At 58.1% G+C, this 57,671-nt stretch carries 43 protein-coding genes and 1 riboswitch (2 of these 44 running past the window's edge); of the genes, 22 read left to right on the top strand and 21 right to left on the bottom strand.

The window, feature by feature from the left end:
* Positions 1–1,674: the 5' portion of a sensor histidine kinase gene (locus tag G505_RS20905; protein ID WP_035385174.1), read on the bottom strand. It extends 81 nt beyond the left edge of the window; the window shows 1,674 of its 1,755 coding nt (coding positions 1–1,674); its start codon is at positions 1,672–1,674; its stop codon lies beyond the left edge, outside the window.
* 294 nt (positions 1,675–1,968) lie between these two features.
* Between G505_RS20905 and G505_RS0107755 the strand changes: the two genes are divergently transcribed.
* From G505_RS0107755 to G505_RS0107740, 4 genes are all read left to right on the top strand, one after another.
* On the top strand, positions 1,969–3,000 hold the full coding sequence (locus G505_RS0107755; RefSeq protein ID WP_035385173.1) for a porin: 1,032 nt from the start codon (positions 1,969–1,971) through the stop codon (positions 2,998–3,000).
* Between the two features lie 204 nt (positions 3,001–3,204).
* Positions 3,205–3,552: an antibiotic biosynthesis monooxygenase family protein gene (locus G505_RS0107750; protein WP_028109049.1), complete on the top strand. Its 348-nt coding sequence runs from the start codon at positions 3,205–3,207 to the stop codon at positions 3,550–3,552.
* Positions 3,553–3,978: 426 nt separating this feature from the next.
* Complete coding sequence (locus tag G505_RS0107745) at positions 3,979–4,464, top strand: hypothetical protein (protein WP_051215981.1); 486 nt, start codon at positions 3,979–3,981, stop codon at positions 4,462–4,464.
* A 42-nt stretch (positions 4,465–4,506) separates the two neighbouring features.
* Positions 4,507–5,004, top strand: coding sequence for a hypothetical protein (locus G505_RS0107740; RefSeq protein WP_028109047.1), 498 nt, complete (start codon positions 4,507–4,509; stop codon positions 5,002–5,004).
* Positions 5,005–5,826: 822 nt separating this feature from the next.
* Here the strand turns inward: G505_RS0107740 and G505_RS0107730 are convergent.
* From G505_RS0107730 to G505_RS23335, 4 genes are all read right to left on the bottom strand, one after another.
* A complete protein-coding gene (locus G505_RS0107730; protein WP_084643908.1) occupies positions 5,827–6,975 on the bottom strand; it encodes an FAD:protein FMN transferase in 1,149 nt (382 codons plus the stop codon).
* Positions 6,976–7,032: 57 nt separating this feature from the next.
* Positions 7,033–8,364, bottom strand: a complete 1,332-nt coding sequence (locus G505_RS0107725) for an FMN-binding protein (RefSeq protein WP_028109044.1) — start codon at positions 8,362–8,364, stop codon at positions 7,033–7,035.
* A 165-nt stretch (positions 8,365–8,529) separates the two neighbouring features.
* Entirely contained in the window at positions 8,530–9,375 is an 846-nt protein-coding gene (locus G505_RS0107720; protein WP_028109043.1) for a M90 family metallopeptidase, read from the bottom strand.
* 96 nt (positions 9,376–9,471) lie between these two features.
* Positions 9,472–13,176 (bottom strand): hypothetical protein, encoded by a 3,705-nt coding sequence (locus G505_RS23335; RefSeq protein ID WP_028109042.1) that lies wholly within the window; start codon positions 13,174–13,176, stop codon positions 9,472–9,474.
* A gap of 451 nt (positions 13,177–13,627) precedes the next feature.
* Positions 13,628–13,712: riboswitch (cyclic di-GMP riboswitch) on the bottom strand.
* Between the two features lie 399 nt (positions 13,713–14,111).
* Between G505_RS23335 and G505_RS0107705 the strand changes: the two genes are divergently transcribed.
* Complete coding sequence (locus G505_RS0107705) at positions 14,112–15,671, top strand: HAD family hydrolase (protein ID WP_157509112.1); 1,560 nt, start codon at positions 14,112–14,114, stop codon at positions 15,669–15,671.
* 33 nt (positions 15,672–15,704) lie between these two features.
* Here the strand turns inward: G505_RS0107705 and G505_RS0107700 are convergent, their stop codons facing one another.
* From G505_RS0107700 to G505_RS0107680, 5 genes are read right to left on the bottom strand one after another with little or no spacing between them, the layout of a single operon-like run.
* Entirely contained in the window at positions 15,705–16,904 is a 1,200-nt protein-coding gene (locus tag G505_RS0107700) for a glycosyltransferase (RefSeq protein WP_157509111.1), read from the bottom strand.
* Entirely contained in the window at positions 16,901–18,730 is a 1,830-nt protein-coding gene (locus G505_RS20900) for a WecB/TagA/CpsF family glycosyltransferase (protein ID WP_051215980.1), read from the bottom strand. The genes G505_RS0107700 and G505_RS20900 overlap by 4 nt, the downstream gene beginning before the upstream one ends.
* Before the next feature lie 8 nt (positions 18,731–18,738).
* On the bottom strand, positions 18,739–19,641 hold the full coding sequence (locus tag G505_RS20895; RefSeq protein ID WP_051215979.1) for a glycosyltransferase family 2 protein: 903 nt from the start codon (positions 19,639–19,641) through the stop codon (positions 18,739–18,741).
* Entirely contained in the window at positions 19,638–20,954 is a 1,317-nt protein-coding gene (locus tag G505_RS0107685; RefSeq protein WP_084643906.1) for an O-antigen ligase family protein, read from the bottom strand. The genes G505_RS20895 and G505_RS0107685 overlap by 4 nt, the downstream gene beginning before the upstream one ends.
* Positions 20,944–22,197, bottom strand: coding sequence for a lipopolysaccharide biosynthesis protein (locus G505_RS0107680; protein WP_028109038.1), 1,254 nt, complete (start codon positions 22,195–22,197; stop codon positions 20,944–20,946). Before G505_RS0107680 ends, G505_RS0107685 begins: the two co-directional genes overlap by 11 nt.
* 195 nt (positions 22,198–22,392) lie before the next feature.
* Here G505_RS0107680 and G505_RS0107675 point away from each other — a divergent pair, with 195 nt between their 5' ends.
* The 8 genes from G505_RS0107675 (at position 22,393) to G505_RS0107640 (ending at position 32,129) form a co-directional block, all read left to right on the top strand.
* Positions 22,393–23,793, top strand: a complete 1,401-nt coding sequence (locus G505_RS0107675) for a mannose-1-phosphate guanylyltransferase/mannose-6-phosphate isomerase (RefSeq protein ID WP_035385171.1) — start codon at positions 22,393–22,395, stop codon at positions 23,791–23,793.
* Positions 23,794–23,796: 3 nt separating this feature from the next.
* The gene (locus tag G505_RS0107670; RefSeq protein WP_028109036.1) at positions 23,797–25,185 is read left to right on the top strand and encodes a phosphohexomutase domain-containing protein; all 1,389 of its coding nucleotides are present in this window, start codon (positions 23,797–23,799) and stop codon (positions 25,183–25,185) included.
* 187 nt (positions 25,186–25,372) lie between these two features.
* The gene (locus G505_RS0107665; protein ID WP_028109035.1) at positions 25,373–26,797 is read left to right on the top strand and encodes an undecaprenyl-phosphate glucose phosphotransferase; all 1,425 of its coding nucleotides are present in this window, start codon (positions 25,373–25,375) and stop codon (positions 26,795–26,797) included.
* A gap of 16 nt (positions 26,798–26,813) precedes the next feature.
* Positions 26,814–28,007 (top strand): outer membrane beta-barrel protein, encoded by a 1,194-nt coding sequence (locus G505_RS22380; protein WP_169628198.1) that lies wholly within the window; start codon positions 26,814–26,816, stop codon positions 28,005–28,007.
* Complete coding sequence (locus G505_RS0107655) at positions 27,964–28,512, top strand: polysaccharide biosynthesis/export family protein (protein ID WP_245568346.1); 549 nt, start codon at positions 27,964–27,966, stop codon at positions 28,510–28,512. The genes G505_RS22380 and G505_RS0107655 overlap by 44 nt, the downstream gene beginning before the upstream one ends.
* A gap of 11 nt (positions 28,513–28,523) precedes the next feature.
* Positions 28,524–30,758, top strand: coding sequence for a GumC family protein (locus tag G505_RS0107650; RefSeq protein WP_051215977.1), 2,235 nt, complete (start codon positions 28,524–28,526; stop codon positions 30,756–30,758).
* A complete protein-coding gene (locus tag G505_RS20885; RefSeq protein ID WP_051215976.1) occupies positions 30,755–31,483 on the top strand; it encodes a tyrosine-protein phosphatase in 729 nt (242 codons plus the stop codon). Before G505_RS0107650 ends, G505_RS20885 begins: the two co-directional genes overlap by 4 nt.
* A gap of 172 nt (positions 31,484–31,655) precedes the next feature.
* On the top strand, positions 31,656–32,129 hold the full coding sequence (locus G505_RS0107640) for a group I truncated hemoglobin (protein ID WP_028109032.1): 474 nt from the start codon (positions 31,656–31,658) through the stop codon (positions 32,127–32,129).
* Between the two features lie 27 nt (positions 32,130–32,156).
* Here G505_RS0107640 and G505_RS0107635 read toward each other — a convergent pair whose 3' ends face one another.
* Genes G505_RS0107635 through G505_RS0107625 form a run of 3 tightly spaced genes read right to left on the bottom strand, consistent with a single transcriptional unit; the run spans position 32,157 to position 36,278 of the window.
* Positions 32,157–33,215: a lipocalin-like domain-containing protein gene (locus G505_RS0107635; protein WP_028109031.1), complete on the bottom strand. Its 1,059-nt coding sequence runs from the start codon at positions 33,213–33,215 to the stop codon at positions 32,157–32,159.
* Positions 33,215–35,629, bottom strand: coding sequence for an FtsX-like permease family protein (locus G505_RS0107630; protein ID WP_028109030.1), 2,415 nt, complete (start codon positions 35,627–35,629; stop codon positions 33,215–33,217). Before G505_RS0107630 ends, G505_RS0107635 begins: the two co-directional genes overlap by 1 nt.
* The gene (locus G505_RS0107625) at positions 35,622–36,278 is read right to left on the bottom strand and encodes an ABC transporter ATP-binding protein (RefSeq protein WP_028109029.1); all 657 of its coding nucleotides are present in this window, start codon (positions 36,276–36,278) and stop codon (positions 35,622–35,624) included. The genes G505_RS0107630 and G505_RS0107625 overlap by 8 nt, the downstream gene beginning before the upstream one ends.
* A 292-nt stretch (positions 36,279–36,570) precedes the next feature.
* Here G505_RS0107625 and G505_RS0107620 point away from each other — a divergent pair, with 292 nt between their 5' ends.
* Entirely contained in the window at positions 36,571–36,963 is a 393-nt protein-coding gene (locus tag G505_RS0107620) for a VOC family protein (RefSeq protein WP_028109028.1), read from the top strand.
* 17 nt (positions 36,964–36,980) lie between these two features.
* Complete coding sequence (locus G505_RS0107615; protein WP_028109027.1) at positions 36,981–38,270, top strand: alpha/beta fold hydrolase; 1,290 nt, start codon at positions 36,981–36,983, stop codon at positions 38,268–38,270.
* On the opposite strand, the gene G505_RS0107610 is transcribed toward G505_RS0107615, so the two are convergent.
* Together G505_RS0107610 and adhE are read right to left on the bottom strand one after the other, a co-directional pair.
* The gene (locus G505_RS0107610; RefSeq protein WP_157509108.1) at positions 38,245–40,119 is read right to left on the bottom strand and encodes a putative bifunctional diguanylate cyclase/phosphodiesterase; all 1,875 of its coding nucleotides are present in this window, start codon (positions 40,117–40,119) and stop codon (positions 38,245–38,247) included. The two genes, G505_RS0107615 and G505_RS0107610, sit on opposite strands and share 26 nt — an antisense overlap.
* Before the next feature lie 175 nt (positions 40,120–40,294).
* Positions 40,295–42,901, bottom strand: coding sequence for a bifunctional acetaldehyde-CoA/alcohol dehydrogenase (gene adhE / locus G505_RS0107605; protein ID WP_028109025.1), 2,607 nt, complete (start codon positions 42,899–42,901; stop codon positions 40,295–40,297).
* Positions 42,902–43,198: 297 nt separating this feature from the next.
* On the opposite strand from adhE, the gene G505_RS0107600 reads away from it, so the two are divergent.
* Positions 43,199–43,831: a YchE family NAAT transporter gene (locus G505_RS0107600; RefSeq protein WP_028109024.1), complete on the top strand. Its 633-nt coding sequence runs from the start codon at positions 43,199–43,201 to the stop codon at positions 43,829–43,831.
* Between the two features lie 66 nt (positions 43,832–43,897).
* Positions 43,898–44,569 (top strand): SDR family NAD(P)-dependent oxidoreductase, encoded by a 672-nt coding sequence (locus G505_RS0107595; RefSeq protein ID WP_028109023.1) that lies wholly within the window; start codon positions 43,898–43,900, stop codon positions 44,567–44,569.
* Here G505_RS0107595 and G505_RS0107590 read toward each other — a convergent pair.
* Positions 44,556–44,780, bottom strand: coding sequence for a hypothetical protein (locus tag G505_RS0107590; RefSeq protein ID WP_028109022.1), 225 nt, complete (start codon positions 44,778–44,780; stop codon positions 44,556–44,558). The genes G505_RS0107595 and G505_RS0107590 overlap by 14 nt on opposite strands.
* A gap of 265 nt (positions 44,781–45,045) precedes the next feature.
* Here G505_RS0107590 and G505_RS0107585 point away from each other — a divergent pair, with 265 nt between their 5' ends.
* Positions 45,046–45,429, top strand: a complete 384-nt coding sequence (locus tag G505_RS0107585; RefSeq protein WP_028109021.1) for a hypothetical protein — start codon at positions 45,046–45,048, stop codon at positions 45,427–45,429.
* Positions 45,430–45,490: 61 nt separating this feature from the next.
* Here G505_RS0107585 and G505_RS0107580 read toward each other — a convergent pair whose 3' ends face one another.
* The 3 genes from G505_RS0107580 to G505_RS20880 all read right to left on the bottom strand — a co-directional run bounded on the left by G505_RS0107580 (position 45,491) and on the right by G505_RS20880 (position 49,017).
* Positions 45,491–46,753 (bottom strand): hypothetical protein, encoded by a 1,263-nt coding sequence (locus G505_RS0107580; RefSeq protein ID WP_028109020.1) that lies wholly within the window; start codon positions 46,751–46,753, stop codon positions 45,491–45,493.
* A 259-nt stretch (positions 46,754–47,012) separates the two neighbouring features.
* Positions 47,013–48,509, bottom strand: a complete 1,497-nt coding sequence (locus tag G505_RS0107575; protein WP_028109019.1) for a PH domain-containing protein — start codon at positions 48,507–48,509, stop codon at positions 47,013–47,015.
* On the bottom strand, positions 48,499–49,017 hold the full coding sequence (locus G505_RS20880; RefSeq protein WP_169628197.1) for a PH domain-containing protein: 519 nt from the start codon (positions 49,015–49,017) through the stop codon (positions 48,499–48,501). Before G505_RS20880 ends, G505_RS0107575 begins: the two co-directional genes overlap by 11 nt.
* A 470-nt stretch (positions 49,018–49,487) precedes the next feature.
* On the opposite strand from G505_RS20880, the gene G505_RS0107565 reads away from it, so the two are divergent.
* Together G505_RS0107565 and G505_RS20875 are read left to right on the top strand one after the other, a co-directional pair.
* Complete coding sequence (locus G505_RS0107565; protein ID WP_028109018.1) at positions 49,488–50,969, top strand: wax ester/triacylglycerol synthase family O-acyltransferase; 1,482 nt, start codon at positions 49,488–49,490, stop codon at positions 50,967–50,969.
* Positions 50,969–51,949 (top strand): alpha/beta hydrolase, encoded by a 981-nt coding sequence (locus tag G505_RS20875; protein WP_051215974.1) that lies wholly within the window; start codon positions 50,969–50,971, stop codon positions 51,947–51,949. The genes G505_RS0107565 and G505_RS20875 overlap by 1 nt, the downstream gene beginning before the upstream one ends.
* Here the strand turns inward: G505_RS20875 and G505_RS20870 are convergent.
* Positions 51,885–52,811 carry a LysR family transcriptional regulator gene (locus tag G505_RS20870; protein ID WP_051215973.1) on the bottom strand — a complete coding sequence of 309 codons (927 nt, stop codon included), beginning with the start codon at positions 52,809–52,811 and terminating at the stop codon, positions 51,885–51,887. The two genes, G505_RS20875 and G505_RS20870, sit on opposite strands and share 65 nt — an antisense overlap.
* Before the next feature lie 125 nt (positions 52,812–52,936).
* Between G505_RS20870 and G505_RS0107550 the strand changes: the two genes are divergently transcribed.
* Together G505_RS0107550 and G505_RS20865 are read left to right on the top strand one after the other, a co-directional pair.
* Positions 52,937–54,106 carry an iron-containing alcohol dehydrogenase gene (locus tag G505_RS0107550; protein ID WP_028109017.1) on the top strand — a complete coding sequence of 390 codons (1,170 nt, stop codon included), beginning with the start codon at positions 52,937–52,939 and terminating at the stop codon, positions 54,104–54,106.
* A 319-nt stretch (positions 54,107–54,425) separates the two neighbouring features.
* Positions 54,426–56,870, top strand: coding sequence for an EAL domain-containing protein (locus G505_RS20865; RefSeq protein ID WP_051215972.1), 2,445 nt, complete (start codon positions 54,426–54,428; stop codon positions 56,868–56,870).
* A gap of 66 nt (positions 56,871–56,936) precedes the next feature.
* Here G505_RS20865 and G505_RS0107540 read toward each other — a convergent pair whose 3' ends face one another.
* Positions 56,937–57,671, bottom strand: partial view of a peptide MFS transporter gene (locus G505_RS0107540; RefSeq protein ID WP_028109016.1) — the final stretch only. 741 nt of this gene lie beyond the right edge of the window; only the last 735 of its 1,476 coding nucleotides appear in the window; the start codon falls outside the window, past its right edge — the gene reads right to left on this strand; its stop codon occupies positions 56,937–56,939.

Raw genomic sequence — 57,671 nt, 5'->3', positions numbered from 1 at the left:
CTCCTCGACGATGCGTTTGCAGATGGTCATGCCCAGCCCCAGGCCCTCCGGCTTGTCGCTTTCAAAGGGCAGGAACAGCCGGGCCAGCTTGGCGTCGCTGAGTCCGGGCCCGCGGTCACGCACCGACAGACACAGTTCGTCGCCTGAGTGGGTGAGGGCGATCTCCAGTTGCCGCTGCTCCTGTGGCAGGCTCAGCATCGCCTCCATGCCGTTACGCATCAGGTTGACCAGCACCTGCTGCAGCAGGGTGGGGTCGCCGGTAATCACCCCGGCTGAAACGGGCTCCCTGAGTTCAATCTGGCAGCGGTTATGGCGGCAGTCCGGCGCCATCAGCGCCAGGGTTTCGTTTACCAGAACGGACAGGTCAACCGGTTCCTGGCGGCTGGAGCGGGCGCAGAACTCCCGCAGTTTGCGGATGATCTCCCGGGCGCGATCGGTCTGATCGGCGATGCGATCCAGCCCCTGGTCGAGTGCGCTCTTGTCCAGGGGATCTGCCTCCAGACGGTACTGGCAGCCTTGGGTGAGGTAACGAATGCTGGCCAGGGGCTGGTTAAGTTCGTGGGCGATGCCGGACGCCATCTCACCGGTCAATAGCACCCTTTGGGCCTTATAGAATCCCCGCTGTTGCTGCTCCAGCTCCTCCTGGGTCTGGCGGTGGTCGGCCATCTCCTGACTGAGCTGCGCCGTTCTGCGGGTCACCATGGCCCGCACCCGCAGGTGGTGGACATAGCCGAGCATCAGCAGCGCCGCCAAACCCAGCAGATAGGGGGTGACCTGGGGCCAGAACTCGCGCCAGTCGGCGTCAAATGGCCACAGGCGAATCTCTTTAAGCAGGGCAAACACGTGGCTGTCGTCCACCGGCACCGTCCATCCCTCGTAACGGCCGGTGATGGCGGCTGGGTTGGTGGGGTAGAGATCCAGTAACAGCCGGGTGACCTGGGCGGCCAGGCGATTGCTGGTGTGCCCCATCTTGGACAGAGAGGAGTAGGGGTAGAGCTGAGTGCTGCTGGCGCAGGGACCATCGGTCTCCCGGGCCAGCGCAACCTTGAGCTCGCCCTTGGGCAACTGGCCGCTGTTTTCCATATGCTCCAGCAGGCAGGTGGGCACGATGGCCGCATCGGCACTGCCGCTGAGCACCTGATGCAACAACTTGGACTGGGGAAAGCCGACGAACTTGAGGTAGGGCAAGTCGCTCAGCGGTGCCAGCCCCTGTTGGTCCAGCTCCCGCCAGAAGGCGATAAAGCCGCCAAACGCCTGTTGGCTCACCGACACTAACTGCTTGTTGCGCAGTGCCTGAAGACTGCTTATCTGCTGGCCTTTGCGGGTGACGATGGCCGAGCCCACCGCAAACGCGGGGTCGCGCCCGCCAAGGGGTTTTAAGCTCAGCAGCTGGCTGGAGCCATGGCGCTGCTTGAGCTGCAGGGATTTGACCGCGTTACCGATGAAGAAGTCGAAGGACTGATGCTGTACCAGCCGGTCCACCTGGTGGGGACGCAGGGCCAGCAACACCAGTTTGTGTTCCTCCAGGTGGGCATTGAGGTAGTCCACCGTGGGCTGCCATCTTTGACGCACCTTATCCGGAGCATCAAACGCCAGTACCGCCAGGCGCACCTGCTCTCGGGCCAGGGCCTGGGGCGCAGCCAGTAACAGGGCAAAACAAACAAGGGTTATCAATCGGCTAATCACGGTTTCTCGCAGCTGTGTTTCGACAGGCACAGTGTAGTTGCAGCCAGCGGGGGGGAGTGTGAGTTGGCTCACCTAAACGGGCGACATACGGAAAACCACTATATCGACTCCGGGGGGGCTTTGTTGAACTGTTAACAGGCCCAGGGCGCCGCTTCCAGATTCGAACACTGGGAGGGTGGCCGCACCAGGTAGGGACGCCAGGAAGCCGTTTTTTACAGTCAAATTGCAAACAGATAATTAAATGACCCAAGCCCGGGCCTGGCGGCCCGCTGAGGAAGAGTGATGAAACTAACCCCCGTTGTATTAGGTATGTTGGCCGGTCTGGCCAGCGTTGGCGTTCAGGCGAGCGAGATGCAGTTTTACGGTCGTATCGACTACTCGGTGACCAACAGTGATTCCGGTTCCGCCACCCACGATGGCAAGTCCGGCACCATCCTGGAGAACAACTTCACTCGTGTGGGGATTCGCGGTGACGTGCCCATCAATGATGCTCTGGCCTTCTTCTATCGGATTGAGCTGGGCGTCAATGGTGATGACCAGGATGGCAAGACCGTCTCCTCCCGTCCTACCTACGCCGGGTTGAAGCACAGCACCTTAGGGTCTCTGGCGTTTGGCCGCATCGACCCGGTGTTCAAGATGTCCAAGGGCTTCGCCGACGCTTTCGACAACTACAGCCTGAAGCACGACCGTCTGTTTGCCGGTGACAAGCGCCACGGCGACTCCCTGGAGTACCGTACCGCCAAGTTCAGCGGTCTGCAGTTTGGCCTGAGCTACCTGCTGGAAGATGACTACTACAGCGACGACGATCCCCGTAAAGACAACGGCAACTACCAGCTGGCGCTGACCTACGGCGACAAGAAGTTTAAGCACGGTAACCTTTACCTTGCCGCCGCCTACAGCGACGGCATCGAGGACATCGAAGCGACCCGTGTGGTGGCCCACTACAAGATGAACGACTGGACCTTCGGTACCATCATGCAGCAGTCCGAGCTGGCGAACCCCAACGCCGCCGGTTACGGTGACCGCGATGGTTTCGGCTACATCGTCAGCACCACCTATCAGATGGGTGGCTGGAAACTGAAAGCCCAGTATGGTGAGGATGACTCCGGCACCGGCAAGATCGCCGGCCGCATCTACGGCAAGCTGGGCGCCCAGGCCGACGTGGTGCCCACCGTCAGCCAGTGGGCCGTGGGAGCGGAGTACCGCTTCACCAAGCAGCTGAGACTGCACACCGAACTGGGTCAGTTCAGCGTGGATGAGTACAGCGAGTTCGACGACACCATCACCAGCGTCGGCCTGCGTTACGACTTCTAAGTCCCTACAGTTTCACCCCTGAAGGCCCTCGCCGACTCCTGCGGCGGGGGCTTTTTTATGGTTACATGATATTAGAAATGTAACGTTGATAATTTCTAAACGGAGAGGGCGTTTATCAATATTTTGGTGAGCCTATGCTTGTAAAGAGCTGGCCCCACATTGTAGTGGCGAGCTAACTCAAATGACGGTTTATGAGGCTCAACCATGAAATATCTAAAGAAAATTGTTTACTCTTTGGCCCTGATCTTACCGGCCTTTTCCCATGCTGAAGTTATTGAAGTTGTGACCTTCAAGCTGAAGCCGGGGATAAGTTATCAGGACTTCGCGCCAATCGATAAAGCCGTAGAGATCGAGCACGTATCCAAGCAACCCGGGTTCATTTCGAGGGAGTCGGCTGTTGGTACAGACAGAGAATGGCTGGTATTGGTTCGATGGGAGTCTGAACAAGACGCCGATGCATCAATGAACTCTTTTATGCAGGCAAAAGCCGCCAGTGACTTTGTCAATCATATTGATGAAACAACGATGATGATGAAGCGCTATTCAAAGTAGGTCGAATTGAGCTTTGTACAAGCTCCATGGCAGAGCCGAGGATGATGAACCACCCTCCGCCGTTTCACCCCTGAAGATCCTCGCCGACTCCTGTGGCGGGGCTTTTTTGTCTGGCAGCGCCACATTGCGATCATTGTAATGCTGAATGGTGTTTATGGAGTCGGGTGCTATATAAGCGATTCCGAACAAAAAAAGTTTTTTTAATATAATGTTATATATTCATCGATGACTCTAACAGTCTTGGGTGTCATAGTTATTTATGCACTCACCATGATTTAACGTGCGTCACACTTCTAATGTCTGAATTTTATTATTGGAGAGGATGCTCACGCTTTTATGAGATTTGGCTGTATTAGCTGTTGCTCATATAATAATTTCGTTTTGTTCATTGGGTTTAACTTTACTACTCCCCGAAAAGGAAAAATCATGAAAAAACGTATCAACCTGAAAACCATGCTAATTGCTATCAGCTTGGCTTTCACCTGCCTGACAACAGCAGCTTTCGCAGTTCCAAATGACAGCGTTGCCCTCGGTGATTTGACCGAAGGTAAAATCCTGTTTGATATCAATCTCAGCGCTCCAGAAAGCCTCCCATTATACCTGAGTGTCATCAAAGAAACCTACGACGGCCTCGAAGCACAAGGTGTTACTCCAGATTTTGTAATTGCCTTCCGCGGCAAGGCGGTTTCTTTTGTTACTTATACTGCTTCTGATGCTGCGCTGGAAACACAGATCGTAACCTTGGCAGGACTGAATGGCGTAAGATTTGAAGCCTGTGCCGTCGCCACGAGACTGTTTGGCGTCGATAATGCTGACATCCTTGCTGACATCAACGTGGTTGGTAACACATTTATTTCCGCCGCTGGATTTGGTAGCAGCACTAAGGGGTACGCGACAGTTACCATTATGTAACCGCCGCCGTTCATGCACCTTAAAGCTGTAAAGGAAATTACTATGAAAAACATATCAAAATGTACCCTGCTTGCCTGCCTGTTCGGCACGGTACTGCTGACCGCCGGCTGCGGCAGCGACTCCGACTCAACCCTGTCCCCAGCAGAACCAAATGACCAGGTCGCTCTGGCCGGAGAAACCACTGGCAAGCTGTTTTTTGATGTCAACATAGCTGACGCCGACAAATTAGCGCTTTACTTCGATGTTATCTTGGAAACCAGCAATGGATTGAAAGACCAAGGCGTTGAACCCATGTTTGTTATCGCCTTTCGTGGCCTATCGGTCACCTTAATCGACGATAACGCCAATGACACCACCAAAGCATTGATCAAGACTATGGCTGCACTACCTAATGTTCGCCTAGAAGCCTGTTCAGTTGCCACGTCACTGTTCGAGGTTGATAATGCAACAATTCTTCCCGAAATTGCAGTGGTGGGTAATACCTTTATCTCCTCTATGGGTTATCAAGCAGTTGGTTACGCACCTGTTTTGATTCAATAGTTGAATTAATTCTACAGCATCAGTATAAGAACAAGGGGGGGAATAAACTTTATTCCTCCCCCTTTAGTCTGCACGCTAAAACAGCCTCTAAGTGTCCTTTATAACTTGACTAACCTTACGTCATGCTGTGTTTACATGTTGTACACATGATTTAACTTCAACGTCCTGTTCATACCTGTTTTTGTGCCCGTATTTTGACGCAGTTATGTTGTAGAACCCCGCAGGCTCTTAGATTTCAACCAAAGCTTTATATGTTAGGCAAATTGGTTAGCTCGGATTCTCTAATCTATCTTCATGACTTGAGTCTTGATCAAGGTGGTTATTCCACAAGAGATTGCCTCATTTATCTGCTTATCGATGACCTTCATCACATCCGCTGCAGTGGTCCAGTGAAATTGACCATGCCCGGTAGTCCAACTGGATCCTTCAGGTGTAACCCCTTTGTTTCCAAACCGTGGCCGCATCGGCTGCGGCCACGGGACTTTTAATAACCTATCTCATCATGATGTTCCGAGGGTTTGCGTTGTCTGGCTCGACGATGATGTCGCTCTTTGCGCGAGTGTGGGGGCTGCTCCTCGTCGTCCCACCTGTGTCGGCGGTGCTTTTTGCCCGAGGGCTCAAGCCATTCGCTTGGTAGTTGTTTCATGAGTCTCTCAAAGGTGAGTCGTTGCACTCACATTCTCGTCTCTCAGGGGGCAAAACCAAACGAAATTGTTTTTATCGCCAGGACAAATTCTATTTATCTGGCCTCGTCACCGAAGCCCTTTAATGCGTTAAATACGCTCCCCAGATTGAGCATCGAAGACACGGGCAGTGGTCGGTTTAGCGCGGGGCGTAACGCTCAAAGCCTGAGCTGTATTCGCGTTTGCCAGTTTCATCCAGTACCCAGACGCCCTCCAGGTAGCTGAGTTTTTCAGCCAGGGCTCTCGCCCGGTCCAGAGGCATCAGAAACAGGGTGGTGGAGAGCACATCGGCGTAGATGTGGTTGCCTGACAGCACCACCGAGGTGGCGACGCCGCCCTGTTTTGGGTAGAGGGTGGTGGGATCGATGATGTGGTGGTACTCCTTGTCGCCCACTTCGAAGTATTTGAGGTAGTTGCCGCTGGTGACCACGGTGAGGTTTTCTCCACTCACCACCTCGGTGTAGCGCCTGTCTACCTGGTCACAGCCCGGCAGCTCAAAGTTGTGTTTGCGACACACCGGGTCCTCGATAGCGGTGACAAAGGGGCGACCTTCGGGATGACGCCCGTAATGGCGGATGTTGCCGCCGGCGTTGATCACCACCGAACGCATCCCCTGTGCCTTGAGGTGGTCCAACACCTTCTCCACCATCCAGCCCTTGGCGATGCCGCCGAGATCCAGGCTCATCCCTTCGGTCATGGTGATGCTGTGGTTGGCAGGGTCCAGACGGATGTTGTCGATGTGGGTATGTTCGGCGGCGGCGCGCAGTTCGGCATCGGTGGGCAGGCTGCACTCCCTTTCATTGGTGGCGCCGGTGGTGCAGCGAAAGCGGTGTTGGCGCCACAACTGCACCACCGGGCCGATGGCGATGTTGAAGTAGCCCTCGGACAGCCGGTGCCATTTGATACCGGTCTGAATCAGGTCGTACAGCTCGGGGTCGACCTGATGAGTGTTTGTGGGAGCCAGATTGATGGACTTGATGTTCACCAGGCCCGGATAGGTGTCGTAGTCCGAAGCCAGCTGATGGTAGTGCTCGATCAGTTTCAGTGACTGACACAGGGCCGTCCCGGCGTCTTCACCGCCATCATCCATGACCTCGATGCTGATGGAAGTGCCGAAGTAATCCAGGGTGTAGAGCACACTGCGATTGGACTCGGACTGAATCAGTCCATGTTGCTGGCAAAACCCCTTGTCTTGGGCGGTGTTCGGCGCGTCGGCCCAGGCAAAAGGGGCCAGCAGCAGGTGAGCGAAGATGAACAGCTGGGTGAGGCGGTCGATAGGCGAATACATGGAGGCCCTCTCTGGGGAAAGGAGGGCCGAAGCCCGGGGAGGGCTTCGGCAAGGGGATTAATTGTGGGCACGCACCACCTGGTCGGCACGCATCTCCTTGTAGAGCAGCTCGGCCTGCTTCAGGTAGGTATCCCAGGAGGCGGAACGCTTGGTGAAGCCGGTCTGGGCGTAGCTGCCGGTATCGCCGGTGGCGGGCAGGTCGTTGATGTCGAAGATGGAGCCACCGTTTTTCACATGCTCATTCAGGGCGTCGAACATCACGTTGAAACCGATGCGGGCGGGCTCGACGTAGTGCACCGAGTCGTACTTGGACTGGCGGTAGTGCTTCTTCAGCGAGGCGTCACGGATCTCCTGCTTGGAGTCGGCGAAGATCTCGTCGTAGTACACGTCGACAATCTCTTTGCTGTCGGTATCCACCACGAAGCGCAGCAGCGAGGTGACGCCGGTCCAGCGGCCCTTGGCATCGGTGAAGCGCTCAGCGTTCTGGTACATCTTCAGCTGGGTACCCGGGCCCTGGATGCGATCATGGATCTTGGCGGTCAGGGGCACCATCGACTGCTGGATGGAGTTGGAGGCGCCCGCCACGATGTCCAGACCCTGGTACTTGAGGCGGTTGGGTTGTGTCAGTTTGTTGGCCAGCTTGGGATCGTAATCCGGGTTGGGTTCAAAGGTCAGTTTGTCCTTCTCCACCATCAGCTTTTCCATGGTCAGGGCAGATTGCACCCAGGCGGTGCCCTTTTTCTTGCCCATGGAGAAGTTGTACTCGGACATCCGTTTAGGCACATCCTGATAGAGGCGGGTGTAGTAGTTGGGGCGGCCGCTCTCGTTGAATTCCGCCAGGATCACGTCACTGTTGTCGTTGCTGTCCAGCACGATGATCATGCTGCCCATGTGGCCCTGACGGAAGCGGGCTTCCTCGTAGTAGTAGTCGCCCTTGAGCAGGCCCAGCTTGGGTTGAATGGACCACTTCAGCTTGAACTCGTCGCCCTTACCCTCGGAGGATCCCACGGGCTGATACTCGGGGGTGGAGCCATCGGTCCGAGGCAGGCTGTTGATCGCCTGCAGGATGCCGTTGGAGGAGAAGGTGGAGCCGGAGACGGCATCGATGCCTTCATGGCCGTTATTGCTGACAATCTTGGGGAACAGTCGTTCGGCGTTGAGGTAGAGCGACTCGGTTTCCTTGTGGGACTGGGTGGTGATCTGCTGGATCTTGCCCTGTTCAACCTGCACCTGCAGGGTGATGTTGCTCTTCTTGCCCTTACCGGAAACCTCGTGGGTGCCGTCTACGTATTTGCCCTGAGGCGCCTGGCTGGCGCAACCGGTTATGGCCAGGGCAACCAGGGTTGCGGCGGGTAGTGCGTAGCGGCGTGTCTTGTTCTGTGCTGCCATCGATGGCTCCTAACTCGTTTGTATCTCGTTGATGCGGGTCGGAGTTGACCTTTGACTAGCAGACTAATTAAACGCCGTGAGGGGCAATATAGTGGTTTTCCGTAGCGCGGGAAGAAGGGTGATCGGTTTCACACTGGGTTGAGTGGCCTGGAGTTTGGTCGTAAATCAGTTCTGGCAGAGATGGGGCAGGGGCTGCCATTGGGGCGCCCGCTCTATGGGGTGTTGCCCCAGGAACCGGCTGAGCAGCTGGTAGATCGGCGGATAGGCCAGGTTCAGGGCGATGGGATCGGTGAAAAAGGCCTCCAGGCAGACGGCGAAAAATTCCGCTTCGTTTTCGGCGCCGTAAGGGTCTATCCACAAACGGTCCCAGGCCAGGTTTGCCTGGGCCGATCCCTCGGGCAGGGACTGGGCCAGCTCGGCCTGACGGTATTGGCTGATAAAGGCATTGGGGAACGCCTCCAGCCATGGGTTTTGCAGGGCCGCAGGCAGAGCCGGCAAGCCGTCGGCGATGCCGCCGTTGGCCATATCCAGCTTATGGGCCAGCTCGTGGATCACCAGATTAAACCCGCTCCATTGCCTGCTGTGACCCAGCTCAGACAGGGACAGGATCACCGGCCCCTGTTCCCACGCCTCGCCCGACAACTCCTCCATGCTCTGGTGTTCGACGCCGTTGTCGTCCAGGTAGTGGCGGTCGCTGACAAACTCTTCGGGGTAGATCAGCAGCTCGTGGAACACCCCGTAGGCGTCCAGCCCAAGGTTGAGCACGGGCAGGGCGGCCATCAGGGCGATGTCGATGCAGTGATCATCGGTGAGGTTGGCCCCCATCACCGGGGTGAAGCGCTTGTCGTGGAGGAAGCACCAGCCCAGCTCCATCAGCCGGGTCTGCTCGCCTGGACTGAGACCATCGAGAATGGCCAGGGCGTCCAGATTCTGCTGCCAGCGGGCCCGGCGCTCATGGTCGAAACGGGCCAGCAGCCTCCGTCGTCGCCAGTTGGAGAAAAAATCAAACATGGCGATAGCTTAGCGGCAGAATCCAGGTAAGGGAATGGGGGCGAAAGCGACAGCAAAAAAAAGGCGGCCCGAAGGCCGCCTTGCTGTTGGGGGATGTTACTGGTTCTGCCAGTGCAGCACCTGAGCCCAGGCCAGGTACGGGCGGTACCAGGTGACCTGACCATACTGACGCAGCACATGCTTGTTGATCTCGGTAACACGGGCATCCCAGGGCGCCAGTTCTGACCAGTCGTACCCTGTGGCAATCTGATCCCAACGGCCGCTGATGCCGCCGCCGGCGACGTCGTAATGCAGCATGCCAGGCGCCATGAACACCTTGTCGGTCAGGGTCTTGGTCAGACACTTGATGTCGCTGTCGTCGGAGGCATAGCCCTCGTTGTAGGCGGTCACCATGAAGCCAACGTCCAGGTGGGCGTGGTTTACGTCTTCCAGCTTGTTGTCACCGCTGCTGTTGAAGGCGTAATCCCAGGTGCAGGTGCCGTCACTGTTGTAGCGCATGTGATCGGTGAAGAAGCCGAGGATATCCCGTACCCGCTGCTCCATCACTGGCTCGCCGCCGGACAGCCACTTGTTTACGTAGATCATGGCGATGCCCATGGTCATGTCGTGGTTGTAGGGCATGGGGTTGGAGAACAGCCCCGAGTCGCCATAGTCGCTGTTCTTGTAGTTCACGTAGAAGTAGGACCCCTGAATCGCACCGTTTTTGGTGGTGCTGTAGGAGGAGTCGTGGCTGCGGATGATCCGCGCCGCTTCCGCCAGGTACTGGTCCGCTTTGGCGGTGTACTGGGTCTTGTTCTCGGACTTGATGTAGTCCGCAATCCGGGTGATGCCGTTGAGGATCTGGCCATCACTCAGGACCTCAATACGCCAGCCGTTGTAGGGGCGACGCCAGCCGGGCGCGGCCTTGCCTGGGTTGTTGAGGTAGTACTTGGGCGCCAGGTTATAGGGCTGGCTTCCCAGGTTCAACTCGCCACGGGCAACTCGCTTCTCGTCGGTGTAGTTGAACATGTGGTCAATCAGCTCAACGGCGTAGTCCAGGTACTTGTCGTCGTTGAAGGTCTTGGCCATGGTCAGATAGGAGCGCAGCCAATAATGGCCCTCCCAGGCAAACTTCTTCTGGTCGTTGCCATTGGTGGTGTTCAGCAGGGGACGGCCGTTGCCGTACACCTTGTTGAACTGAGCATCCCACTCCGCCTGAGTGGCCAGCAGAGGGCGTGGAGCCACTACGTTCTGGCTGATGGTCAGGAAGTCACCGGAGCCCACGTTGGCCAGGTAGCTGGCGTCGGTGCTGTTGCTCTTGGTTTCAATTACGCCCTGGCTGGCATTGAAGGTATAGCCGCGAACGTTGTCGTCGTTGCTGTAGTCGATCAGTGCCAGAGACTGCAGGGCGCCCTTGCTGTAGCTGCTGCCGTTGCGGAAAGCGGCATCATAGCTGGCGTTGGTGGACACAGCACCGTTGTTGGTGGAGACCGTGGTCTGGCCGTCAGACGCGGTCAGCTGACCGGATTTGACGTGAATCTCTACGTAACGGGTCTGACCAAAGGCGAAGCGGTTGTCGATGCGAACCACAGAGCCACCGAACTTGGCTTCCACGCTGTGATGGCTGAACGCCAGGTAGTTGCCGTTGCCGCTCACCAGATAGCTCTTGGCGTCGGCGTTGCTGTCCAGCTGGCTCAGCCATCCTACTACGCGGTACTCACCGCCGGGCTGCCAGGTATGCAGATCCAGGTAGGCACCGTTGCCGCTGAACTGTACCGCCTTGGCGTCGGCGGGCAGCAGCAGGCCGGCATCCGGGTTGGTGACCGGTGGATCCACAGGATCGGTAGGTTCCACGGGATCTGTGGGTTCAACCGGATCGGTCGGCTCGACGGGGTCCGTCGGTTCCACAGGATCGGTAGGCTCCACCGGATCCGTGGGCTCAACCGGGTCGGTTCCGCCGTTCTCAGGGTAGAAAGCACTCCACTGAGCCTGGTCGAAGTGAGTCGGTTCGGGGTTGGTTACCTTCAGCGGGCCCTGGAAGTAATCAGAGCTGCTGGTGTTGTGCACAGTACCGTTGTTGCCGCCCAGCTCCACCATGCCCTGCTCGGCATCGAAGGCATAGGTGCGTGAGTTGGCAGGATCGGCGTAATCGATCAGGCTGATGGCTTGCAGGGCGCCCTTGGAGTAGGTGCCGTTGCGGCGGAAGAGCCAGTCGAAGGAGACGGCGGTCGGATCAAAGGCGGTGCTGCTGGCAGAGGCGGTGGTGACACCGTCGCTGGCGGTCAGCTTGCCGTGGTCGATGGTCACATCGATGTAGCGCTGACCGGCGAAGTCGAAGTTGCCCCAGATTCCGGGGAAGTCACTGCCGTACTTTACCTGGATATCTCTGTGGGTGAAGCCAATAAACTCGGAGGTATTGGAGTTGCTCAGCAGATAGGTGCGCGCACCGCTGTCGCTGTCCAGCTCGGCCAGCCAGGCGACAACCCGGAACTTCCCTTTGGGCTGCCAGGAAGCAATTTCACCAAAGTTGTTGACGCCATCGAAGCGCACCGCCTGACCTGAGGTGGAGGGAGGCGTGGGCTCAACGGGATCGGTGGGCTCAACTGGGTCAGTCGGCTCAACAGGATCCGTGGGTTCAACCGGATCAGTTGGTTCTACGGGATCCGTGGGTTCAACCGGGTCAGTGGTGTCAGAACCGCCAAACACGGCTTGCCACTCGGCGTCGCTGAACACGCTGCTGTCGGGGTTGATCACCTGATGGGTGCCAACGGTGTAGTCACTGGTCTGTACGCCAGAGAGGGTGTTTACACCGCTGGTGCCGCCGACCTCTGCCAGGCCCTGGCCATTCTCAAAGCCATAGGCGCGTGAGTTTTCCGGGTTCACCAAGTCCATCAGGATGATCGCCTGTACGCCAGCTAAGGAGAAATCTTTGCTGCCGCGGCGCATCAACCAGTTGTAGCTGACGCTGGTAGGGTCGATGGCACTGCTGTTGATGCTGTGGGTTACCTGACCATCTGTTGCGGTCAGTTTGCCAAAATCGACGGTCAGATCCAGATACTTGGTGGCGTCGAAGCTGAACTTGTTCCAGATACCGGGGTATTGGCCGTTCCACTGGCCCTGAACGCTGCCGTGGTTCAGGCCAATGAACTCTTTGGATTTGGAGTCACTGAGCAGGACGGTGCGCTGGTCGGCAACGGGGTCGAGTTCGTTCAGGTAGGCGATCACGCGGAACTTACCCGTGGGCTGCCAGGTGGCAATCTCGCCGTAGGCGTTGTCACCGTTAAAGCGTGCTGCGGCGGACTCACCGGAGGGCGCCGGCTCGACTGGGTCAGTAGGCTCTACTGGGTCAGTAGGCTCGACTGGGTCGGTAGGCTCGACTGGGTCAGTAGGCTCAACGGGATCGGTAGGCTCTACCGGATCAGTGGGCTCTTCGGGGCCGTTGCCAAACGCGGCATTCCATTGACCATCGTCAAAATGGTCAGGGGCGGGGTTGCTGATGGTGTGAGGGCCGGTGCGCCAGTCGCTGTTATCAATGTTCACCAGCGGGTCAAAGGACGCGCTGCCTCCTACCTCGACCAGGCCTTTGCCTTGATGGAAGGCGAAGGCTCGGGAGTTGGCGGCATTGCCCAGATCGATCAGGGCCAGGCCCTGAATCGCCCCTTGGGAGAAATCGCTGTAACCACGGCGATAGAGCCAGTCAAATGCGGTCGCAGTAGGCTGGATGCTCTTGTGGCGGACCGTTCTGGTGTTGTTGCCGTCGGACGCGGTCATCTTGCCAAAGTCCACCTGGATCTCCAGGTAGCGAGAGGTGGCAAAATCCAACTTGTTCCACACCCCCGGGTAGTTGCTGCCCCACTTACCCTGAACGCTGCTGTGGGTAAACGACAGGAAATCGGTCGTTGAGGAAGAACTTAGAAGGATCGTCCTGTTACTGGACGTTGGATGCAGCTCGGCCAGCCAGGCGACAACCTTGTAGGGGCCGCTGGGTTGCCAGGCATCGATCTCGGAATAGGCGTCGCTGCCGTTGAAATGAACGGCGTTGGAAGCGTTTACGGTCGTAGGAAAAAAAATAGAGAGAAAGAAAACAAAAACAAGGGCATGCGATAGCGCACCACCTTGCCCCAGTGGTTTCCCCCAAATAAACTGCCGAGCCATAATGACAAGCCTCAATTTAGCTGGGCAGACAAAATGGCAATGTCAGTGAGGGACTGCGACAACAAGACACAACCTCCATTTTAACAAGGAGTTGTGTGTCCACAGTACACCATCGACATGAGGTAATCCCGCTATCATGGACCGAAGTCTTTAGACCGGAAATATTGCGTCCTCAGCTTTCGCTAAGTTTGCCTTTGTCTGCTGTCGTGGTTACATCTGTCGTCGGCAACATGGTTATAACATTCCTTATGCGTTGCAGACGACCCTTGTGCCCGTAGGCGAGGATAGAATGCCTAAACGGTGATCGTAAAACAACCTAATGTATGGATGTTTGGGACAAAAATGGAGCAATGTGGTGTTTATCTGACCTTAAAACAGCAACTTCCATGAGTGGTAAAATTTTTGTTATTTACTATGCGCAAAAGGTTCTTTGTCAGTAGGGGAAATTTATTTTAGGCGGTGATTGTTTGAGGGCTGAATCTCGTTTGTGAAGATGGTGTGACCAGACGCTGCCCCTGGAGGGGGTTTTTTCCGGGGAGGTGGAGGGACCCGAATAGCCTGCCTAAACTTAGAGCAGTTAATGGAAACAGAGAGTTGACTTCGTGGACGAGACAACAGTGCCAGTCAGCGAATGTGAGCAACGGAATGACACTAACCCTTTTCTGGTGCAGCCCGGTGAGCTAATTGACAGTCTGAGGGGCTGCCCGGATGGGACGCCTCTGTTTGTGGACGTAGACGATACTCTGTGGCTCAGTAACTCCACTGAGCAGTTTATTGCGTCGGTGCAGCCCTCTTTGCTGGTGGCCCTGCTGCTGCAGTTGATGGACTTGCTTCAGCCCTGGCGTTGGTTCAATGGGGCCGAGCACCGCCACTATCGCGACCTGTATCGAGTCAAAGCGCTGCTTATCCTGTTTCCCTGGTCCAGAAAATTGTGGGCCAGACGCGTCAGGCAATTGGGACCGGAGTTGATTAACCACAGGCTCATGGAGCCGCTGCTGCAACACTGTGGCCCTATCTATCTGGTGAGCTACGGATTTGAATTCATCCTGATGCCTTTGCTGGAAGCGGCGAGGGTTCCCTGGCCCTTGCTGGCCAGCTCAACTCTGGACAATGCCGTCTTTTTCCGTCAGCTGGGAAAAGCGCAGTTCATCAGACAGTCTCTCGGCGAGGAGGAGGTGGGCCGCGCCTGGAGTGTCACCGACAGCATGTTAGATAGAGATCTGCTCGAGTCCAGCTCGAAGGGGCTGTTGTGCCGATGGCCTGAGAGCCGCTCCGTTCGGGCTGGCATCGATCCCATGCTGCCCTTCGTCTACACCAAGAAGGTGAAGCGTCCCACGGAGAGTTACTTTACCCGAGCCGTTATCGGGCATGACTACCTGACCCTGGTTCTGGTGTTCGGGCTCGCCAGCCCGGAACCTCTGCTCACCTGTGCCAGCCTGTTTCTGTTCCTGCTGTCCTACTTCAGTGCCTATGAGATTGGCTATGCCGAGAATGACAGGCTGGGGTTGCTCTACGAGGCCAAGCCCAAGGTCAGCGAGGCGTTTCTTCGGCTGGGTTGTGCCTTTCGTCCCTGGTTTGCCTGGTGCTGCGCCATGGCGCTGGCGTTCCCAGCTTCCTGGCTGGCGCGAGACTTGAGCTGGGTTCCCCGGACGACAGGTTTGCAGGGGGGAGAAGCGGCGCTTTCTGTCTGGATCAGTTTTATGTTGTTGCTCCTGGCGGTGAGAGTCACCTTCTACTGGTTTAACCGCATCAAGGAAAGAGGGCGCGCGGTGCCGATGCTTCTGCTGCAATTGGCGAGAATCGCAGGGTACTTTGCTGTGTTCAGCTCCTCCCTTGTCGGAGCACTTTTCTGCTTTAGCCACGGCCTGTCCAAGTGGATACCCTATGTAACCTACCGATTTGGTGGGGAGCGCAAAGGGATGCCACTGCATCTGTTCAATGCCTTGATGCTGTTTATGGTTCTGTTGATCTGCTGGGCAGCCGGTGCGACAACCTGGGAGCAATTAACCCAGTGGCATACCCTGGTCATCCTGCTCTACGTTGCAGTTCGTGCCGTCAAGGATGTGTGGGGGTTCAGGGCGGCCATGGCACCGCTGAAGCCCGCAGAGAGGGGAGACCCTGGCGTGTTGCCCCCTGGCGTCGAGGAGGACAAGAGGGTCTGATGGCGGCGCAGGCCCCATCGGCAGCAGCTCTTGTCAGGTGGTCGCTTTGTTTGACGGCACCAGTTGAAAGTCCCGGTTGTAGCCGTCGATATGTTGCTTCCTGCTGAACTTCTCGGCCAGCAACTCCTGGTGAGCCAGCAGCCAGTCGCGGTAATCCCGCTGGTTCAAAAGTAACTGCTCCATGGCATCGGCCACCGAGTCGTCGCTGTAGGGATTGGCCACCACCCGTGCTGGAACATCGTCAAGAAAGCCGTCAATGCCGGTCTCTTCGGAATGCAGAATGGGGACGCCACTGAGCAGCGCTTCGACGTACACCATGCCGAAGGTTTCATCGATGCTGGGCAGTACCATGCCGCCATACTGTGGCAGGGCAGAGAGCAGGCTGGTGTTGTCCATCTCTCCCTTGAGGATGACCCTGTCGCCCATGCCGGCAGCGTCGATCAGTTGTCTGGCGTCCTCGACAGCCTGATCCGTGCCCCCGCCAATGATCTCCAACGTCAAGTCAGGGTATTTCGGTGCCAATTGGGCCACCACCCTAACCAGACGGGCGAGCCCCTTCTTCCTGAGTACGTTGAGATCCATAATAGAGACAAGCCGATCGGCCTGAAAGTCCGGTGTGGTATTCCAGTGACGCTCGGCGACAAAGTTGGGCAGGAGTTTCTGCTTCTCCGGTGGAAGATCAAATCGTGCGTTGAGCAGGGGCTTGAACCAGGCGGAGACATAGTAGATCCGCGAGGCGTCTTTCAGTTGCCGTTTGAAGAACAGATCATAGTGGGGCTTATATTTGAGGATTTTCGCTTCCGCCTCCCCTCGTACCGAAAGCGCCAGGGGAGCCTTCAGCCAGCGGGCCAGCCACCAGCCGGCAATGCCCTCGAAGGCAAATTTGTGGGCGTGGATCAGGTCAAAGCTGAGTCCCTCCCGGCGTAACATTCGGTGTATGCGCCAGGCTACCAGGGTCATGCTGATGAACAGCAGCAGGCCGTAGGGCAGGCCCCAGTATCTCATTGAGGTGACGTGCTGGTCTCCCTGATCATCCCCCTCCAGTGCATTAATGGCGAAAGGATTGGCGGTGCGCCTCAGAGCAAAGACCCGGTAGTCCACTTCCGGGTTGGCGCGAATGAAGTGCCTCACTGCCGGTGTGTTGGTGTCCCGGTTCAGTGAGGGGTATTCCACCGCCAGGTGAAGCACCCTCTTGCGTCGCCCTCCCATCCGGGGAGTGGGTGTGCCAGTCACGATTGATCCCCCCAGGCGTTGAACAGGAAACTCAGGTTACCCAGCAGATAGCGTCGCCACATGCGCCCGGGCTCCTGCAGCAGCCGGTAAACCCATTCCGCTCTCATCGTCCTCACCCAGTCCGGCGCCCTGTGTACTTTGCCAGCGGTGAAATCAAACAGGGCACCGACGCCGATGGCCACCGAGGCCCCTGTGTGTGGGAGGTAACGCTCAATCCAATGCTCCTGCCTGGGGTTGCCCATGGCCACAATCACCAGATTGGCCCCGCTCTGCCTGATGGTGTCGCAAATCCCGGTTTGCGCCTCTTCCGGGGCAAAGCCATGGTGATACCCCACCCACTGGTGATTGGGGTAGCGGTTACGCCAGATGGTGAAGCATCGAGAGACACTCTCCTCATCGGCGCCCAGCAGGAACACCTTCAACTGCTGGCGGCTCTGTGCCAGGTATCTTGGAGTGAAATCGGTGCCGTTGAGGTTCTCATTGAATCCGCGACCATATTTCCAGCGACTGGCGATGTCCACGCCGACGCCGTCGTTGACCACCAGAAAGCGGTTCAGCACCGATTGATACTCGGGATCTCGCCTGGCCAGGTTGATGGTATGGGCATTGGCGTAGGCCATTTTCAGAGGCGTTCTGTGCTCGACGGCGTCATCCAGCAGATGAATCACCTCCTCGCCGCAGCGCGCATCCAGGCGGACACCCTGAATCACCCTGGGTGATTCCAGTTCCAGCCGGTAGGCGCGAATGAATTGCCGAGTGACTCCGGGCCAGGCGTAGCGTTCGGCACTCTGTATCGCCTGGGAGCGTTGGCTGGCGTAGCTCTCCTGGCAGCCCTGCATAGCGTGGTGGATGGCCAATGCGGCTTCGCCGGGGTCGTCGAAGTCCACCACTCGCCCGACCTGGGCTCTGTCGATGATGCGGCGAAAGCTTGGAATGGGGGAGGCCAGGGGAATGAGCCCCGCTGACATCCCCTCCACCAGGGTCAGGCCAAAACCTTCGTACTCCGAGGCGCTGACGATAAAGCTGGAGTCACCGACCCGTTGGCGGATCTGCTCATCGGAGAGATCCGTTTCTATGGAGACGCAATTCTCCAGAGACAGTTGCGATCTCAGTTGGGTCAGCCGCGTCAGATTGTTGTCCCAGTCTCGCCCAAGGATTCGAAGCTTGGCTCCAGGCTGGAGCTGGCGCAGCTTCTCCATAGTGAAAAGCAGCTTGTCTATGCGCTTATTGTCGGAAAATCGTCCCAGGCACAACAGGTGAGGGGTCTGCACTTGGCTCCCCAGGTCGGAGAATTTACCAATCTCTACGCCATTTTCCACCAGCTCCAGCCTGTCCGGGGTCAGGGGTTGAAACAGCTGGGCATCATTGATGCTGCAGGCAAAAATCCGGCTATAGGCGGTCAAGGTGCGACGGGTAATGGTGTGAAAGTAGAACTGCTTCAACGAACGGGCAAAGTGGGTGTGAAAGAAGCCGCCATGGGTGGAGAGAAACATCGGTTTCTTGTGACGGCGTCGGGTCAGTGCCAGGTAGTCGGCAAAGAAATCCACTCCGTGCACATGAATCAGGTCAAAGCTGGCCAGGTGTTTTAACACGGAAGGGGCGATGGGGTATTTGTAGCTGCCTCTGTAGGGAATTCGGATAACGGGGATCCCTTCGACCAGCTCCTGATCCGGCAGTATCTCATCGCTTCGGTGAAACACCCGGTTGACTGTGAGTACCCGGGCGTCCAGGCCCTGACGGCGCTGCTCTGTGACCAGGCACTTGACGAAGTTCTCCAGCCCCCCGATGGCGGGGGCGAACTGACGGACAACGTGGAGTATGCGCATCCTGGCTCCTACTTGTAGATCTGAACCGGAGGGGTATTAAAAAAGAATCGCACCTTGCCCCAATTGGAGCGCATCTTCATCAGGTAGCGAAAGCTGCGTTTGTTGCTCAAAGGGCCGCAGACCAGTGCCAGGGCTCCCGCCACACCGGCTTGAACAGCGGCTCGACTGCAGTGCCAGACTCTGGCGGGAAGGGGCAGGGCAGAGAAGAAGATCACCGCGTAAGTTTCACCGATGCGCGTCGCCTTCCGCATCAGGTAGTCCTTGTTGAGTCGGTTTTCTTCGACGGTTTCGGACACCAGAGCCTCCCGGCAGCTGACGATGCGGGCACCGCGTCGGTGCATGCGGTTGAAAAACTCGGTATCGCCTCCGCCGGTGATGCCGAAACGAGGGTCAAAAGGCGTGTCAGGGTGCGGCAGCACCTTGCGGCTGACCAGGGCATTGCAGGTGGATCCGACGCTCATCTCTGTCCCCGTGGGCGGGGTGTACTTTCGGAAGAAATCGCCGTCGAGAATCCACTTGGGCGTCTGCGGAGGATAATCGATGTGGACGGCACCCAGCACCACGTCGGCTTCGTGGTGGCGGGCACATTGCAGCAGGGAGGCCAGCCAGTTGGGTTCGGCAATCTCATCGTCATCGATGAAGGCCAGCCAGTCGCCCCTGGCGTTTTTCACCGTGGTGTTTCGGGCACAGCAGATGTTTTTTTCCGGCTGAATTTCATAATGGACCCGAAAGGCGGTGCTCCGTCGAAAGGCATCCACCACGGCCTTGCCGGAGCCTGCGGCATCGTTGTCGGCGACAGAGATCTCCATGGCCACACCCGGAGGCAGTTTCTGCTCCTGAAGACTGCTTAGCGTTTCCAGTAGCTGCGGGCGTTTGTAGGTGCACAAGCAGACACTGATGGTCTCTGTCATCGAATTCTCTCCTTGTCCATATAGAGCCGGGCCACAAGAGCCAGCATCAAAAGTTGTATCACCCAGAGGGAGTGGCTTCCCCTTAGCAGACTGCTTTCGGTGATGTTATGCAGCAGGGTTAATAGTAGTAGGATCCAGCAGAGGATGAAGAGCCCGGGATGTTGATCTCTGATGGCTCCGGATTGGCGGGCAAACTGAACGATAACCAGCAGATAGACCGACAGGCCAACGATGCCCAGTTTGGCGACCAGATCCAGGTAGCCGTTGTGCCCCTGATTGAGCAGGGTGAGGAAGCCTCGCCCATGGACGATGTTGGGCGAACTCAGCCCTATGCCCCAGAATGAACCATAGCCGTGGCCCAGCAGCCAGCGCTTGTCGATCTGCTCCAGCAGAAAGGCCCAGATATAGTCCCGCCCGGTGAATCCGGTATCAGACATAAACAGAGCCAGGAACTGCTTGATGTGCCAGTCGTTCCACGCCAGCAGCACAAACACGGTCAACACACTCAGGGTGCTCAGCACCAGCATCAGCAATCCCAGGTTGAGTTTGAAAGTGCGAGCCAGAGATTGGGCGCCGAACACCATGCCCGGCACCAGGAAAAACAGGCCGATGGAGGTCTTGGACACGGACAGCAGCAGCAGCCCAAACCAGAGGAGCAGATAGAGGTTGTTGTGGAATCGGCTGATGCTCGCCTTGTTGAAAAAGCGCACCGCAATGCCGATGAACAGGGCCTTGAGTGCCACCGCGCCCATCACATTTTTATGACCGTGAATGCCGTAGAAATAGCCCTCAATATCAAAGCTGCCCAGGCCGACGGCGATCAGGTTCAGGCCCAGTGCCAGGGTGCCGGTGCGGTAGATGACAAGGGGCAGCAGGTAGGGGCTGCGCAGGTAGCAGACCCCGACAAAGATGCTGGTCATCACAAAGATCAGCAGCACGGTGCGGCGAAAGGCGATCCCGGGAGCCAGTGCCCAGAGTACGCTGAACATCGCCAGGGCCGCGATGATCACCAGGGGCCATTGAGACAACAGCATCTGCTGGAAGCGCTTTGGCTGGCGGGCGATGACGTACACGGAGATCCCCATCAGGCCTATCCAGAACAGTTGATTGAACCGGTTTCCCGTTGAGGTGCTGGCGGAATGAGCCCCCACCTCCAGGTCCTCCAGTTCCACTGCGGCGGTCAGTTGTGGCGTGAGCACGTCAAAGGAGAGGGCTGTGACCAGGGCGATAATCAGAACCGCCAGGAGGTTGTTTTGGGTGAATTCGCGACTGTCTCTGCCCACAAACCAGCTTATCAACCCTCTAGTTATCATTGGTGACTCCTTGGGCGATGGCCTCCCGTGTCGGATGTTGCAGCAGCTTCAGCACATAGCCAAAGGCCACCGCCTCTCCAATGATCACCGAGACCACCACCCAGGCGCCTCCTCCGGTAAGCCCAATCAATGCCAGGGAGGCGAGGGCGAAAAAGGCGCCCCATAGCGTTGCCTTGGCCAGGGGTTTGAAGCGGTTCTGGGCCTGAATGGCGGCACTGCCTGTGGCGCGCAGGTGGAACAACAGGGTGACGACGGCCCATTGAAGGGTGACCCAGCCGACATTCCGGTAGTCGTCGGAAAAAAGGTGGGCGTCCAGCAATGGCCAGAACAGAAACAGGGCGAGACTGAACAGCAGGTTAAACAGCAGGAAACCGATGAGCCCCTGGCGAACCAGTTTCTGAAAGCTCTCCTGCTTCCCCTCGGCATTCAGGCGGGCCAGGGTCGGCTTGGCGACCCGGGTCCAGGCCGAGGTGATGATATTCAGCGGGCCAAAGAACACCCGGCCGGCCTGGATAAAGCCTACCATGGTGGAGCCAAACAGCAGGCCCACCACGAAGATGTAGCCCCGGTTTTGGATCTCCGTGGTGGTCACGCCCACCAGAGACCAGCGTGACTGCTGCCAGACCGGAGCATAGTGCGAAGCCAGTTGCCGCCAGTGCATGGGCTGCAGCAGGGGCACCTCCTTGACGAGCATGTACCCCAGGCTCAGCAGCTGGCTGATGCAGAGTAGCCACAGCAGCTGGTCGAGGGACACATCGGCCCAGCCCAACTGCCACCAGAGCAGGCCTGCCCCCAGGGCAAAGAGCATCACAAACGCCAGATCGGCCCAGAGGACCGGCATCAGCTCCAGCTCCGCAGACCAGCGGCAACGAAAGTACTCCCGCAAAAGCCGGATAACAAAGAACAGAGTCACCAAAGCGGACGAGGCATAAGGCTGAGCCAGTCCAGGTACCATCTGCAGTAGGGTGCACCCCAATGCCAGTGCGATAAGGAAGAATACGTTGCCCCAGGAGAGGGTTCGGCGCAGAGGGTCTGGGTCATCCCTGGCGGGTATCAGTACTGAATAGGGGGTGTTGATCAGGGCATTTTGCAAGCTGATGAACACAAAACTCAGGGTAAACAGGATGGAGTAGACCCCGAACAAAGCCGGCGTCCAAAACTTAATCAAAGCCAGGTTGAGTCCAAAGTTGAAAGCGCTCAACAGGCCCTGGTCGATGGCCGACACCATTACCTTGGATTTCACCCAGCCTCCAGTTGCATTGCCACCCTGTCTTATAAACCTGTACAAGCGTCTGATTTTCAGCTTAGACCCAGAATCAATTTCCTGCGCTCTTTCTGCCACTTGCCGGGCGGCCTCGGGATCCACTGCTATCCTTTAGCCCATGGAACGATGGCGCCGGAATGCGGTGGCGCACAATTCAGCAATGGAGCAGGCACTATGGCGACACTTCTACCCGTGGTACTGGCCGGTGGAGCCGGAACTCGTCTCTGGCCCCTTTCCCGAACTCTGTTTCCCAAACAATTTCTTCCTCTGGCCGGCGAGCACTCCATGTTGCAGGAGACCCTGTTGCGGCTCTCCGACGTGAAGGTCTCGCCGCCGACGGTGATCTGCAACGAAGAGCACAGGTTTATCGTCGCCGAGCAGTTGCGCGGCATTGACCTGCTGGGGCGGATACTGCTTGAACCTGTGGGCCGCAACACCGCACCGGCTCTGACTCTTGCCGCATTGGTTCACCAGCAGGAGGACCCGCTGCTGCTGGTGCTGGCTGCGGACCACGTCATCAAGGATCAGGGGGCGTTTACTCAGGCGTTGGAGGCTGCCATTCCCCTGGCAGATGCGGGCAAATTGGTGACCTTCGGGGTGGTGCCGGACTCGCCTCATACTGGGTACGGCTACATCCGCCGGGGCGACGCCCAAGGCCAGGGGTTTGCCGTCAGTGAGTTTGTGGAAAAGCCGGATACGGCGCGCGCCCAGGCTTACCTCAAGAGCGGAGATTATTTCTGGAACAGTGGCATGTTCCTGTTCCGGGCCAGTCGCTTCCTGCAAGAGCTGGGTCGGCACCGGCCGGCAATTCTCGATGCCTGTCGCCAGGCGACACAGGAGCTGAGCCAGGACCTGGACTTTATCCGGGTGGCGTCTGAGCCCTTTGAGGCCTGCCCGGAAGACTCTATCGATTACGCGGTGATGGAACATACCGAGGATGCGGTGATGGTGCCCCTGGATGCGGGGTGGAACGATGTGGGGGCCTGGTCGGCCATCTGGGATGTGCGTCCCCACGATGAGCAGGGCAACTCCCTGAGGGGAGATGTACTGATCCACGATTGCGAAAACTGCCTGATTCAGGGCCAGGATCGCCTGGTGGCGGCCGTCGGGGTAGACGATCTGGTGGTGGTGGATACCCAGGATGTGGTGCTGGTGGCCCATCGGCAGCGAGCCCAGGAGGTCAAACACCTGGTGGAGGAGCTCAAGGCTCGGGAGCGTCAGGAGGTGGTGTGTCATCGCAAGGTGTTCCGCCCTTGGGGCAACTACGACTCTATCGACCATGGTCAGCGCTACCAGGTGAAGCACATTACGGTAAAGCCTGGTGCCAAGCTCAGTGTGCAGATGCATCACCACAGGGCCGAGCACTGGGTGGTGGTCAGGGGCACCGCCAAGGTGACCAATGGAGAGCGCACCTTCCTGGTGACGGAAAACGAGTCAACCTACATCCCCGTTGGGGTGGTGCACGCCCTGGAGAACCCGGGCAAGGTCCCCCTGGAACTGATTGAGGTCCAGTCGGGGGCTTATCTGGGCGAGGACGACATAGTGCGATTTGAGGACAACTACGGACGGACCTGAGCTATGGACAAGTTAACCTGCTTTAAAGCCTATGACATCCGCGGGCGGCTGGGGGAGGAGCTGAACGAGACTGTTGCCTGGCGCATCGGTCGGGCCTTTGCCCGTTACCTGAACGCCCAGACCGTGGTGTTGGGCGCCGATATGCGCCTGAGCAGCGACGCGCTCAAGCAGGCACTGGCCAAAGGGTTGATGGAGGAGGGGTGTGATGTGGTGGACATCGGCATGGTGGGCACCGAGGAGGTCTATTTTGCCACCCGCTATCTCGAGGCCGACGGCGGCATTGAGGTCACCGCCTCCCACAACCCGATGGACTACAACGGCATGAAGCTGGTGCGGGAGCAGAGCAAGCCAATCTCCGGGGACACCGGCCTCAACGAGGTGCGGCGCCTGGCCGAAACCGGCGACTTTCCTGAGGCGGATCCATCCCGGATGGGCAGGCTGAGACGCTGCGACCCCCTGGATGACTACGTGGACCACCTGCTGGGGTACATCGACATCACGACACTGGAGCCCATGACCCTGGTGATGAACGCCGGTAATGGCGCGGCCGGCCATGTGGTGGACGCCATCGAAGAGGTGTTTGAGCGGGGAGGGATCCCGGTGAACTTCATCAAGGTGCACCATGACCCCGACGGCCACTTCCCCAACGGCATTCCCAACCCCCTGTTACCGGAAAACCGTGCCGCTACCAGCGAAGCGGTGCTTGCCCATGGTGCCCAGATGGGCATCGCCTGGGACGGCGACTTTGACCGATGCTTCCTGTTTGATGAGCAGGGGCGCTTTATCGAGGGGTACTACATCGTCGGGCTGCTGGCTCAGGCGTTTCTGTCTCGCCATCCCGGTGCGCGCATCATTCACGACCCCAGGCTTATCTGGAATACCCGGCAGATCGTGCAGCAGAGCGGAGGGACTCCGGTGCAAACCAAAACCGGCCACGCCTTCATCAAGGAGCGGATGCGGGCCGAAGATGCGGTATACGGCGGAGAGATGAGTGCCCACCACTACTTTCGTGATTTCGGCTATTGCGACAGCGGCATGATCCCCTGGTTGCTGGTGTGTGAGCTGATGAGTCGCAGTGGTCAGGGTTTGTCCGAGATGGTGGATGAGCAGATCCGAGCCTACCCCTCGTCCGGGGAGATCAATTTTACGCTGGCCTCTCCGGCTCGCGCCATCAACCGGGTGGTGCAGTTCTACCGGGAGGAGGCCCAACAGCTGGATGAAACCGATGGCATCAGCATGAGCTTTGACCTGCCGGAAGGGGAGTGGCGATTCAACCTGCGCAGCTCCAATACGGAGCCCGTGGTGAGGCTGAATGTGGAGTCTCGTGGCAACGTCGAGCTGATGAGGCGCAGGACAAAAGAGATTTCAGCCCTGCTGAACGACAGGTCATGATCGCCAGCATGCTGGGGCCTGGCAACTGTCCTAGCGGGTATTGGGTGGAAGATATACCTGTAATCTCTTGGTTTCTACTGAAAATATTCGTCTACGCTTTATAGGGTAACCAGAGTCGTACCTCAAGGATGAGCTGAAGCGATGGGCGTTCTGCCTGCGGGATAACTTTGAAGCGGAATTCGGGGATATGCATTCAGCGTCACCGCAACACAAGAGTCTTAGCTTTTCTCGCTTCCACGGTTTTGCCGTGCTCTTTCGGCTGGTCGACATTGGCATTGTGCCCTTCAGCCTGTTGTTGGCCCAGCAGCTGATAGGTCGTCAACTCAGCGACCCATTGATGGCGTCCATTCTGGCCATTCTCGGGTTCTCGTTCTTCGCAGAGTCACTGGCTCTTTATCGTTCCTGGCGATCAACCCGACTCATGGAGCTGTTGATGACCAACTGGGCGGCATGGTTGCTGGCGGGTCTGTTTGTCTTCGGCTGGTGTTACTTGATGCCCGCCAGGCTGTCCATGGATCTTCCGATACTGATGGCGTGGGCGGTGATAGGCATGCTGGTGTTTGGCACCTTCCGTCTCCTGTGTCGACAGATGATTTTCTCGTTGAGGCGCCGCGGCTTCAATACCCAGACCGCGGCGATAATCGGCCTGACACGCTCCGGCATCGCCATGGCGAAAAGCCTTGAGGACAATCCTCAGCTGGGGATCCGGATGATCGGGTTTTTCGATGATCGGGATGCCGAACGCATCGATGATCAGGAGGAGAGTGAACGGCCGCCGATACTGCTGGGCAATGTGGATCAGGCGATAAAACTGGCGCGCAGTAACGCGGTGGACGTGCTCTATATCGCCATGCCCATGAGGGCTGAGGAGAGGATCACCGAGATTCTGATGATGTGCGGTGACAGCACGGCGGCGGTGCACATTATTCCGGACTTTTTTGTGTATAACCTGCTCCATGCTCGCTGGCATGAGGTGGGGGATGTGCAATCTCTGAGCGTGTATGACTCCCCGCTGGACGATCTGGCCAGTTGGGTGAAGCGGGTGGAGGACATTCTGCTGTCCACGGTCATTCTGACCGTTGTGGCCCTGCCCATGTTGCTGATTGCCGCCGCCATCAAGTTGACCTCTCCCGGGCCCGTGCTGTTCAAGCAGCACAGGTATGGCCTGGATGGCCGCAAAATCAAGGTGTGGAAGTTTCGCTCCATGACCTCTCTGGACAACGGTCCTGAAGTGAAACAGGTCACCAAGAACGACCCCAGGGTGACGCGGTTGGGGGGCTTTCTGCGGCGCACCTCCCTGGATGAACTGCCCCAGTTCTTCAATGTGCTGAGCGGGCAGATGTCGGTGGTGGGTCCCAGGCCTCACGCCGTGGCCCATAACGAGCAGTATCGGGCGCTGATCAGTGGCTACATGCTGCGCCATCACATGAAGCCGGGGATCACCGGTTGGGCCCAGGTGAACGGTTGGCGAGGGGAAACGGACACACTGGAAAAGATGCAGAAGAGGCTGGAGTTCGATCTGGCCTACATACGCGATTGGTCGGTCTGGCTGGACATCAAGATTGTCGTACGGACCGTGTTTCAGGGTTTTACCGGCTCTAATGCTTACTAAGGAAAGGAAAACGACTATGACGACGCTTAGGCCTATGCTGGTTACAGTTGCAGCACTGCTGCCGTTCAGTGCTCTGGGGAATGACTATCAACCCGCCGACGTTGAGATGGGAGCAGGCTGGAATTTCATGCCTCAGGTCGGAGTCGGGCTGGGCTATGACGACAACACCGCCCACTCCAACACCGGTGCCATCGACAGCTGGTTCTGGGAGCTGAGCCCCGAATTCCTGATTCATGCCGGTAACGACGTCAGGAGCTATCAGATCAGCTATCTGCTCACCGACGCCAACTACGAAGACAGCAGTGAGGATGACTACACCGATCATCGATTCAAGATCGATGTCCACCATGAGTTCACCCGCCGCCACAGGCTGGACTTCAACTACGCCTACTATCGCAACCATGAGGCCAGGGGCCTGGGCATTACCGAAGGTTTCGGGCAGAACTTCAGCGAGGTGGCGGAGTTTGATGTCCATGATGTGGGCGTGATCTATGGCTTTGGTGTGCCCTCGGCCAAGTTCAACCTGGATCTTGAGCTGGGCTACTACGACAAGGATTACACCAATCTGGAGACCATCTCCCAGTTCCGTGACTACGACAGTGTCATGGGGCGGGCCACAGTCTACTGGCGCCTGAGTCCCAGAACCTCACTGCTGGCGGAGTGGGTGGGTGAAGACAAGACCTACGACCGCAATGCTGTGGGTGAGGCTTCCAGAGACAGCTTCGACCAGAAATACCTGGCGGGTTTGCGCTGGGATGCCACCAGCAAGACATCGGGCACCATCAAGCTGGGTTTCGAAGACCGCAGCTTTGACTCCAGCAGCCGGAAAGATTTCGATGGTTTTGCCTGGAGTGCCGCCCTGGACTGGAAACCCAGAACCTACTCCACCTTTACCCTGGAAGGGGGCAGCCGTGCCAAAGACCCGGATACCCTGGGTGATTACGTAGAGGAGAACAGCCTGGGTCTGCGCTGGAAGCATGAATGGCGCAGCCGCCTGTCGACTCTGGCGTCCATCCGCTATCTGGACGAGAGCTTCACCGGCATCGACCGTGACGATGAGCTGTGGGAAGCCACCCTGGGGGCCACCTTGGTATGGAAGCGCTGGATCTCCACCGAGTTCGAATACCGCTATGCGGATCAGAGCTCCAACATCGATAGGCTCAACTATGACAAGAACCTGTTCCTGGCAACTGTGCGCCTGTCTCTGTAGCGCGCTGTTTGCGCTGATGCTCAGCCTGCCGGCGGCGGCCGCCGCCGGCGACTATCAGCTGAGCTCTGGCGACACCATCTCCATCCATGTCTATGGAGAGGATGACCTGACCCTGCAGACCCGTCTGGGGGAGTCCGGGGTGATCAACTACCCCTACCTCGGTGTCATCAAGGTCAAGGGGATGACGGTGGCCCAATTGGAGAGCCGCATTGTCGGGGGACTCAAGGGAGACTATCTGATCAACCCCAGTGTCCACGTCAGCATCCTGGAGTACCGGCCGTTCTACATCTACGGCGAAGTCAAAGCCCCGGGCGGCTACCCCTACCAGCCGGGCCTGACCGTGGAGCGTGCGGTGGCCCTGGCTGGCGGGTTGACCGAGCGGGCCTCCACCAAGGATATGACCATCAATCGAGTGGTGGGAGGCAGCGAGAGGAGCATCAAAGTCTCCATGTCCACCTCGGTCTATCCCGATGATTCCGTTCTCATCAAAGACAGCTTCTTTTGAAGGGAGAGCCGATGTCCAACATGGCCATTCAGATGGAGAAGGACAACTTCGCCGCAGAGCGGGATGTTGACCTGACTCAGTACTTCAGGGTGTTGTGGCGCTTCAAGGGGCGCATCATCCTGTTTTCAATGCTGGTCACCGCCATCGCCGTTGCCGTGCTATTGAATGTCGAGCCCATGTATAAGGCCAAGTCCAGGCTGCTGATTGAGTCCGAGCAGGCCAAGGCGGTGTCCATCGAGGATGTCTATGGCCTGGACTCTTCCCGGCAGGAGTATCTGCAGACTCAGTTTGAGATCATTAAGAGTCGCCAACTGGCTGAGCGGGTGATCGATCGGCTGGAGCTTGTTCGCCACCCCGAGTTCATCATTCCAGAGCGGCCCGCCTGGCAAGAGAAGGTTCTTAGCTATGTGCCGACGGCCCCCAATCAGGATCCCATGGAGGTGGTGCGCGAGTGGTTTGCCTGGTTGCCCATAGATTTAACCCCCGAACCGGTGGATGAAGCTAAGAAGCTGGCCACGAGAAAAGTGCTGCTGCTGAATGAGTTCTCCCAGCGGCTGTCGGTCTCTCCGGTTCCCCAGACTCAGCTGGTGGACATCGGCTTTTTCGCTCACAGCCCCCAACTGGCGGCAATGGTCTCCAACACCATGGGAGAGGTCTACATCGAAAATCACCTGGAGGCCAAGCTGGCGGTAACCCGCAAGGCTTCCGAGTGGCTCAGTGCCCGCTTGGATGAGTTGCTGGTGGGATTGCGAAGGTCCGAAGAGAAGCTTCAGACGTTCCGGGAAAAAGAGGGGCTGCTTGCATTGGACGGCTCGGTAGGCACGGCGTCCAAAGAGATCAATGAGCTGACCGAACAGCTGGCCATCGCCAGGCAGAGACGGGAGGAGGCACGATCTTTGCTGAACCTGGTGCGCCAGAAAGGGGTGAATGACATAGACAGTTTGGAGGGGTTGGCGGAGATCAGTGGTCATCCCTTGATAGAGCAGGTGAAACAGGCTGAAGTCACGGCTTCGGCCAATGTGGCGGAGCTCTCCCGCCGTTATGGTCCCAAGCACAACAAGATGATTGCCGCCAAGGCGCAGCTTGCCGAAGTGCGATCCAACATGCGCACACAGGTGCGGCAATTGGTGAGAGGGATTGAACAGGAGTTTCAAGCCCTGGCCTCTGCCGCCGCGGCGTTGGAACGCCAGCTCGGAGGCATCAAAACCCAGTATCAGGAACAGAGCCGGGTGGAGGTCGAGTACCGCGAGTTGCAGCGTGAAGTGGAGTCCAATCGCAGAATCTATGAAACCTTCCTCAACAGGATGAAGGAGACCGGCGCCGTGGCCGACTTTGATGCCGCCCACGCCAGGTTTACCGACCGGGCCGAGCCGCCTCTCTACCCTTCCAAGCCCAAGAAGAAGTTGATAGTGGTGATGGTGGCCTTCATGTCTGGCCTGTTTGCCTGCGCTTTCGCCCTTATCTACAACACCCTGACCGACACCATCACCGCCGGCGATCAGGTGGAGAGTAAACTCTCAGCCAAGCTGTTGGGGGTGATACCGGAGCAGAAGACCCGTAAGCGATTGAAGGCAGATCACTTCTTTTCCAAAGACGCCCACAGCTTCTCTGAGGCGTGGCGGACGGTCCGAACCGGCTACCTGCTGACCCACGTGGAGGACGGTGCCAAGACCCTGTGTGTGACCTCCACCGTGCCGGGGGAGGGCAAAACCACCAGCTCGTTTAACCTGTCTCTGGCGTTGTCTCAGCTGGAGCGGGTGTTGCTGATTGAAGCGGACCTGAGAAAGCCCGTGGTGGGCGAGATGCTGAAGCTGCCCAACTACCAGCCGGGACTGTCGAACCTGCTCAGCGGTACTCACAAACTCAATGACTGCATCTATACGGTGCCAGATACTCAGCTGGACGTGATGGTGGCCGGCACCCGGGTATCGACGCCTCTGGAGCTGATCGCTTCCCAGGGATTCAACAATCTGCTGGAGCGGCTGAAAGGGCATTATGACCGTGTGCTGGTGGATACTGCACCGGTGGATGTGGTCAGCGATGCCCTGGTGATCTCCCGCCGGGTCGACTCCGTGGTGTACGTGGTGAAGTGCGGCAAGGCGCGCCGGGAGCTGATCTCCAAGTCTCTCGGCAGGCTGTTTTCCGCTCACGCCAGGGTGGATGGCGTAGTGCTCAATGGGGTGCCCAAGGATCTGGCCACCTATAAGCGCTATCAGAGCTACTATGGTACGGGCACCGCGTCATGATTGACCTTCACTGCCACCTGCTGCCCGGTGTCGATGATGGCGCCCGGGACATGGATGAGGCCCTGGCCCTGGCCAAGCTGGCGGTGGAGCAGGGCATTACCCACTCGGTGCTGACGCCGCACATCCATCTGCGTCACTACCCCAATACCCTGGAGTCGCTGACACCCCATTACCAGAACTTTAAGCGCACCCTCAGGGAGCGGGGTATTCCTCTCCACATCGCCCTGGGGGCCGAGGTGCGCATGGCACCGGAGCTGCTTCTGGGAAACGCCTGGAAGGCATTGCCAAAGCTGGGCAAAACTCCGGATGGCAAGCCGGTACTGTTGCTGGAGATGCCCTACAGTCATGTGCCTGCCGGCACGGATCAGTTGCTGCGATGGCTAATCGGGCAGGGGGTCCAGCCAGTGGTGGCCCATCCCGAGCGCAACCGGGATGTTATCGCCCACCCCACCCTGGCGTTGACCCTGAAGGGCACCGGAGCCTGGCTGCAGGGTACGCTGAGCGCCCTGGGCGGCAGTTTTGGCGAGGACATCAAGCGTGTTGCCTGGGAGCTGCTTCGAAAAGACGCCTACCACTACCTGGCCAGCGATGCCCATCGCATCGACAAGCGCTCCACCCGAGTGGAGCACGTGCTCAGCCTGCTGGCCGAGCAAATGGGCCGCGAGGTGGTGACCGCGTTGACCCACGACCGCCCCTGGGCATTGGTGGCGTCCAGGTTTATCTAGCCGGAACTCTCCCGGTGATGGTGGCGTGACCCTGGGTGGCCTGTTGCAGCCGCACCCCGAGCTCTTCATACCCCCTTACAAAGTCCTTCTGCTCTTAGGTGGCAGTAGCAGGTCGGCCAGCTATGCTTTTACGCCGACCCTGTTCGCAGTTTTCACTGAAGAGGACAGCACTATGGTCGACACACTGCACCAACTTAAATTGCTGGCCAGAGTACTGGTCACCATGCTTCTGCTCAGCCTTTGTTCCCTGGCCGCCCGGGCCGAGCCTCCCTCTCTGTATGACCGTCTGGGCGGGCTGGCCCCTATCTCTGTGGTGGTCAGTGACTTCATCGACGCCCTGGTTCCCGATGCGGTTCTGAACAGCAATCCGGCCATTGACGCGGCCCGCACCGCCGTGCCGCCCGCCTATTTGAAGTATCACGTGACGGCGATGATGTGCCAGGTGACCGGAGGCCCCTGCCAGTACCATGGCCGAGACATGCGCCAGGCTCACGCTCACCTGAATATTCAGGAGGTGGAGTGGCAACGCATGATGGAAGTGTTTAAGGAGATATTGGCGAAACATCAGGTGCCCCAGCAGGAGGTCAATGAGTTACTGGCGATCATGGACTCTACCAAGAGTGACATCGTCGTGGCGTCACCTTAATAGTTCCGGGGAGCTTCGGCTCCCCGGTCAATACCCGGTCATCTCAATAAATCCGCTTCCCTGAATGCTGCCCTCGGCGACGACAGGCCCCTCCCAGTAGGGGATGGACAACTGATTGCGTTGATCCCGGTTGAGGGTCTCGATGCGGCCGGACAGGCCATGGTTGGGGATCTTCAATTGCCAGGCCACCGGGTAGTTGGCACCGTCCAGGGTGACGCTGTCCAGCTCGCGCCATTGAATCTCACCATCGTGAATCGGCGTGACCTGGCCCCCGGGATCGATAAGGCTGCCGGAGAAGTAGTGGTTATCGTTTCGGTTGCGCATGCGGAACAGCATCAGCGCCCGGCCATCGTCCAGGTGCAGAGACACCCAGTCCCAACCCAGGTACTCGGCGTCCATCAGCTCACTGGACCACTCCCGGTCCATCCAGGCCAGGCCACTGAGTGTACGCGGGGCTTTTCCCTCCTGAATCAGGGTGCCCGAGGCTTTCAGGTGCGGCAGGCTGTAGTAGAAAGAAGCGTGTTCCGGGTCCGGCGTCTTTTGACTGAAACCGTTGATCCCATGCTTGACGATGGGACTGTCAGTCAGAGTCAGTGACAACTCGCCCAGTTCACTGGTTGCGCTCAGCGTCAGGGGCAGAAACCCCTCATCGGTGCCGGAGAGTTGCCACTGATCGATCCAGGCGCTGAAGGGGTGGGCGATGACCCCGGCCTGGCCGCTGCCGCCTCTGGCCCAGCGCTCCAGGGCGTGGTGCTCGCCGTCGGCTTCCAGCGCCAGGTGAGCAAACCACAACTGGCCATCGTCCCAGGGGTTGTCCCTGTGTTTGCCGATGCGACTTCGGAACAGGGTCCACTGCAGGGCCACGGGCTTGCCTTCGCCGTCTTTCAGGTTGGCGGTAAGGTACCACCATTCCAGTCCGTACTCAGGGTGCGCCCCGTGATCCTTGGGAAACTCAATGGCCGTACCCGGCATCACCTTGGCGGCGCCCTCGGCCACGTTCTGCTGCCAGGTCACTCCCTGGGTGTGTTCTGGTGCCGACTTGGGCGTGCAGGCGCACAGCAGCAAGAGAAGCGCAATCCAACGCATCAGGAGTCCCCTTTCATCAGTTGACTGACCGGGGCCTTCGACAACCGCCACAGTGGCCAGAGCGCAGAGAGCAGCAGGGCCAGCAGCAGGCTGCCGAGCAGTGAGGGCCAATCCTCCATCAGGTAATGAACCGGCATGGTCCAGCCAAAGGCGACCCGGTTCACCAGATCCAGCAGCAGGTGCCCCAGGGCCATCCCCAGTGGCAGGGCCAGGATCAGGGCAAACAGGGCGATGACGCCCAACTGGGCCAACTGGGCCAGCAACAATTGCCTGCGGGTTATCCCCAGGGCCAACAAGGTGGCTAACTGACCCAGTCTGTGGTGTTCAACCGAAGAGAGGGAGGCAAACAGGCCGACCGCAGCCACCAACAGGGTGAGGATGTTCAAAGCCGTGGTGACCGCAAAGGTTTGATGGAACATGGTGGTGGCCAGGTTGCGGATCCGCTCCCTCTGAATGATCTGCGCCGGAGACAGCCACTCAAGCAGAGACTGGTACACCTGCTGACGGGTCGCTTCGGACACCGACAGACTGTAGCCGGCCAGGGGGACCTCACCCAGCGCTGTCTGCATCAGCAAAGGACTGATGAACGCCTGGGCCTTGAGGTTGCCATAGTCGTAGTAGACGCCGACCAGGGTGCAACTGAACGGCGGTTGTCCGGTATCGCCGATGGTGATTTGTTGGCCCAATGACAGGTCGGCCATCAATTGGGTGCGCTCGTTGACCAGGCAGCCTCCATCGAACAGGGTACTGCTCCAATCATCGTCAGCGACCTTGATGGGCAGGTGACGATAATGCTCTGCACTGTCGCCCAGGCTGGCGATGCTGCCGGCTTCGCCTTGAATGCTGGCGCGTTGGTGGCGAAATGGCGTGATGGTCGTTATGCCGGGCAGAGTGCTTAGGCGGGATTGCCAAAGGGCATGGTCATCACCGCCGGTTCTGACGTAGAGATCGGCGCTGATTCTTTGCTTCAGATAGCCCTCAAGGGCCAGTTCGAAGCTGCCCACCACCATTCTCATCCCCACCGCGGCCGCCAGGGCCAGCATCACAGCAATCATCGCCACCCTGGTAGTACGTTGTTGCTCATCCAAGTCCGTCAGAGCCCATTGACCTAGGGCCGACCTCAGCCTGAAACGGCCCACGGCACGGCAACACAGTTGCAGCCACTGCGGCGTCATTGCGGCCCCTGCCAGCAGCAGCAGGCCGCACAGGGTGAGGGCCATGCCGGTGGTGGCCACCAGGGAGGCTCCGACGGTAACCACCAGCAGCAGAACCAGCCCCAGCGCAAGCAACCCCAGGCTTTGAGTCTGCTGCCGCTGCTGGCGGGAGCGAAAGCCAAGAGACAACGCGACCCTGGGGTCCAGCATCAGAGAGCCCAATACCATGGCGATGGCGCCCAGGATAACCACAGTTGCCAGCCCCAGAGGCAGCAGCAGATTCTCAACACTCAGCAGGCCATTGAATCCATACAGGGAGGAGAGGGTCATCTGCACCTGAGGCATCCAGGCCCGGGCAAACTGACTGCCTGCCAGGGCACTGATGGGAATGGCGATCATGCCCACCAGCACCAGTTCGGAGATCACCGCCTTGACCAGGGCAGGTTGTCCTATGCCCAGGCTGCGAAGCTGGGCCATCAGAGCGCTTCTTTGAGTGAGGCTGAATCTCAGTGCGTTGAAGGCCAGAAACAGGGAGACCGCCAGCGCCATCATCGCCAGGGCGGTCAGGTTGAGGTGAAAGGATGCAGAGAGTTGGCCGAACTGCGTCGATTCTCCCTGAGACATCAGCCTGGCCTGCTGGGGCAGTGCCTGACGAATGGTGTCCAGCTGGGATGGGGACAGGGCTGGCAGGTTCAGGTAACTCAGTCGGGTGCCGCTTTGAGCCAATTCCGACAGGGTGGCGATGTCGGTGTGGATCCAGGGGCCCAGGTCCTCGATCAGTTGCAGAGGCCCCAGGGTTTGGTCCTCTCTGAACCTCAGATTGTCGCCATCTTGCCAGCCGTAGGAGGCGGCGACGCGGGTGTCCACCCAGGCTCGGGCTTCACTGCTGCCGGTGGGCCGGCCCAACTGGCCAACATAGGCCAGGGGATCCACGCCCCTGACCAGCAGCGGCCTGTCCTGCGAGTCCACCAGTCGCATATCCAGCACCGGGGTGGCGTCAATGCCGCTACGCCGCAGGTTAATCCACAGCGTCTGGTCGAGAAACCCCTCTCTCTGGTGAGGCTGTATCTGCCAGCCTTCACCGCGAGACGCCTGATCTTCACTGGCGGCGTACCTGGCCCTGGCCTCCTGATTGATGGTTTCCACCCCAACCAGCAGGCTGGCCCCAAGTACCATACCCAGCAGCAGAAACAGCAGCTGCCAGGGGTGTCGCCGATAGTGGGCCAGCAGGGTGATGACCGCCAATCGCCACTCAATCATGGAGCTGCCCCTGCCTGAGATGGAGTGTCTGTCCAAGCATGGACGCTACCCTGGGGCTGTGAGTCACCAGAATCAGTGTCTGATTGAGGGCCTTGGACAGACGGGTAAAGATCTCCATCACCTCATCCCCGGTGGCTTCGTCCAAGTTGCCTGTAGGTTCATCGGCCAGGACAAGCGGCGGGTGGTGGGCCAGGGCTCGGGCGATGGCGACCCGTTGCTGCTCTCCGCCCGAGAGCTGGTCGGGATAGAGCTTCCAGAGAGAGGCAAGGCCCAAGGGCTCAACCAGAGTGTCCATCACCTCCTCAGGGTGGGTGAGCAGGTTCAGGCGATGCTGAAACAGGATGTTGTCACCCACCGTCAGGGTGGGCAGCAGATTGAACTGCTGAAACACCAGTCCGATTCGGCGGCGATAGAGGGAGAGCTGGTCTGCGTCCAGTTGATCGACTCGGTGTCCATTGACCTGAATGCTGCCGTCATCGGGGCGCTCCAGCCCGGCAATCAGGTGGAGCAGGGTGGACTTGCCTGCCCCTGACTCCCCCATGATGGCCAGTTGTTGCCCCGCCTCCAGTTCGAGGCTGCAGTGGCGCAAAATCTGTCTCCTGGCCCGTCCCTGAGTTCTGAATAGATCCACATCCTTGACGCTAATCATCGGGCCTCCCGTACAGCTAATGAACAAAATATAGCAAAGAATCAGTGGCTTCGACCTAGTAGTACGCAGCAGTCATCACTTTGGATCCTCTTTGGTTTTCTGTTTTTTCTGTTTAATGGAGGGTGACGCCATGGGGCTTAGATGAGTGGCGTGTGCTGGCTGAAGCCAGCGTTGTTAATGATAATCTGTGGCGCTCGGTGCCATTAATATGGAAAGATAAATAAGTTAATCAGACTGATAGGATATTGCTGCCGCGGGGCTGACAGGCGGCGAGCTCAAAGGGAGAGGTGAGATGACGGATTTCAATACCAACTACAACCGCGCTGTCTGGTTCGATATTCCCGTGGCGGACCTTGATCGGGCGGCGGCCTTCTACGCCCGGGTGCTGGCGATCAAGGTGCAGATTGAGGAGTACGAAGGGGTGCGCTTCGGGGTGCTGGACCATGAACTGGGCAATGGCGGATGTCTGGTGGTGGACGAGATGAAGGTGACCAGCCAACAGGGAATTCTGGTGTACCTCAATGTGGATGGCCGCATCGACGAGGCGGTTGAGTTGGTGACCGACATGGGCGGGACCGTGCTCCAGGGGGTACACAGCATCGGCCCCCATGGATTCAGGGCACTCATTCTCGACAGTGAAGGAAACCGGTTGGCCCTGCATGCAGAGCGGCGCACTCAGGGGTGATTCTTAAAGGACGTATGATGATAAACCAAGCCTACCTGGCCGGTGTTGAAACTGCTGAGCATCGGTTCTCTCTGCCTCTGGATTATGCCGATCCCCAGGGGCCGCATATCGAGGTGTTTGCCCGGGAGCTTTGGGCTCCGGACAAGATGCGTGAGTCGCTGCCCATGTTGGTGTTCTTCCAGGGGGGCCCGGGGTTTGGTGCGCTGAGGCCCGCCAGGCGTTCCGGCTGGCTGGACCGGGCACTGGAGGAGTTTCGGGTATTGCTGCTGGATCAGAGAGGCACCGGCCTGTCGACGCCCATTCATAGCACCGCTCTGTCGGCCCTGAGTGCAAAGCAGCAACTGCACTACCTGACGCACCACAGGGCAGACAACATTGTGCGAGATGCCGAAGCAATCCGCCATCAGCTGCTCGGGGAGCGGCCGTGGAGCATACTGGGACAGAGCTTTGGCGGTTTTTGTGTTTTGCGGTACCTGAGTGTTGCCCATCAGGGGATCACCGAAGCCTACATCACCGGGGGCCTCCCCTCCCTGGTTCGTGAAGCGGAGGAGGTGTACCGGGCGACCTATCAGCGGGTCGCGCAGAAAAACCGCTCTTTCTTTGAGCGTTTCCCCGGTGCCCAGGCTCTGGCGGATGAGATAGCCGCCTATCTGTGTGCCCACGATGTGCGCCTGCCCGATGGCGCCAGGCTGACGGTGGAGCGCTTCCAATTGCTGGGGATTCACCTCGGAGTGGAGGAGGGGGCCGAAGCGCTGCATTTTCTGCTGGAGCAGGCGTTGCTGCCCTCTCCCGCGGGTACCGTGTTAAACCCGGTTTTCCTGCATGGGGTGATGCAGATGCTCGATTATGACACCAATCCCCTCTACACCCTGCTTCACGAGCCAATCTACAACCAGGGGCGGGCATCGCGCTGGGCGGCGCACAGGGTGCGGGCTGAGTTCCCGGAGTTTGATTACCGGCCGGACCGGCCGCTGCGCTTTACCGGGGAGATGGTCTACCCCTGGATGACCGAGCAGTTTCAGGGTCTGAAGCCTTTGGCGTCCCTGGCCGATGCCCTGGCCAGTAAAAGCGACTGGCCTCCCCTGTATGACCCGGCTCAGCTGGCGAAAAACCCGGTGCCTGTGGCCGCAGCGGTTTACACCGAAGATATGTTCGTGGAGTACGCCTTCTCGGAGGAAACCATCGATCAGGTGGCGAACCTGGTGGCCTGGCGCACCTCGGAGTATGAGCACAACGGCCTGAGGATGGATGGTCATCGCATCCTCGACCGCCTGATTGCGCTCAATCGTAAGCAGGCACTGAGGTAATGGCCGGGGAGTCCGCCATCAGGCGACGGCGGGCTTCCAGCAGGGATTCCAGGCTTTGAGGCGGGCTGTAGAGGTAGCCCTGGAACTGATGACAGCCCCGTTTGATCAGGTACTCCTCCTGCTCCCGGGTCTCCACCCCTTCGGCGGTCACCGGAATCTCATAGATGGCCGCCACCCTCAGGATCACGTCCACCAGAGAGCGGGTCTGTTCTGCCCCCTCTCTTTCCAACTGGCTGACAAAGCTGCGATCGATCTTCAGCCGGTCTATGGGGTAGTGCTGCAACTGGGTGAAGGCGGTGTAGCCGGTGCCGAAATCGTCCAGCACCACCTTGACGCCATTGCGCCGAAGCTCTGTGAGCATATTCAGGCCCTCTGAGGTGTGGCTGACCATGGCGGTCTCGGTGAGCTCCAGATCCAGACGGTTGAGGTCTATCCCGTAGGTGGTTGCCAGGCTGAGGAGGCTCGGGGCCAGCTTGGGGTTGTTCAACTGCATGGAGGAGATGTTCAGTGCCAGGCGAAGGTCCCGCACCTCCTCGCGGTGACTGTGGGACAGAGCCTGAATCTGGGAGAAGCAGCGCTGAATGATCCACAGGTCCAACTCGTAGATCAGTCCATACTTCTCGGCGACGGGAATGAATTTGTCCGGGCCAACGCCTTTGAGCTCGGGAAGGGTGCAGCGAACCAGCACCTCGGCACTGGTGCACCAGGGGGTGGCCAGCCCATGAATCGGCATATATTTGAGTTCAAAGGCACCAAGGTCCATGGCGCGCTTCAGCCCTTGAAGTATGGTGGCCTCCAGCTGCATCTCCTTGGCCATCGCCTCACTGAATTCGTAGCAGAGGCCGGGCTGAGTGGCCTTGCCCTGAGTGGTGGCCAGGTTCGCCTGTTGCAGTTTGTCCGACGGAGTGGTCAGGTTGCACCTGGAGTAGCCCAGGGTCATGGTGAGCATGAGCTGATGCTCAAACACCTGGTAGGCTCCGGTCAACCGGTGGTGGATCGCCTCTGCCACCCGGGCGCTGTGCTGAGTGCGGCCGATGGGAAGCCCCAGGACAAACTCATCTCCCGAGGTTCTCGCCAGTAACTGTTTCCCGCTGACTATCAATCCATCGGCCAGGAGCTGTTCTGGCAACATCTGCAGCCGCTTCGCCAACTGTTGCAGCAGGGCGTCGCCGCTGGCACGACCGTATCTCTGGTTGACCGACTTGAACTGATGGATGTTCAGCTGAAACAGGCACAGCGCGTGGGGATCCCCCTGGTAGTGGCACAGCCACTTGTCCATGGCGCGGCGGTTGGCCAGCCCGGTCAGCGGGTCGGTCAGATAGGAGCGGTTGAGTCGTGACAGACTCTGCTTCTGTCCCAGCACCAGGAACCAGATAAAGCAGTAGGTGATCACCACGGACACCCCGAAGCGCAACAACATGTCGGGGCCGACGCTGTGGGAGCCCAGAGCAAACAGCACCAGGGTAAAGATCCCTCCGAGCAGTCCCGCTGCTGCGATGGACATCAGGTAGAACAGGCCAGCAACCACGGGGAAGACGAAGGCCAGCCCCCTAAACCCGTTGTCATAGGTAAAGGCGGCGATGGCGGCCATTATCAGCAGGGTAAACACCAACAGGGCGCGGCGGCTCAGTTCCCCGGTGCGCCGGGTGTGCATCAGGGAGTAGATAAGAAAGGGGGAGGCAATCAGCTCAAGGCTGCCCACCAGATAATTGAAGCCAAACAGCAGGTGAAACAGACCGAACCCCAGGGCGCCGGCGAGACTGACCCAGTGCAGGCCCTGGACAACGGTAGGTGAGTAAGGCTGATAAAGGTGCATCGAGACGGGAGAGGAGACGAAAATTTTTCGCAATACTAGCAGCTCGCTGTGGTTAAGTCAGTCCTACAAACAAATGTTTGTATCATTTGTGTGCGCCATATAACTTACGGATTAATAGCACCTTATTGATTCTGTTAGTCTGGCCACAGAGGGGGAAATCAAACAAAAAGAGCCGCCCGGAGGCGGCTCTTTGACATAGTGTTGTCTCTTACTCGTGGCTGTCCTTGTAGGGGCGGCCGTAGTAGCTGTCCAGCAGAACCTGTTTCAGCTCGCTGATCAGCGGGTAGCGAGGGTTGGCGCCGGTGCACTGGTCATCGAACGCTTCCTCGGCCACTTCGTCCAGCTTGGCCAGGAACAGCTTCTCATCCACGCCGGCGGCCTGAATGGAGGCGGGGATGTCCAGCACCTCTTTCAGTTGCTCTACCTTGGCGATCAGCAGCTCCAGCTTCTCCAGGTCGCTGTCGCCGCCCAGGCGCAGGTGATCGGCAATGGCGGCATAGCGGCACAGGGCCTGAGGACGGTCATACTGACTGAACGCGGTCTGCTTGGTGGGCAGGTCGGTGCCGTTAAAGCGCATAACGTTGGTGATCAGCAGGGCGTTGGCCAGGCCGTGTGGCAGATGGAATTCGGCGCCGATCTTGTGGGCCATGGAGTGACAGATCCCCAGGAAGGCGTTGGCGAAGGCGATGCCGGCGATGGTGGCGGCGTTGTGCACCTTCTCCTTGGCCTTGGGTGCATTGGCCCCCTCGGTGTAGCTGTCTGGCAGGTGCTTAAACAGCAGATCCAGAGCCTGCAGCGCCTGACCGTCGGAGTACTCGTTGGCCATCACGGACACAAAGGCTTCCAGGGCGTGGGTCACCGCATCGATGCCACCGAAGGCGGTCAGCGACTTGGGCATGTTCATCACCAGGTTGGCGTCAACGATGGCCATGTTGGGCGTCAGCTCATAGTCGGCGATGGGGTACTTGGTGCCGGTGCGCTCGTCGGTCACCACCGCGAAAGGCGTGACCTCAGAACCGGTGCCGGAGGTGGTGGGGATCGCCACCATCTGCGCCTTCTTACCCATTTTGGGGAAGCGGTAGATACGCTTGCGGATGTCCATGAAGCGCAGGGCCAGATCGGCGAAGTCCACTTCAGGGTGCTCATACATCACCCACATGATCTTGGCTGCATCCATGGGGGAGCCGCCGCCCAGGGCAACGATGACGTCTGGCTTGAAGCTGTGCAGCATATCTGCACCCTTTTTCACCACTTCCAGAGTCGGGTCGGCTTCTACCTCATAGAACACCTCAACCTCCAGGCCCTGGCCCTTGAGGATGCGGATGGTCTCATCGCAGTAGCCGTTGTTGAACAGGAAGCGGTCGGTCACGATGCAGGCACGCTTGTGCTCGCTCAGCTCCTCCAGGGCCACCGGCAGGGCGCCGCGGCGGAAGTAGATGGACTTAGGCAGTTTGTGCCACAACATATTCTCGGCTCGCTTGGCTACGGTTTTCTTGTTGATCAGGTGCTGAGGGCCCACGTTCTCTGAGATGGAGTTACCACCCCAGGAGCCACAACCCAGAGTCAGGGAGGGGGCCAGCTTGAAGTTGTACAGGTCGCCGATGCCGCCTTGGGAAGCCGGGGTGTTGATCAGGATGCGCGCGGTCTTCATCCGCTGGCCAAACACGCGGATGCGCTCCACCTGCAGGTCCTGATCTGTGTACAGTGCGGAGGTGTGGCCGATGCCGCCCAGGGCCACCAGCTCTTCCGCCTGGGTCACGGCGTCTTCGAAATCACTGGCGCGGTACATCGCCAAGGTGGGGGAGAGCTTCTCGTGAGCAAAGGCTTCATCGACGCTGGTCTTGGTAACCTCACCGACCAGAACCTTGGTCCAGGAGGGGACCTTGATCCCCGCCATTTCGGCGATCTTGGTGGCGGGTTGGCCAACGATGTCAGCATTCAGGTTGCCGTTCACCAGCAGTACCTTACGTACCTTGGTGGTTTCGCTTTTGTTCAGCAGGTAGCCGCCGTGGCTGGCGAAACGTTCACGCACTTCGTCGTAGATGCTGTCGACCACGATCACCGACTGCTCGGAGGCGCAGACCACGCCATTGTCGAACGTCTTGGACATCAGGATGGAGCTGACGGCGCGTTTGATGTCGGCGGTTTCGTCCACTACGACCGGGGTGTTACCGGCGCCTACGCCGATGGCGGGCTTGCCTGAGCTGTAGGCGGCCTTCACCATGCCCGGGCCACCGGTGGCCAGAATCAGATTGATCTCTTCGTGGGTCATCAGGTGGTTGGACAGCGCCACAGACGGCGTGTCAATCCAGCCGATGATGTCTTCCGGGGCCCCCGCGGCGACGGCAGCGTCCAGCACCAGCTTGGCGGCGGCGTTGGTGGCGTTCTTCGCCCTTGGGTGGGGGGAGAAGATGATGCCGTTGCGGGTCTTCAGGGCGATCAGTGCCTTAAACACCGCAGTAGAGGTGGGGTTGGTGGTGGGCACAATGCCACAGATCAGGCCAACGGGCTCGGCGATGGTGATGGTGCCGCCGGTCTCATCCTCTTCCAGAATGCCGCAGGTTTTGTCGTCCTTGTACTTGTTGTAGATGTACTCAGAGGCAAAGTGATTCTTGATCACCTTGTCCTCCAGCACACCCATGCCGGTTTCCTCAACAGCCTGACGGGCAAGGGGGATACGGGCATCGGCGGCGGCCAGGGCCGCAGCTCGGAAGATCGCGTCCACCTGTTCCTGGCTGTAACTGGCAAATTTCTGCTGGGCCGCTTTTACCCGGGTAATCAGGGCATTCAGTTCGGCAATGGACTTGTCAGTCATCTAAACTGTCCTCAAATTTAAAAACACTTTCCTCTGAACCAAGTCAGTATAGGCTTTGGAACCATGTTCAGGAAAAATGCTCTTCGCTGATGTAATTAAATTACACTTTTCTCGGTCACAAACCGTTAACTGCTTCACGTTTGGGCGAATTTGGATGTTGCTAACTTACATTCGCCATTAGAAAATGTAATGAGTTAATGGGGTTAAACGAGGAAAAATTCACTTTTCCCAAGGGGCGGATTTCTCTAGAGTATCCTCCTTCGTTTTTGGCTCCTGTTATTGAGGCGTATACCCTAAGTGGACTTCTATCTGCTGTTGCAATTCTTCCTTGGCCTGGTGGCGATCATCAATCCCATCGGACTGCTGCCTGTGTTTGTGTCTCTGACCAGTCACCAGACTGAACAGGAGCGCCTGGCGACCGCCAAAGTGGCCAACTTCTCCGTGGTGATCATCCTGCTGGTGACTCTGGTGGCGGGTCAGTTGATCCTCAACCTGTTCAGCATCTCAATTCCCGCGTTCCGCATTGCCGGCGGGGTGCTGATCACCTTTATTGCCATGTCGATGTTGCAGGGTAAATTGGGTGAGGTGAAACACAACAAGGAGGAGGGCCGGGAAGCGGCCGCAATGGACTCGGTTGCCGTTGTGCCTCTGGCACTGCCGCTGATGGCTGGTCCCGGCGCCATCAGTTCGGTGATTGTATTTGCCTCACAGCACCGAGATCCTCAGTCGATGCTCGGAATGGCGGCCTGCATCGTCGTCTTCGGGCTGCTCAGCTGGATTGTTTTTCGCACTGCGCCGGTCATTTTCAAGGTGCTCGGCCAGACTGGCATTAACGTGATCACCCGTATTATGGGTCTGCTGATGATGTCCATCGGCATCGAGGTGATCGCCGCAGGCATGAAGACGCTGTTCCCCGCGCTGGCGTCCTAGCCTGTGCCCTGAAACCGTCCTGTAATATGGTTGGTGGGATCACAGCCCCTATTTGGAGAGAGCAGAATGATTCTGATTACCGGAGCCGGCAGTGGCCTGGGGGCCGCATTGGCCAAAGTGTACAGTCAGCAGGGACAGCCCCTGGTGTTGGTGGGTCGCAGCCAGGCCAAACTGGAGACGGTGGCCCAGACCCTCTCCTCTGAGGTGGTGTGCCATGCCGCAGATTTGACCTGTGAAACTCAGGTAGCGGGTCTGTTTGAGGCGCTGCCCCAGGTGCCTTCCCGGATCATCCACTGCGCTGGCAGCGGTGATTTTGGTCCTGTGGAACAGTTTGACGAGTCCAGAATTCGCCGGTTGATGGACAATAACCTGCTGACCGCTGCCCTGGTGACCAAGGAGGCGGTGGCCAGATTCAGACAGCATCAGGTGCAACTGGTGGTGGTGGCTTCAACGGCGGCTCAAAAGGGCAAAGCCAATGAGGCGATCTACTGTGCGGTCAAATGGGGCGTAAAGGGGCTGGTGGAATCACTTCGGGCTGAGCTCAAGGGCGCGGCCATGACTCTGGTGGGCGTCTACCCAGGGGGGATGGACACCCCATTTTGGCAGCAGCAGGGCTGCGACAGCCATGTGGATGCCAGTGGCTTTATGAGCGCCGAGGAAGCGGCGCTGATGATGGCCAACGGCCTTATCGCCTCCGAAAACGGTTACATCTCGGAGCTGACCCTTATCCGCCGCTGAGCATTGCCTGGCGCGCCAGGGGCGCCAGCAACATGATCAGTATGATGGCGACGGTGGAGAACTGCAGCCAGTGGTCCTGCAGGCTCTCCATTTCGGCCACCCGTTGTTGTTCGTTCCGACTGCTTTGGCGGGTTGCCTGATAGTAGCGAAGGGCCCAATATCCATTTCCGATGATCAGCACCGCCAATGCGGTGAGCAAACGCCACTCCATATGCGCACTCCTCAAAGGATCTTCCTACCCCTAGTTATACCCAAAAAGGGGCAGTTCTGGGAGTAATCCCCCAAATAATTTGCGGGTATAGCCTGTGATCCAGTCGAAAAATTCCTCAATGGACACCGATTCTTGTTCATCGGCCTGCAAAAGGGTGAAGGATGTCACGTCTTTGGCGCGACGCTTGGTCTATTTTTTCAACGGCTTTAGAAATTAAACCCCTGAGCTGAGAGATGGAGATCCAGCCGGGCCGATGGAGGTTTTGATGCTGCACACCGAAATGGCCCAGTTTGGCCTATTTGCACGACAGCTGATCAAGCAGGCTGCTGCGGTGGTGTCCACCCTGCCTAAACAGAGTGAACGCCTGAAGTGGCACTCACGCCTGCAGGCTTGTCTTTATCAAAGTGAAAATCGAGCCATGGAACTGGTGATGTCCAAGGATTACCGCACCCTGAGCCTGTTGGGAGAGTCGGTGGCTGACAGCGTATCGCTGATCGGCGTCTTCTCCGACCACCCGGGCCTGTCCGATGCGGATCAACACGGTTTGGATATTGCCCTGGCCAACGTCGCCCTGATTCATTCCCGCGCCAAGCGCCTAATGAAGCAGGCCGACAATGTGGTGCCCTTCCCAGTAGCGGCTAGCGCCTGAGCTGCGCACCACTCTGACGCCCGGCCATTGGCCGGGCGTTTTCTTTTCTGCTTCCCACCCCTTAAAGAGCCAGCTCACAGGCGGTGGGGTTAGTAAGCCGTATTTTTCCGTCGCTGTCTGAGTAACTGAGAAGCTCTTGTCGAGTGAAACTGCAGTCGGTCAGCACAACCCCCTGCTGAGTCAACCTGACTCGATATGCCTCTTTCACATAGTCTGGATGGTCCTGTGTTAGATCAGGCAGGAACAGGTCAATGTCGTAGTCGTGCCCGGGTATGCGAGCGCTGAATCCATACGAGTATCGGCTCTCAGCGCTTTGCCTGACCTGGGGATTGGTGACCTTGGATAGATAGAACCGTTGTTCGCCTGAGTAGAGTTCCCGGTCGATCTGATTGAGGTCGATGGCCATGGGGTAATCGGCTTGGCTGAGCTCTACCGTCAGGGTGTGGTAGCCACGGTAGATGGTCAGCTGATCGGTCATACGGTAGCCGTCGTTGTAGAAGAGTGCCAACAGGTTGTACAGCGCCGGGTCATTCTTCTTCAGGTGCTGCCTGAGGCTCATGGGCTCGGGACGGCCGGGCAAGGCTTCGTGGGCCCTGACGTTGTTCCAGAGTTCACTGCCTACCGCCAGGTACTCAAAGCGGTTGGTGTTGATGTAGCCCATGCCGGTGCCGGTCCACAGATCTTCGGCTTGGGCGTGTTCGTAGGCGTTGGTTAACTGGGCCTCAAACTCCGGCAGCAGGGTGTCCAGAGTCAGCAGGTGGATGGAATGGGTCAGCTCATGAACCAGGGTATTTCCCTGGGTGGGGTTCGGCCTGTCTCCACGGTACGCTAGGGCCAGGGAGTTGATGCCGGTAAGCGGCAGGGCGGGAGTGGCGCCATAACCGGCTTCATCGGGGAAGTTGCGGTATTCGGGGACCAGGGTAGAGCCATAGCTGCCGGATTGAATCGGGAAGATCACCACCCGGAAGTATTTGTCATACAAAGCCTCGCGGATGAGCGGTCCCATGCCCGACTGCAGATTGTCATCACTGAGTTGATGCGCCACGATTTCGGCGGCGTTTTTAAGAAGGACGCTGCTGACCTCTTTCGGCCCCAGTATCGGGATACCCCAAACGTCGATGTACTTGGTGTAGTAATCGCTGTCCAGATTGTAGGCGTTCACGATGGCGTCGGGAACCGGAGATACCACCTCAAACTGATTTGCCTCCTGAACAGACTGCTCATGAGGTGCCGGTGATCGTGGATCCTGGGCCGGTGAGGATTTGCCCGAGCCGCAGCCGGCGAGTAGGGTGATGCCAAAGAAGGCGCATAAAGTGGGTCGCATAGGGCCTCATCAGATTGGTAAGTGTAGGCAAAATGATAGGGCCGTCTCGGTTTGGCTCAACAGGTCAAAATGTCTCAGGTCATTGAATTTACTTAATTTACACGCGAGCCGGGCGACAATGGAATGCAAAAGCTCAAGGCCAGGATTTAAGGTCAGTGGTAGCTAACCTCATGAGTTTTAGAGTGATGACCGAGTGGGGGAGGGCGTCCGAGGCCGGGCAATCAATCTCTGGGAATCCAGCACAGTTCACGAATTTCAGTTAAAGCCAGTTTTTCTGGTCCTGGCGAATCCGCTCGAGAATACGGCCCGCCAGATCCTGGGCCAAGGCCAGAGGAATGGCCGGCAGGGTCTGCTTGCCGCTGGCGAGGAACAGGGTGAGGTTGGTCAGTCCCCGTTTACGCAGGCCTGGAGTCTGGGTCAGGGTGAGCGACTGGCACTTTGCCAGGGGCAGGTAATGCCACTGTTGGCCAAGCATTCCCTGTCTTAGCCAGAGGCCATCGGCCTGGAGTTGAAAGCCGTAATGGCGCCATTTGAGCTCGATGGCCGCCATAATCACCAACCCCATCAGCAGCAGCACCAACCCGCCGTGCTCGGGCCCGAAGGGGAGGGAGGCCACCAGCAGGGAGAGCGTGAGAGACAGCCCGAGAAGCCAGGCCAGCCTCAGGTTGCGCCAAAACGGGGAGATGGACCTCCACTGCTGAGGAACAGGCACCTTTCCCACAGAATCCTGTACCAGAGCATGACGCTCCTCAGCCCTGACCGCGGGGACGATCAGAGAGCCGCGCAGCCTTTCTCCTGGCTCGCTGCCGCTTACCTGCTTCAGAGAGATCGCCCACAGTCCCACCAGCCTTGCCAGGGGGGACTGGCTCAGGGAAAGGGACTGGATGCGCCTTTTGAGCAGCAGGTCCTGCATCCGGTGCAGGGTGCCGCCGCTGAACTGCAACCGCTCCGGCTCCAGAGTGAGCCGATAAGGATGGTACTTCAGCAGGCTGACTACGCCGGATAGGACGCTGAGCAGCAGATAGAGCAGAGTCAGCAGCATCAGTGCGCCGGGAACCAGCATGGCCGGGCCCAGATTGGCAACGCTCGCCGTCCACTGGGCGGTAACGGGATGAGCTTCCAACCACTCCCACCAGGGGTACTGGTCCAACTGGCTAAACAGAGGTCCAAGAAACAGCATCAGCCAGGCCAGTTGGTTAAAGCAGAAACCATGGAGAAACAGGTGTCTCGGCTGGCGCGTCAGGTTGGTCGACGGGACCGGCTCGTCTGCGGATGCTGCCTGTTGCGGCTCGCTGGCTGTGGGAACCAGCCTGGCTTTGAGCCGGGCCGCCGACTTGGGGTCCACGGCGCACAGTACCGCTTCCTTTTCACCGCTGCCGGCGGTCTCTACCACCAGGTTGACCTTGCCAATCAGCCTCATGGGCAGGGGCTGTTCCAGCCTGACATTTTGAATGCGGGTTAGGGGCAGTTCCTGCTTTTTGCGGAACAGGGCGCCACTTCGGATGCGAAAGCGTTGCTGTTGCTCATCAAACTGAAAGCGAAACCTCAGCCACTGCAGGGCCGAGGAGATCAGTATGTGCAGTGCCATCAGGCCGATGGCCAGTGGCAGCCAGAAGTCGGGCAGTTTGGCCAATGCGCCGGTAAAGGCCACCGGCAGAACGTAGAGACCAAGTTTGGCTGCATCCAACAGGCCATTGGCGCTGAAGGCCACCACCGCCCAGGGAGACAACCTGTGCCACCCGGCCTCATGACTCATGGCGGGTTCCGGCTTTGGCCATCAGGTGCTGCCTGAGCTGCTCGGCCTGATCTGAAGGGAGGCCGGGAATGGTGATCTCTGCGTGGGGAGAGCCCGCAGTGAATCCCCGAAGAGTCGCCAGCCCATAGAAACGGTCCAAGGGGCCCTGGCTGAGGGTGACATGTTGTAACCGGCTCAGGGTCAGGCAGGTGTGCCGTTGCCAGAAGATGCCCCGGCGCACCACCAAATCCTGCTCCCTGACCATATAGCCAAGTCGTTTGGCTCGCAATTGGCTTAGGTAGACCCACAGGGCCAGAAGCACAGTCAGCACCAAGCCCGCGGCCAGCAGCCAGGGCAGGGCAAGGGCAAACACCACCATCATCAGCGCCAGCGCAATGCCTACGGGAATCACACCCACCAGCAGTGTGGTCAGGGTGACCAGTTTGAGATAGCCAGGTGCTACCTGGGTATAAGGGGTGTGCTGTGTCGGTATCCACTGCTCCTGTGGAATGGGATCGTTCAGGCTCATGAATCCTGCCATCTGCAACCGTCGTACCTCCAGAAATTAGAGGAATCGTGACCGTGACTCAAGTGTTTGGGCCGTTTTCACCGGTAAGTGGTGGCCATCTTTTGTTAGCAAATGTCAGCACTGCTGCTGCGGAGATCGTTTGGGCACCTTAGGGCAGGTAAAATGAGTTTAAGAAACGGGCAAGGCCCCGGTCCAATCGTGCTAATTCGGGCGCCGGTTAGAGGCCGTCAGCGAGGACATGATGCATCCCTTTGTAATCTTTCTGAAAAGATCACCTATGTAGAGCAACAACTCTATTGATGAAATTTATCGAATCCTATTCCGCCCCTTATGTGATGTGACGCACGTTGCAATTTCATTGATGTCTCAATTGCTTAGGTTACATCCCTCTGCTAGCTTCAATGGTGATGGAATTTCAAGCAGCTTGATTAGGCAGCGACCTAGGTCGCTTGGCTCAGGGAGGTGATGCCATGCCGAAGATGAACCTGATGGATTCGCTGTTTTTCCTGGTGGAGTCCAATCAGACCCCCATGCATGTGACACCCATGATGGTGCTGCAGCCGGATGAGGAGCATCGCGCGGACTTTGCGTTGCGTCTCTATCAAAGCCTTCTGGGAAAGCAGCCTGTCGAGGCGCCGTTCAATTGGCGCCCGAAACTGTCCATAACCGGCAATCATCGCTGGGAAGAGGTGCCGGTCGAGCTGGATTACCACGTGCGCCGCAGCGCGGTGCCGGCCCCGGGGCGTCGTGCGCAGTTAAATGAGTTGCTTTGCCGGCTTCAGTCTCAGCCTCTGGATCGCTCCCGCCCACTCTGGGAGCTGTACATCATTGACGGCATGAACGATGGCACCGTGGTGGTGTTTATGAAACTGCACCACGCGTTGTTTGATGGGGTAGGCCTCAATCGTTATGCCAAGACCATGTTGACCCGCACGCCAGACCATGAGGACTGGACCCCAATCTGGCAGTATCCCGCCAGGGCTCGGGAGCCTATGGAAGCCCCGGGTTTTGTAAAAACTGCAGTGGCGGCGCTCAGCGGCGCGGCGGGGCAGAGCAAGCTGCTGCCCGAGGCGATGCGCCTGGGGGCCCGCCTGTGTGGCCGGGCGCTGGGTGTGCGCCAGGGGGTCACCAAGGTGCCTTTCACCGCCCCTTTGTCCCTGTTCAATCGCACCCCGGCCTCGGGCCGAAGCTTTGCTTCCCTGACGGTGCCTCTGAAGCGCATCAAGGAGATCAGTGGGCGAGCCGGCGCCAGCTTCAATGACGTGGTCCTGACTGCCTGCGACATGGCCCTCAACCGGTATCTGGAAGAGCGACGCATCCAGTTGGACAGGCCTCTGGTGGTGATGATGCCCATGAGCGTTCGTGACTCGGGGCAACTCAATGCCAACAACCAGTTTGTGTTTGGCCTGGTGGAACTGAGTAAGGGGCAGTTGATGCCTCTGCAACGTCTGAATCGTGTCCGGCAGGCGGCGATGACCACCAAGAATGAAATTCGCCATTTCTCTGCGGAGTTGTATCAGAAGTACGGTGTCGCCATTCAGGGGCTGTCGCTGATTGCAGGGCGCATTGGTCTGGAGCGCAAGGTGCCCGCGTCCAGTAACCTGGTGATCTCTACGGTGCCCGGTCCGCAGGAGCGCAGGTACGTGATGGGGGCCAGGGTCACCGAAGTGTCGCCCATGTCCGCCTTGCCACCTGGGCAGAGCCTGAACATCACCACCTACAGTTTTGACGGCAAGGTGTGCTTCGGTTTCCTGGGGTGTCGCAAGGTCATTCCGGACATTGGCATGTTGGCGGCTTACCTGGACCGGGCCCTGGATGAGCTGGAGCTGTCGGCATTGACTCAGCCCATCAGCCTGTTTGACCTCTATCGTCCGGATCTTAAAGGCGAGCCCCTGAGTCAGGAGACAGAGATCATTCAGAACAAGACGCGGTTAAGAGGTGAGGTCGGCTGATGCACACAGAGCTTCCTCCTGTGGAGACGGTAAATCAGGTGCCCAGCTGGCAGGCGAGGGTATACAACCGCATTTTGAAGATCGGCTTTAAACGGCCAATTCAGAACAAGAGCCAGATATCCGAGGTGCGCAAGGTGGCGGCCTCCATGGACAGATTGGCGGTGATGCCCAAGGGAGCCCGTTGCCAGGGATACCTTATCGATGGTCTCTCCTGTCACTGGTACCGGATGCCGCAAAGCTGCAGCGGTAAGGTGATTCTCTATCTCCATGGCGGTGGGTTCGTCATCAAGACCCCACAGACCCACGGTGCCATGTTGGCTCGCCTTTGCGGTCATGCCGGGGCGACAGGGGTGATGGTGGATTACCCACTGGCACCGGAGCACCGGGTTGAGAGGGCATACGACGATGCTCTGGCTGCTTATGAGCGGGTGCTGGAGTCGGGGGTGAATCCTCAGCAGGTGGTGATCGCCGGCGACTCAGCCGGAGGCAACCTGACCCTGTCGACTCTTGTCGCCATTCGCGACACGGGGTTGCCAGCCCCGGCCGGTGCCATTCTGCTCTCCCCCTGTACTGATCTGACCCTCTCCGGAGACTCGGTCCTGGGCAACCTGGATAGAGACCCCATGCTCAGCGCCTCATTCCTGGCCCTGGTGCGTGATTCGGTCGAGGGCAGTGCCGGAATGGAGACCAACCCCAGATACTCCCCCTATCACGCCGACCTGTCCGGATTGCCGCCAGTGCTGGTGGTGGTGGGGACCGAAGAGCTGCTGCTGGATGACGCCAGGGCGGTGGCGGCCAAGCTGAAACAGAGCGGCAACCTCGGTGAACTGAGGGTGTGGCAGGGGATGCCCCATGTGTTTCAGCTGATGCACAGAGTGCCGGAGGCCAAGCGCAGCCTTGGGGAGTGCGGCGAGTTTATCCGCCAGTGCTTTGCCCGGTCTCCCGGGTTAACTGATGCGTCTCGAACCACTGCTGAATAAACTCCAGAAACAGTCTGAGTTTATGGGTCATTAACTGGCGGTCAACGTAGACGGCATAAAGCTCCATGGTGCCGAAATGGTGATCCGCCATCAGCCTGGTCAATTGACCCGAGGCCAGCTCGTCGCGCACATCCACTTCGGCAATCCGTGCCATCCCCAGTCCATCCAGGATGAACTGACGTCTGGCCTGTGAATTGTCGGTGATCACGTCTCCGTGAACCTCAACCTCCTCAATTTTCCCCCTGAAACCCACACTGGTTCGATTCGGATGGCGAGAGAAGCGGTGGATGATCCAGTTGTGCAGCTTGAGGTCGCTGATCCTCTTCGGGGTGCCGTATCGCTCAAGATATTCAGGGCTGGCGCACAGCAGGTAGGGGCACTTGAGCACCGGTCTGGCCACCAGCTGACTGGGCAAAAGCGGGCCAAATCGAAACGCCACGTCGATGTTTTCTGCCACCAGTTCCTGTATCTGGTCGTTCATAATCAGTTCGATGCCGATGGCGGGGTAAAGGCGCCTGAAGGCGATGATGGCCGGTACGATGTGGCGGGTGCCGAAGTTGGCGGTGCAGGTGACCTTGAGCCTGCCCTTGGGTTCCCCCTGCAGCTCCGCCAGGCGTTCTTCGGCGGCCTGAATCTCCGATTGCACCCGTAAGCAGCTGTGATAGTAGTCCTGACCGGCTTCGGTCAGGCTAAGCTTTCGGGTGGACCGGTTCAGCAGCTTGACTCCAAGCCTGGACTCCAGTTGTTTCACCTGCTGGCTGACCGCCGCCTTGGAGAGGGAGAGGGTCTTGGCCGCCTGGGTGAAGCTGCCTTCGGTCACGACGGTGGCAAAGATCTGCATCGCGTCTGAGGTGCTGCGCATGAACGCTCCGATTGTTTAGGTTTAATTGACAGTGTTCTCGCAAAAACGAATATTTACATACAATGGTGGAGGGCTACAATGCCTGACATCAAGAAACCCCGGTGACATTGCACAAGGAGTCCGCCGTGAACAACTTCGATTATCAAAATCCCACCCGCATCCTGTTTGGGCAGGGCGAGATTGCCAACATCGGTAACTGCATTCCTGAAGGCAGCAAGGTTCTGGTGCTCTACGGCGGCGGCAGCATCAAGGCCAATGGTGTGTATCAGCAGGTGGCCGACGCCCTGGCAAACTATCAATGGTTCGAGCACGGCGGCATCTCTCCTAACCCCAAATATGACGAGCTGATGGGCGCGGTTGAGAAGGTGAAGGCCGAAGGGATCGATTTTCTGCTGGCTGTGGGAGGCGGCTCCGTCGCTGACGGCACCAAGTTTGTGGCGGCGGCGGCCCTGTACGAAGGACAGGATCCCTGGGATATCCTGGCGAAGCAGGTGCCCGTCACTCAGGCTCTGCCTCTGGGCACCATCCTGACTCTGCCGGCCACCGGCTCGGAAGCCAACGGCAACTCAGTGGTGACCCGCGGCGAAGACAAGCTGGCGTTCAGCTCCCCTCTGGTGTTCCCCCAGTTCTCCGTTCTGGACCCCACCACCACCTACACTCTGCCGGCCCGCCAGGTGGCCAACGGTGTGGTTGACGCCTTCGTTCATGTAATGGAGCAGTATCTGACCTACCCGGTGAATGCCCCCATTCAGGACAGGTTTGCCGAATCCCTGCTGCTGACCCTGATTGAGGAGGGCCCCAAGGCCCTGGCCGACGTCGGCAAGCCTGCCGAGGAGCAGAACTACGGCGTACGTGCCAACATCATGTGGGCGGCCACCTTGGCGCTGAACACTTTGATTGGTAAGGGTGTTCCCCAGGACTGGGCGACCCACATGATCGGTCACGAGCTGACGGCCGCCCTGGGACTGGATCATGCCCAGACCCTGGCCATCGTCCTGCCCAACCTGATGCAGGCCCAGCGTGTCACCAAGGGCGCCAAGATGGTTCAGTATGCCGAGCGGGTGTGGGGCATCACCGAGGGCGACGACGACGCCCGCATCGATGCGGCCATTGCCAAGACCCGCGCCTTCTTCGAGCAGATGCAGGTGAAAACCCGCATCAGCGAGTACGGCCACGGTGCCGATGTGGTGGACACCCTGGTGGCACAGCTGGAACGTCATGGCATGGTGAAACTGGGTGAGCACGGCGACATCGATCTGGCCCGCAGTCGCGCCATTCTGGAAGCCGCCGTATAGAATGGCGGTGTAACTGAAAGAAAACCGTCTCTCTATGAGGCGGTTTTTTTTATGCATAACATCTTGCACAGAGATACGGGCAACTATTATCAATCGCACGTTATTGTAGACACAACATGAGCCAGAGATGCGCCTCTCAGGAAAGTTACTGCAAGGTGATCATTATCAAATCACAGTAACTATTTCTGTTAGTACAATGAATTTGCCACTCCTATTTTTAAAATTGGAATTGGTGATTGTTTTACTCGGTCAGGTATGGAGCACGCTGGGTTGATCTGCCCGGAAATGTAAGAATCAGGACTACACTAGGGAAAGTCTCATGAGTTCCGTTCATTTTAGGGCATTAAAAGTGGCATTGATCCCACTACTGATTTGGACTGCACTGATAGTGTTCTCTTATCTGTGGAATGCCAAGTCCATCAGCGGACAGATCATGGGCCAGGCCTATGCCGAAGCGAAAACCAACCTTAATAAGGACATCACTTTTCGGCGCTGGGGCACCGAGCACGGCGGTGTTTATGTGCCCATAACCAATACTCAACAGTCGGTACCCTGGCTGGACCATATTCCAGATCGCGATGTTGTTACCACCGGCGGCCTGAAACTGACCCTGTTGAACCCCGCCACCATGCTGCATCAGATGATGGACGCTTATGCCGAAGCCTATGGTGTGAGGGAGCGCATAACCGGGTTGAAGCAACTGAATCCTAATAATAAACCTGACCAATGGGAAACTGATCATCTGCAGGCTTTTGACCGGGGGGAGAGCAAAGAGGTCTGGGCTGAGGTGGAGATCGATGGGGAGCCCTACCTGCGCTACCTGCGGGCGATGTACATGGAACCGGGGTGTGATAAATGCCACGGCATATTGGGTTATAAAACCGGAGATATGCGTGGGGCTATCGGGTTGAATCTTCCGCTTTCACCCTATTTCGACATGATTGATGAGTCTGAGAAAAACCTGCTGCTCACCTATTTGTCAATTTGGTTGTTAATCGGAATGCTCATGGTGACCTTTGGGTATCTGACAATTATCCAAAGGTCAGAAAAGGCTCGCCGGGATCAGGAGCGTTTGAAATCTCAGAAAGCTCTCCGAATTTATGGGAACGCATTTGAAAGCAGTGGTGATGCCATTCTTATTGCGGACAGTAAAAATAGAATTTTTGATGTTAATTCTGCTTTCGTGAAGATGACGGGCTATACCTTGCAAGATGTTAGGGGAAGGAGGACATCAATCCTATCCAGTGGGGAAACCGAGACGGATGTGTATACCGAAATGTGGCGTCGGCTCACTAAATTCGGTTTTTGGAGTGGTGAGCTTTGGAACCGGAGAAAAAGTGGCGAAAATTATCCTGTTTGGACATCGATTACCCTGGTGACTGACCGGGTGGAGTCAGAATCTTTTTACATCGCAAATTATCGGGATATCAGTGAACAGAAAGAGGTTCAGGCCCAGATATCTCATCTGGCTCATCATGATGTTCTGACGGGGCTGAGCAACCGATACAGCCTTGAAGAGCGCCTGGGACAGGCGATGCTGAGCTGTACTCGAGCCGAAAAGGCGTTAGCGGTGATCTTCATCGACCTAGATCGATTCAAGAACATCAACGACTCACTCGGGCATCAGGCGGGAGACCAGTTTCTGGTTAAAGTGGCCGATCGATTAAGAACATGCGTTCGTGAAGAGGATATTGTTGCCCGCATTGGTGGCGATGAGTTTGTCATAGTGATCACCGGACTCCAGGAGCAGCGTAAGGTGTCCGTTATTGCGGAAAAGCTGATGAGAGTCATTCACAGGCCCTATCAGTTGAACAGTCGCAAGCTGGAGACCACAGCCAGTATCGGTGTCTGCCTCTATCCGAATGACGCCCTGACTGTCGCTGACCTGCTGAAAAATGCCGACGTGGCCATGTACCAGGCTAAAGCGAGGGGGGGCAACAACTATCAGTTTTTCTCGCCGGTGATGTCCATCGCCGCCAATGAGAGGCTGGAGTTGGAATACGCTATGCGTTCGGCGTTAAAACAGGGACGATTTGAGCTTTATTTCCAGCCTCAGCTGGATTCTGTTGATCGCTCTCTTTGTGGTGTTGAGGCCCTGTTGCGTTGGAACGATCCGAGTCGGGGGATGGTGCCACCGGATAAGTTTATTCCCATTGCCGAGGAAACGGGATTCATCATTCCTCTGGGTGAGTGGGTGTTGGAACAAGCCTGCAGAAAGCTCTCCGAGTTAAAGCTGAGTCAAGATAAACCCATCAAAGTGGCGGTCAACATTTCAGTGAGGCAGCTGCAGTCGGATGCCCTGGTGAGTACGGTGGCCCGGCTCATGGAGCAGTACGAAATAGAAGAGAACGAGCTGCAGATTGAAATCACAGAATCGGCTGCCATGCAGGAGCCGGAGTTTGCCGCTCATCAGCTTACTCTGTTGAGCAACCTGGGCGTGCAGTTGGCAATTGACGACTTTGGTACCGGCCACTCCTCACTGGTTTATCTCAAGCGACTGCCGATTCACACCCTGAAGCTTGATCGTACCTTCGTGGGCGATATCGGTGCGGATGAGGGGGATGAGGAGATATGTATCGCCACCATCTCTCTGGCTCACAGCTTGGGGTTGAAGGTGATTGCAGAGGGCGTAGAGACCCGGGAGCAGATGAAATTTCTGGTGTCACACCGATGCGACTACCTTCAGGGCTTTCTGTTCAGCAAGCCTCTGTCCGAACCGGATCTGGACCGGTTTATTGAGAGAGAGCGTCAGTTTTACTGGTAACCCCCGCAGCGCTTTTTTAACAAAAAAATCCCCGCGTCTGCGGGGATTTTTCCGGTTCGGGCTCGCTTAGCTTTCGGCCTGCTGCAGTTCACCGGCAGGTTCCAGCTCCTCTTTGCCCAGCATCTTCTTAATCAGCTGGGAAGCGCTGAAGGCCACCGCCACCATCACCACCGCCATCAAGGTCAGCATACCGAAGTAGTCGCCATAGAGGTTCTGAACGATGGACTGGGTGATCTCCTGGCCTTTCTCCACGGCGATGGAGGTGGAGAACACCGCGCTCACCACGCCGGAGAGGGCGATGGAGACGGAGAACAGGCTGACGGAGAACGCCTCGATGTGCTTGGGGGTCACCTGCAGGATGAAGGCCACCACCATGGAGCCAACAATCACCTCGGCCAGGGCCTGGAAGAAGTGAATCACCAGGAACACCTCGGGGCGAATCACCACGTCGGTGCCCACGGTCATCACCGCCAGGGTCAGGGTACCGAACGCCATGGCGGTCAGGATAAAGGCGAAGCCGACCTTGGTGGCGGTGGTGAAGTGGATGCCACGCTTCTCCAGGGAGGAGAACACCAGGGCGATCAGCGGGCCGCCAACCATACACCACATGGGGTTCATCGCCATGGAGGCCTCGGGAGCCAGCGGGATAAAGCCAAACAGGTCGCCACGCATGGTGTTGATGCTCACCAGGGTCATGGAGGTCATCATCTGGCCGTAGTAGACGAAGAAGGCGATGGAGAGCATCACCATGATCAGGATGGTACCCATGCGCATCGCTTCAGGCTTCTTGGCCTTGAACAT

This window comes from Ferrimonas futtsuensis DSM 18154 (genome assembly GCF_000422645.1).
Classification (GTDB): Bacteria; Pseudomonadota; Gammaproteobacteria; order Enterobacterales; family Shewanellaceae; genus Ferrimonas; species Ferrimonas futtsuensis.
This window is presented reverse-complemented; position numbering and strand designations above follow the sequence as displayed.

Excerpts from the sequence above, each read along its gene's own strand:
- G505_RS20870 (WP_051215973.1), bottom strand. The coding sequence starts at position 52,811 with ATGCGCAGCACCTCAGACGCGATGCAGATCTTTGCCACCGTCGTGACC.
- G505_RS0107740 (WP_028109047.1), top strand. The coding sequence starts at position 4,507 with ATGAAAAACATATCAAAATGTACCCTGCTTGCCTGCCTGTTCGGCACG.
- G505_RS0107755 (WP_035385173.1), top strand. The coding sequence starts at position 1,969 with ATGAAACTAACCCCCGTTGTATTAGGTATGTTGGCCGGTCTGGCCAGC.
- G505_RS0107730 (WP_084643908.1), bottom strand. The coding sequence starts at position 6,975 with ATGTATTCGCCTATCGACCGCCTCACCCAGCTGTTCATCTTCGCTCAC.
- G505_RS0107725 (WP_028109044.1), bottom strand. The coding sequence starts at position 8,364 with ATGGCAGCACAGAACAAGACACGCCGCTACGCACTACCCGCCGCAACC.
- G505_RS20875 (WP_051215974.1), top strand. The coding sequence starts at position 50,969 with ATGCACACAGAGCTTCCTCCTGTGGAGACGGTAAATCAGGTGCCCAGC.
- G505_RS0107685 (WP_084643906.1), bottom strand. The coding sequence starts at position 20,954 with ATGATAACTAGAGGGTTGATAAGCTGGTTTGTGGGCAGAGACAGTCGC.
- G505_RS0107675 (WP_035385171.1), top strand. The coding sequence starts at position 22,393 with ATGGCGACACTTCTACCCGTGGTACTGGCCGGTGGAGCCGGAACTCGT.
- G505_RS0107750 (WP_028109049.1), top strand. The coding sequence starts at position 3,205 with ATGAAATATCTAAAGAAAATTGTTTACTCTTTGGCCCTGATCTTACCG.
- G505_RS0107635 (WP_028109031.1), bottom strand. The coding sequence starts at position 33,215 with ATGCGTTGGATTGCGCTTCTCTTGCTGCTGTGCGCCTGCACGCCCAAG.
- G505_RS0107650 (WP_051215977.1), top strand. The coding sequence starts at position 28,524 with ATGTCCAACATGGCCATTCAGATGGAGAAGGACAACTTCGCCGCAGAG.
- G505_RS0107745 (WP_051215981.1), top strand. The coding sequence starts at position 3,979 with ATGAAAAAACGTATCAACCTGAAAACCATGCTAATTGCTATCAGCTTG.
- G505_RS0107640 (WP_028109032.1), top strand. The coding sequence starts at position 31,656 with ATGGTCGACACACTGCACCAACTTAAATTGCTGGCCAGAGTACTGGTC.
- G505_RS0107720 (WP_028109043.1), bottom strand. The coding sequence starts at position 9,375 with ATGTTTGATTTTTTCTCCAACTGGCGACGACGGAGGCTGCTGGCCCGT.
- G505_RS0107565 (WP_028109018.1), top strand. The coding sequence starts at position 49,488 with ATGCCGAAGATGAACCTGATGGATTCGCTGTTTTTCCTGGTGGAGTCC.
- G505_RS20895 (WP_051215979.1), bottom strand. The coding sequence starts at position 19,641 with ATGACAGAGACCATCAGTGTCTGCTTGTGCACCTACAAACGCCCGCAG.
- G505_RS0107615 (WP_028109027.1), top strand. The coding sequence starts at position 36,981 with ATGATAAACCAAGCCTACCTGGCCGGTGTTGAAACTGCTGAGCATCGG.
- G505_RS0107630 (WP_028109030.1), bottom strand. The coding sequence starts at position 35,629 with ATGATTGAGTGGCGATTGGCGGTCATCACCCTGCTGGCCCACTATCGG.
- G505_RS0107575 (WP_028109019.1), bottom strand. The coding sequence starts at position 48,509 with ATGAGTCATGAGGCCGGGTGGCACAGGTTGTCTCCCTGGGCGGTGGTG.
- G505_RS0107620 (WP_028109028.1), top strand. The coding sequence starts at position 36,571 with ATGACGGATTTCAATACCAACTACAACCGCGCTGTCTGGTTCGATATT.
- G505_RS0107580 (WP_028109020.1), bottom strand. The coding sequence starts at position 46,753 with ATGCGACCCACTTTATGCGCCTTCTTTGGCATCACCCTACTCGCCGGC.
- G505_RS0107670 (WP_028109036.1), top strand. The coding sequence starts at position 23,797 with ATGGACAAGTTAACCTGCTTTAAAGCCTATGACATCCGCGGGCGGCTG.
- G505_RS20865 (WP_051215972.1), top strand. The coding sequence starts at position 54,426 with ATGAGTTCCGTTCATTTTAGGGCATTAAAAGTGGCATTGATCCCACTA.
- G505_RS0107625 (WP_028109029.1), bottom strand. The coding sequence starts at position 36,278 with ATGATTAGCGTCAAGGATGTGGATCTATTCAGAACTCAGGGACGGGCC.
- G505_RS0107665 (WP_028109035.1), top strand. The coding sequence starts at position 25,373 with ATGCATTCAGCGTCACCGCAACACAAGAGTCTTAGCTTTTCTCGCTTC.
- G505_RS0107595 (WP_028109023.1), top strand. The coding sequence starts at position 43,898 with ATGATTCTGATTACCGGAGCCGGCAGTGGCCTGGGGGCCGCATTGGCC.
- G505_RS22380 (WP_169628198.1), top strand. The coding sequence starts at position 26,814 with ATGACGACGCTTAGGCCTATGCTGGTTACAGTTGCAGCACTGCTGCCG.
- G505_RS20880 (WP_169628197.1), bottom strand. The coding sequence starts at position 49,017 with ATGAGCCTGAACGATCCCATTCCACAGGAGCAGTGGATACCGACACAG.
- G505_RS0107585 (WP_028109021.1), top strand. The coding sequence starts at position 45,046 with ATGCTGCACACCGAAATGGCCCAGTTTGGCCTATTTGCACGACAGCTG.
- G505_RS20885 (WP_051215976.1), top strand. The coding sequence starts at position 30,755 with ATGATTGACCTTCACTGCCACCTGCTGCCCGGTGTCGATGATGGCGCC.
- G505_RS20900 (WP_051215980.1), bottom strand. The coding sequence starts at position 18,730 with ATGCGCATACTCCACGTTGTCCGTCAGTTCGCCCCCGCCATCGGGGGG.
- G505_RS0107655 (WP_245568346.1), top strand. The coding sequence starts at position 27,964 with ATGACAAGAACCTGTTCCTGGCAACTGTGCGCCTGTCTCTGTAGCGCG.
- G505_RS0107590 (WP_028109022.1), bottom strand. The coding sequence starts at position 44,780 with ATGGAGTGGCGTTTGCTCACCGCATTGGCGGTGCTGATCATCGGAAAT.
- adhE (WP_028109025.1), bottom strand. The coding sequence starts at position 42,901 with ATGACTGACAAGTCCATTGCCGAACTGAATGCCCTGATTACCCGGGTA.